The sequence below is a fragment of the Streptomyces sp. NPDC001922 genome, assembly GCF_042891165.1.
Classification (GTDB): domain Bacteria; phylum Actinomycetota; class Actinomycetes; order Streptomycetales; family Streptomycetaceae; genus Streptomyces.
Genome location: NZ_JBIASV010000014.1, coordinates 115,343 through 173,013, shown reverse-complemented (window position 1 = coordinate 173,013; position 57,671 = coordinate 115,343). Strand labels below are relative to the sequence as shown.

Annotated in this window: 42 protein-coding genes and 1 pseudogene (2 of these 43 running past the window's edge); 28 read left to right on the top strand and 15 right to left on the bottom strand. The window is 70.5% G+C overall.

Annotated features, from left to right (window positions below):
• Positions 1 to 265 carry the final stretch of a murein biosynthesis integral membrane protein MurJ gene (gene murJ, locus ACFYYR_RS25640; RefSeq protein ID WP_388858008.1) on the top strand. The gene continues 1,418 nt to the left of window position 1, outside the view, so 265 of the gene's 1,683 nt are visible here — the last part of the coding sequence; the start codon falls outside the window, past its left edge; its stop codon occupies positions 263 to 265.
• A 58-nt stretch (positions 266 to 323) separates the two neighbouring features.
• Here murJ and ACFYYR_RS25635 read toward each other — a convergent pair whose 3' ends face one another.
• A complete protein-coding gene (locus ACFYYR_RS25635) occupies positions 324 to 2,423 on the bottom strand; it encodes an FUSC family protein (protein WP_388858005.1) in 2,100 nt (699 codons plus the stop codon).
• A gap of 383 nt (positions 2,424 to 2,806) precedes the next feature.
• On the opposite strand from ACFYYR_RS25635, the gene ACFYYR_RS25630 reads away from it, so the two are divergent.
• Positions 2,807 to 3,271 (top strand): hypothetical protein, encoded by a 465-nt coding sequence (locus ACFYYR_RS25630; protein ID WP_388858002.1) that lies wholly within the window; start codon positions 2,807 to 2,809, stop codon positions 3,269 to 3,271.
• 170 nt (positions 3,272 to 3,441) lie between these two features.
• Entirely contained in the window at positions 3,442 to 3,720 is a 279-nt protein-coding gene (locus ACFYYR_RS25625; RefSeq protein ID WP_388857999.1) for an antibiotic biosynthesis monooxygenase family protein, read from the top strand.
• A 231-nt stretch (positions 3,721 to 3,951) separates the two neighbouring features.
• On the opposite strand, the gene ACFYYR_RS25620 is transcribed toward ACFYYR_RS25625, so the two are convergent.
• On the bottom strand, positions 3,952 to 4,590 hold the full coding sequence (locus ACFYYR_RS25620; RefSeq protein ID WP_388857996.1) for a LysE family transporter: 639 nt from the start codon (positions 4,588 to 4,590) through the stop codon (positions 3,952 to 3,954).
• 191 nt (positions 4,591 to 4,781) lie between these two features.
• Here ACFYYR_RS25620 and ACFYYR_RS25615 point away from each other — a divergent pair, with 191 nt between their 5' ends.
• The 9 genes and pseudogenes from ACFYYR_RS25615 to ACFYYR_RS25575 all read left to right on the top strand — a co-directional run.
• Positions 4,782 to 5,729 (top strand): LysR family transcriptional regulator, encoded by a 948-nt coding sequence (locus ACFYYR_RS25615; protein WP_388857993.1) that lies wholly within the window; start codon positions 4,782 to 4,784, stop codon positions 5,727 to 5,729.
• A 291-nt stretch (positions 5,730 to 6,020) separates the two neighbouring features.
• A complete protein-coding gene (locus ACFYYR_RS25610; protein ID WP_388857990.1) occupies positions 6,021 to 7,145 on the top strand; it encodes a hypothetical protein in 1,125 nt (374 codons plus the stop codon).
• A 970-nt stretch (positions 7,146 to 8,115) separates the two neighbouring features.
• Positions 8,116 to 9,306, top strand: coding sequence for a hypothetical protein (locus ACFYYR_RS25605; protein ID WP_388857987.1), 1,191 nt, complete (start codon positions 8,116 to 8,118; stop codon positions 9,304 to 9,306).
• Positions 9,307 to 9,316: 10 nt separating this feature from the next.
• Entirely contained in the window at positions 9,317 to 9,655 is a 339-nt protein-coding gene (locus ACFYYR_RS25600; RefSeq protein WP_388857984.1) for a hypothetical protein, read from the top strand.
• A complete protein-coding gene (locus ACFYYR_RS25595; protein WP_388857981.1) occupies positions 9,652 to 10,350 on the top strand; it encodes an HpcH/HpaI aldolase/citrate lyase family protein in 699 nt (232 codons plus the stop codon). Before ACFYYR_RS25600 ends, ACFYYR_RS25595 begins: the two co-directional genes overlap by 4 nt.
• A complete protein-coding gene (locus tag ACFYYR_RS25590; protein ID WP_388857978.1) occupies positions 10,325 to 11,080 on the top strand; it encodes a citrate lyase holo-[acyl-carrier protein] synthase in 756 nt (251 codons plus the stop codon). Before ACFYYR_RS25595 ends, ACFYYR_RS25590 begins: the two co-directional genes overlap by 26 nt.
• On the top strand, positions 11,077 to 12,534 hold the full coding sequence (locus ACFYYR_RS25585) for an SDR family oxidoreductase (protein WP_388857975.1): 1,458 nt from the start codon (positions 11,077 to 11,079) through the stop codon (positions 12,532 to 12,534). The genes ACFYYR_RS25590 and ACFYYR_RS25585 overlap by 4 nt, the downstream gene beginning before the upstream one ends.
• Positions 12,528 to 13,529, top strand: a complete 1,002-nt coding sequence (locus ACFYYR_RS25580; RefSeq protein ID WP_388857972.1) for a triphosphoribosyl-dephospho-CoA synthase — start codon at positions 12,528 to 12,530, stop codon at positions 13,527 to 13,529. The genes ACFYYR_RS25585 and ACFYYR_RS25580 overlap by 7 nt, the downstream gene beginning before the upstream one ends.
• Positions 13,510 to 14,814: pseudogene (locus tag ACFYYR_RS25575) on the top strand (UbiD family decarboxylase); the annotation flags it as partial. The gene ACFYYR_RS25580 and the pseudogene ACFYYR_RS25575, both read left to right, overlap by 20 nt.
• 52 nt (positions 14,815 to 14,866) lie before the next feature.
• Here ACFYYR_RS25575 and ACFYYR_RS25570 read toward each other — a convergent pair.
• The 3 genes from ACFYYR_RS25570 to ACFYYR_RS25560 form a co-directional block, all read right to left on the bottom strand.
• Complete coding sequence (locus tag ACFYYR_RS25570) at positions 14,867 to 15,880, bottom strand: DMT family transporter (RefSeq protein ID WP_388857969.1); 1,014 nt, start codon at positions 15,878 to 15,880, stop codon at positions 14,867 to 14,869.
• A 197-nt stretch (positions 15,881 to 16,077) separates the two neighbouring features.
• Complete coding sequence (locus ACFYYR_RS25565; protein WP_388857966.1) at positions 16,078 to 16,539, bottom strand: HIT family protein; 462 nt, start codon at positions 16,537 to 16,539, stop codon at positions 16,078 to 16,080.
• A gap of 328 nt (positions 16,540 to 16,867) precedes the next feature.
• Positions 16,868 to 17,905 carry a GlxA family transcriptional regulator gene (locus tag ACFYYR_RS25560; protein ID WP_388857963.1) on the bottom strand — a complete coding sequence of 346 codons (1,038 nt, stop codon included), beginning with the start codon at positions 17,903 to 17,905 and terminating at the stop codon, positions 16,868 to 16,870.
• Between the two features lie 53 nt (positions 17,906 to 17,958).
• On the opposite strand from ACFYYR_RS25560, the gene ACFYYR_RS25555 reads away from it, so the two are divergent.
• Entirely contained in the window at positions 17,959 to 18,354 is a 396-nt protein-coding gene (locus ACFYYR_RS25555) for a cupin domain-containing protein (protein ID WP_388857960.1), read from the top strand.
• 35 nt (positions 18,355 to 18,389) lie between these two features.
• Here the strand turns inward: ACFYYR_RS25555 and ACFYYR_RS25550 are convergent, their stop codons facing one another.
• The gene (locus tag ACFYYR_RS25550; protein WP_388857957.1) at positions 18,390 to 19,388 is read right to left on the bottom strand and encodes a DUF998 domain-containing protein; all 999 of its coding nucleotides are present in this window, start codon (positions 19,386 to 19,388) and stop codon (positions 18,390 to 18,392) included.
• A 276-nt stretch (positions 19,389 to 19,664) separates the two neighbouring features.
• On the opposite strand from ACFYYR_RS25550, the gene ACFYYR_RS25545 reads away from it, so the two are divergent.
• Positions 19,665 to 20,576: an ADP-ribosylglycohydrolase family protein gene (locus ACFYYR_RS25545; RefSeq protein ID WP_388857954.1), complete on the top strand. Its 912-nt coding sequence runs from the start codon at positions 19,665 to 19,667 to the stop codon at positions 20,574 to 20,576.
• Positions 20,577 to 20,709: 133 nt separating this feature from the next.
• On the opposite strand, the gene ACFYYR_RS25540 is transcribed toward ACFYYR_RS25545, so the two are convergent.
• Positions 20,710 to 21,681: a helix-turn-helix domain-containing protein gene (locus ACFYYR_RS25540; RefSeq protein ID WP_388857951.1), complete on the bottom strand. Its 972-nt coding sequence runs from the start codon at positions 21,679 to 21,681 to the stop codon at positions 20,710 to 20,712.
• A 674-nt stretch (positions 21,682 to 22,355) separates the two neighbouring features.
• On the opposite strand from ACFYYR_RS25540, the gene ACFYYR_RS25535 reads away from it, so the two are divergent.
• The 3 genes from ACFYYR_RS25535 (at position 22,356) to ACFYYR_RS25525 (ending at position 25,886) form a co-directional block, all read left to right on the top strand.
• Positions 22,356 to 23,885 (top strand): NPCBM/NEW2 domain-containing protein, encoded by a 1,530-nt coding sequence (locus ACFYYR_RS25535; RefSeq protein ID WP_388858193.1) that lies wholly within the window; start codon positions 22,356 to 22,358, stop codon positions 23,883 to 23,885.
• 212 nt (positions 23,886 to 24,097) lie between these two features.
• Complete coding sequence (locus tag ACFYYR_RS25530) at positions 24,098 to 25,207, top strand: M20 family metallopeptidase (protein ID WP_388857948.1); 1,110 nt, start codon at positions 24,098 to 24,100, stop codon at positions 25,205 to 25,207.
• Between the two features lie 211 nt (positions 25,208 to 25,418).
• Positions 25,419 to 25,886, top strand: coding sequence for a hypothetical protein (locus tag ACFYYR_RS25525; RefSeq protein ID WP_388857945.1), 468 nt, complete (start codon positions 25,419 to 25,421; stop codon positions 25,884 to 25,886).
• Positions 25,887 to 26,245: 359 nt separating this feature from the next.
• On the opposite strand, the gene ACFYYR_RS25520 is transcribed toward ACFYYR_RS25525, so the two are convergent.
• The 5 genes from ACFYYR_RS25520 to ACFYYR_RS25500 form a co-directional block, all read right to left on the bottom strand.
• Positions 26,246 to 29,992, bottom strand: a complete 3,747-nt coding sequence (locus ACFYYR_RS25520) for a glycoside hydrolase family 2 TIM barrel-domain containing protein (protein WP_388857942.1) — start codon at positions 29,990 to 29,992, stop codon at positions 26,246 to 26,248.
• Between the two features lie 216 nt (positions 29,993 to 30,208).
• The gene (locus ACFYYR_RS25515) at positions 30,209 to 31,456 is read right to left on the bottom strand and encodes a hypothetical protein (protein ID WP_388857939.1); all 1,248 of its coding nucleotides are present in this window, start codon (positions 31,454 to 31,456) and stop codon (positions 30,209 to 30,211) included.
• 4 nt (positions 31,457 to 31,460) lie between these two features.
• Positions 31,461 to 32,717, bottom strand: coding sequence for an enolase C-terminal domain-like protein (locus ACFYYR_RS25510; protein ID WP_388857936.1), 1,257 nt, complete (start codon positions 32,715 to 32,717; stop codon positions 31,461 to 31,463).
• Positions 32,714 to 33,655: a 5-dehydro-4-deoxyglucarate dehydratase gene (locus ACFYYR_RS25505; RefSeq protein ID WP_388857933.1), complete on the bottom strand. Its 942-nt coding sequence runs from the start codon at positions 33,653 to 33,655 to the stop codon at positions 32,714 to 32,716. The genes ACFYYR_RS25510 and ACFYYR_RS25505 overlap by 4 nt, the downstream gene beginning before the upstream one ends.
• Positions 33,656 to 33,713: 58 nt before the next feature.
• Complete coding sequence (locus ACFYYR_RS25500; protein ID WP_388857930.1) at positions 33,714 to 35,297, bottom strand: sodium:solute symporter family protein; 1,584 nt, start codon at positions 35,295 to 35,297, stop codon at positions 33,714 to 33,716.
• Between the two features lie 186 nt (positions 35,298 to 35,483).
• Here ACFYYR_RS25500 and ACFYYR_RS25495 point away from each other — a divergent pair, with 186 nt between their 5' ends.
• The 6 genes from ACFYYR_RS25495 to ACFYYR_RS25470 all read left to right on the top strand — a co-directional run bounded on the left by ACFYYR_RS25495 (position 35,484) and on the right by ACFYYR_RS25470 (position 46,358).
• Positions 35,484 to 36,344, top strand: a complete 861-nt coding sequence (locus ACFYYR_RS25495) for an IclR family transcriptional regulator (RefSeq protein ID WP_388857927.1) — start codon at positions 35,484 to 35,486, stop codon at positions 36,342 to 36,344.
• Between the two features lie 137 nt (positions 36,345 to 36,481).
• Positions 36,482 to 37,306, top strand: a complete 825-nt coding sequence (locus tag ACFYYR_RS25490) for an NAD-dependent epimerase/dehydratase family protein (protein ID WP_388857924.1) — start codon at positions 36,482 to 36,484, stop codon at positions 37,304 to 37,306.
• A gap of 489 nt (positions 37,307 to 37,795) precedes the next feature.
• Positions 37,796 to 39,919, top strand: a complete 2,124-nt coding sequence (locus ACFYYR_RS25485; RefSeq protein ID WP_388857921.1) for a glycoside hydrolase family 2 TIM barrel-domain containing protein — start codon at positions 37,796 to 37,798, stop codon at positions 39,917 to 39,919.
• Positions 39,920 to 40,516: 597 nt separating this feature from the next.
• A complete protein-coding gene (locus ACFYYR_RS25480; protein ID WP_388857918.1) occupies positions 40,517 to 42,016 on the top strand; it encodes a hypothetical protein in 1,500 nt (499 codons plus the stop codon).
• 1,168 nt (positions 42,017 to 43,184) lie between these two features.
• A complete protein-coding gene (locus tag ACFYYR_RS25475; RefSeq protein WP_388857915.1) occupies positions 43,185 to 44,456 on the top strand; it encodes a S8 family serine peptidase in 1,272 nt (423 codons plus the stop codon).
• 342 nt (positions 44,457 to 44,798) lie between these two features.
• Positions 44,799 to 46,358 (top strand): M4 family metallopeptidase, encoded by a 1,560-nt coding sequence (locus tag ACFYYR_RS25470; protein WP_388858191.1) that lies wholly within the window; start codon positions 44,799 to 44,801, stop codon positions 46,356 to 46,358.
• A gap of 283 nt (positions 46,359 to 46,641) precedes the next feature.
• Here ACFYYR_RS25470 and ACFYYR_RS25465 read toward each other — a convergent pair whose 3' ends face one another.
• The 3 genes from ACFYYR_RS25465 to ACFYYR_RS25455 form a co-directional block, all read right to left on the bottom strand.
• Positions 46,642 to 47,001, bottom strand: a complete 360-nt coding sequence (locus tag ACFYYR_RS25465; RefSeq protein ID WP_388858188.1) for an LCP family protein — start codon at positions 46,999 to 47,001, stop codon at positions 46,642 to 46,644.
• A 64-nt stretch (positions 47,002 to 47,065) separates the two neighbouring features.
• Positions 47,066 to 49,219, bottom strand: coding sequence for a glycosyltransferase (locus tag ACFYYR_RS25460; RefSeq protein ID WP_388857912.1), 2,154 nt, complete (start codon positions 49,217 to 49,219; stop codon positions 47,066 to 47,068).
• Between the two features lie 281 nt (positions 49,220 to 49,500).
• On the bottom strand, positions 49,501 to 50,199 hold the full coding sequence (locus tag ACFYYR_RS25455) for a FadR/GntR family transcriptional regulator (RefSeq protein ID WP_388857909.1): 699 nt from the start codon (positions 50,197 to 50,199) through the stop codon (positions 49,501 to 49,503).
• Between the two features lie 280 nt (positions 50,200 to 50,479).
• On the opposite strand from ACFYYR_RS25455, the gene ACFYYR_RS25450 reads away from it, so the two are divergent.
• From ACFYYR_RS25450 to ACFYYR_RS25430, 5 genes are all read left to right on the top strand, one after another.
• The gene (locus tag ACFYYR_RS25450; RefSeq protein ID WP_388857906.1) at positions 50,480 to 51,823 is read left to right on the top strand and encodes an enolase C-terminal domain-like protein; all 1,344 of its coding nucleotides are present in this window, start codon (positions 50,480 to 50,482) and stop codon (positions 51,821 to 51,823) included.
• A complete protein-coding gene (locus ACFYYR_RS25445) occupies positions 51,820 to 52,872 on the top strand; it encodes a sugar ABC transporter substrate-binding protein (RefSeq protein ID WP_388857903.1) in 1,053 nt (350 codons plus the stop codon). Before ACFYYR_RS25450 ends, ACFYYR_RS25445 begins: the two co-directional genes overlap by 4 nt.
• A gap of 38 nt (positions 52,873 to 52,910) precedes the next feature.
• Positions 52,911 to 54,428, top strand: coding sequence for a sugar ABC transporter ATP-binding protein (locus tag ACFYYR_RS25440; RefSeq protein ID WP_388857900.1), 1,518 nt, complete (start codon positions 52,911 to 52,913; stop codon positions 54,426 to 54,428).
• Positions 54,421 to 55,446: an ABC transporter permease gene (locus ACFYYR_RS25435; RefSeq protein ID WP_388857897.1), complete on the top strand. Its 1,026-nt coding sequence runs from the start codon at positions 54,421 to 54,423 to the stop codon at positions 55,444 to 55,446. The genes ACFYYR_RS25440 and ACFYYR_RS25435 overlap by 8 nt, the downstream gene beginning before the upstream one ends.
• A gap of 127 nt (positions 55,447 to 55,573) precedes the next feature.
• Positions 55,574 to 57,671, top strand: the 5' portion of a protein-coding gene (locus ACFYYR_RS25430) for an alpha-L-fucosidase (RefSeq protein ID WP_388858185.1). It continues 71 nt past the right edge of the window; 2,098 of the gene's 2,169 nt are visible here — the first part of the coding sequence; its start codon is at positions 55,574 to 55,576; the stop codon falls past the right edge of the window.

The following is a 57,671-nucleotide window of genomic DNA, read 5'->3' as shown; positions in this document are numbered from 1 at the left end:
CACGGCCCGCCTGCTGCGCAGGAGACTCGACGGTCGCATCGACGACGGAGCGCTGCGGCGCACCTATGGGAAGCTGCTGTGCGCCGCCGGACCGGCCGCGGCGCTGGGGTGGGCCGCGGCCCGTGGGTGCACCGGGCTGGGAACCGGTACGGGGCCGACCATGGCGGCGCTGGCCGCCGGAGTGCTCACCACGACGGCGGTGTACCTGCTGCTCGCTCGGCTGATGAAGGTCGGCGAACTGCGTCACCTGCCCGGGATGCGTTGACCACCGTGCCCAGGAGCCCCCGCAGGGGCCCCGGCCCGGCGGCTCGGATGTTCCCTGCTCACTGCTCCCGGGACGATTCGACATCCCGTTCCAGCGGTGTTCTGGCGACCGCGGCCGCCAGTTCCTCCAGGGCGCCCAGCAGGAGTTCCGCCCCGCGCCGCACCACCGGATCGCCGCCGTCGCCGTCGCTTTCCCAGGCGTCGAGTGCGTCCTCGACCCGGCGCCAGTCGGGATTCCGCCGTTCCCGAACGGCCCGCGCCGCCTGGGCGGTGTCCGCCTCCAGGGCATCGGCGAAGCGCGCGGCCTCGCGGACCGGGCGCGCCCCGTGTTCCGGCAGATGGGTCTCCAGCAGCATCGCGGCCCGCCCCAGCGATTCGAGGGCCTCCTGCGCCTCCTCCGCCTCCCTGCGGTTCAGGCCCCGGTGCCGGACCGGTTCCTGCTTGGCCCGGCGCAGCGACTCGTCCCAGGTGGCGTTGGCCTCGCGGCTCGCCAGCAGCGTGTGGCGCACGTCCGCGAGGCGCCGGTCGTCGGGCTCGGCGAAGCTGCGGACGACCGCCGCCGCATAGCGGCCGTTCGCGGTGAGATAGTCCGCCAGCCGGTCCAGCAACTGCGGTGTCTCCCAGGCCGGCAGCAGCACATACGCCAGCATCGCCAGCACCCCGCCGAGCAGGGTCAGCAGCAGCCGGTCCCGCACCGTCTGCTGCAACGCCTCGCCCGCCATGCCGAGCAGCAGGACCACATACGCCGCGGCGAAGGACTGCGAGGCCACGTATCCGGTGCGCATCAGCAGGTACATCAACGCGGCCGACACCACGGCCAGTCCGCCGGACACATTGGCCCCCGGGTGGGCCACCTGCACCACCGCGGTGGCCAGCCCGACACCCACCAGGGTCCCGGTGAACCGGGCCACGGCACGGGCGTACGTCTGGTGGAAGTCCGGCCGCATGACCATCACCGAGGTGACCGGTACCCAGTAGCCGTGGCCCAGCGGGAGCGCCGTGCCGAGCAGGTAGCCGAGAGCGGCCACGGCCGCGAGACGGACCGCGTGCCGCAGCACGCGCGAGTCACGGTGCAGTTCCCGGCGCACCGCGCCGAGCACGACCGGCACCAGCCGGAACATGGTCGGGCGGATCAGCTGCGCTTCCCCGGCGAACGCGGATTCGTGGTGCGACATGCCGCTGTCGGCGGTGTCCAGGACTTCGATGAGCAGGTCCGCCAGGGTGATCGCGGCCTGCCGCGCCGGCCCCGTCAGCACTTCGTCGCCCGCGTCGATCAGCAGGGGCTGCATGGCCTCGGCCGGTACCTCGACCGGGGTGCCGTGCCGGATGGAACGGGCGGCGGCGTCCAGGACGTCCGCGGCGGCGTTCAGCAGTTCCCGCGCCCGGTCCCGTTCCGGGCCCTCCGCCGCGGCCCCGACGCGTGGGTCGGCGACGGCGGCGAGCGCCGGACGGATGTGTTCCGCCAGGCCGCGGGGCCCGTGCAGGACGGACGGCCGGGTGCGTGCCTGGGACGGAGTGACGGCGGCCGCGCTGCGCGCCGTCATCATCGGCTCCGGACCGAAGGCGGCCGTGGGGTCGTGGCGCAGCCGCCGGGCGTAGTCCGCCATCGCGGCGAGCGCGTCGGCGAGCGCGTCACGGTGCGCGCCCCACCGCCGGATGGGGAACAGCAGGATCAGCGTCGCCTGCACCAGGCCGCCGAAGGCGATGACCCCGGCGTGCTCCAACGCCCCCTGAACGCTGGTGGGCAGGGTGACGGTCACCATCATGATGGCGACCGTCGTGGTGGCGACGATCCCGGCGGTCGAGCCGACCGCCCAGGCCATCCCGGCGAGAAACGCCCAGGCGGCGAGCAGCAGCAGAAACGTCGCGGTGTGCCCCGACGCGACGTAGCCGACGAAGGTGCTGATCCCCAGACCGGCGCCCGCGGCCAGCGCGATCACCTTGCGCGGACGCCAGCTGCGCTGGAACGTCGAGGAGCCCGCGGAGAACGCGCCGAACGCGGCCGACGCGGCGTACGCCGGGGAGTCGAGCCACAGCGCGAGCCCGATCACGATCGCCACGCCCGCTGCCGCACGCAGGGCGATCAGCGGCTCCAGCCGCGTCCGCTCGACCGTCAGCCCGGAACGCACGACCTCCCGCAGCGCTCGCAACCACGTCACGGAGCAGAGACTAGGCGGAGGACCGCACCGGTCGGCGGCAGCCGCACCGCGGACCCGGAGAGCCCGCGGCGACCGACGGCGGCGGGTGCCGTGGCGGGGCCTGCCGGGCTCGCGGGCGCCCGGGGCGCCGGACCGGGGCACGCCGTCCGGGGCGTCGCGCCGGTCGGCCGCCCCGGACTTTCGTCAAAGCGCCTCGCCCATTTGGCGGAGGGCGGAGGGCCCGGGCTCCGCCCAAGGGCGGATTCTCCGCCCGGGGCCGGGCGCCATCATTGTTCGGGAGGGGATGCACACCTTCCTCCGGGAGATGGTGCGGGCGACCGGCCGGTTCCACTGAGCCGCCGCCACGCGGCCGTCCTCCGGAGGACGAACGGGAGGAATCGGCAGTGCAGATCACCACGAGGGCCGTCCGGCTGGTGGCCGTCGCCGCGGCGGGGACGGCCGTCCTGGCAGGAGTTCCCGCGCAGGCCGCGACACCGCACGACGGAAGGCCCACGGCGCGGGCCGCGGGCGATCCGGAACCCGAGTACCGAGGCTGCGCGACACCGGAGAGTCCGTCCGGCGCATCCGGGGACGCGGTCATCCACAACTGGAGCGACCCCGGCCAGACTCTCGTCGTCCAACTGGGCTTGGCGGACCTCCAGGCCGACGGGCGCCACGCAAGGATTCGATTCGTCATCGAGGACGTCAACGGGCGACGCACCTACGGCCGCTGGCGGAAGGCCGTCGGGGACGGAGCCAACAAGTCGTGGTGGACGAGCGCCAAGTCCGATCGCGGCATTTTCGAGGCGGGAGTCCAGGTCGCCACCTTCAAGGGCAATCGCCTGAAGACCATCTGCACCGACATGTGACCGGACGCCGGAGCCCGACCCACGGGGGGCCGGGCTCCGGCATCCACGGCAGGACCGTGCGACAGCGCAATGAGCTGCAGCAACGGCTGACCGAGCCGACCGCCGGCCCGACGACGGCGGCGCATCGGCCCGGCGAGAAACGCACCATCGGGAAACATCAGGAGAAACACATGAAGGTCGGCATGGTGGCGAGCCACTACCCGCACGCCACTCACCGCGAGGAGTTCATCGCCCGCGTCCACCGGGTCGCCGAGGAATTCCGCCGGACACCGGGATGCCTGTCGGCGGACTGCTGGGTGTCCGACGAGGCGGTGGTCTCGATCGTGCAGTGGGAGTCCGAGGAGGACTACGCCGCGTCGTTCGCCGCTGTGGCGGCGGCAGGGCTCGACATCGACTTCGACGAGCGCGAGGCCCGCCCCCGGGAGATCGTGCGGCTCGCGGCGGCCTGACCGGTCGCCCCCCGTACCGGCCGCGGGTCCATCCGTTCCCGTGCCCGTGGCCGCCTCCGGCCGGAGCCCGCTCGCCCGAAGGGCCATGACCCCATGGCGACTTCGGACGAACGGGCTCCGGCGTCCGCGCTCGCGCCCGGCAGACGGTGCGACTCACCGCGCCGGGAGCGGTCCGGTTCAACGCACCGGGACGCGGGCGCCCGGCTCCGGAGGGCTGGTCCGCCGCGGCCCTCATCCGCTGAACGCGACACTCACGGACAGCCCGGCGATCAGCAGCCCGGACACCATGGCCGTGACGAAGCGGCCACGGTCGTCCGTCAGGAACCCGCCCAGCAGCCTGCCCCCTCCGGCGAGGAGCAACTGCCAGCCGGCGGAGGCGAGAACCACGCCGGTCAGATGGACGACGGTCTGCCCGGGGTCCCCGACGCCCGGGGTCTGCCGGCCGAGCACCAGGGCGACGAAGTAGACCGCCGGCCACGGATTGAGCGCGGTCAGGCCGAAGAAGAGGAGACCGGCACGGCAGGGAGTCAGGGGCGTAGCGCGTTCGGGCGCCCGGTGGTTCACCGCCGCACCCCGCCGTCGCGCTGCCAGGGCGCGCACCACGATGCGCGCCGCGAGGCCGACGAGGACGGCCGAGGCGAGCAGGCGCAACGGAGCGGCGACCGGGGCCACCGCCGACGCGAGTGCACGGCCGCCGAGCACCGCGGCCAGCGCGTAGCCGGCGTCGGCGGCGGCCGCGCCCATCGCCGCGGCGGCGCCGTGACGAAAGGAGGTCCGGGCCGTCATGGAGACCATCAGCACCGCGACAGGGCCCACTGGAACGGCCAGGCCGAAGCCCGCCCAGAGGCCCGCGAGCAGCGAACCCGTCACGTCGATGCCCGGGACGTGCGGATGACCGTCCGGCCATGGGGCGTGCGCCCGTGTGGGGCCACACCTCGGGGGACGGCCTCCGTGCCGACGGCACCGGGCAAGCGAGGGGCGGTAAACGTCTGGTCGACGTGGCGAGAGATCGTCATGCTGCCAGTGTCAGCAGCCACATTGTTTCAGTCCATCGAAGCTTTTTGCACGACATTGTTCGGGGGTCCCACATGATCGACGGCCGGTTGAAGACCTTGCGCGCCCTCAGCGCGACGGGCACCGTCACTGCCGCGGCAGAGACGCTGCACCTCACTCCGTCCACGGTCTCGCAGCAACTCCGCCAGCTGCAGGCCGACCTGGGAGTGACGCTGCTGGAGCCCGACGGGCGCAGGGTGCGACTCACCGCCGCCGCACACACCCTGCTCCACCACAGCGATGTCCTCTTCGCCCACTGGGAACAGGCGGAAGCCGACCTGGAAGCACATCGTGAGGAACGGGCCGGCAGCATCAGGATCTCGGCGGTGGCCAGCGCGCTGTCCAGGCTCGTGGCGCCGGCCGCCGCGCTGCTCGCGCAGCAGTACCCGGCCCTCACCGTGGAGATCGGGGAGGACCCGGAGGAGGACCGGATCCGGCTGCTGCTCACCGGACGCGCGGACATCGTCGTCACCATTCCGGCCGCCGACGCGCCGTCCCCCGACGACGAAGCCGTCGAACAGCACGTCCTGCTCGAGGAACCGCAGGACCTCCTGGTCCCGGCGAAGCACCCCGCCGCCGGAGAGGAAGCCGTCGAGCTGGGCGCGTTCGCCGAGGAACGGTGGCTGCGCGCGGGCGACCCCCGGGACCAGCACCAGCTGCTGCTCTCGGCGTGTTCCGCCGCCGGATTCGTGCCCCGGATCACGCACAACGCGGTCGACTGGTTCGCGGTGTCGGCCCTCGTCTCCCACGGCCTGGGGATCTGTCTGATTCCCCGTCTGGTGCCGGTGCCGGCAGGCCATGACGTCGTCCGCGTGCCGCTGACCGGAGACGTCCGGCCCACCCGCCGGGTCGTCGCCTTCATCCGGCGCGGCAGCCATGAGCGCCGGACGGTGAACCGCTGCCTCACCGCACTGCGCTCGGCGGCCGGAGCCTGGTCGGCCGGGCACGACTGCTGACCCCGGCCTCTGCCCCGGCGGTTCCGTCCCCGGTGCACGGCCTGTCTTTACACGTCCCCCTGTTCTGTCACGGCGGCGTGGCGTAGACGTTCGTCACATAGCCGATCGGGAGGCTGCCGTGAGCCGCAGCGGCCAACTCATGGGGTGATTCCGGCTGATGTGACCGAATGTGGCCCCTCGGTCGACGCGACCGCCGGGGAATGTGTGGTTCCTGTGTCCTTCCGGTGTGTTCGCGAGGAGCATGCCTGCGGACGGAGCACCCCAACGGTGTTCCGCAGGAAGGGGACCACCATGCGAAGACCTGTCCGGGCCTGGGGTGCGGCAGCCGTGACGGCGCTTCTCGCCCCGCTGCTGACGGCCGTTCCGGCGCAGGCGCGGGAGACGGAACGGGCCGCCGGAACGTGCCGGCCCGCCCTCCGGATTCTGGGCACCCTGCCCGGTACCGCCGGCAGTGATGCCGACCGGGTCGAGGGACTCGGTCCCGGCTCCACCGCCGTCGGCACCTCCCGCGGCCTCCCCGTGTACTGGACCGGCACCCGCGTGCACCGGGTGCCGCTTCCCGCCGGGTACACCGGTGGTGAGGTCGAGGCGGTCAACAGCGGGGGCCTGATGGTCGGCAGCCTCCGGAAGCCCGGCGGGTCCGCCGCGTTCAGCTATCGAGCAGGGGCCCGGTCGGTCACCCTGCTGCCCGGCGGCTCCCGGGCCACGGACGTCAACGACCACGGCCTCATCGTCGGCGAGGGCCCGAAGGCCGGCGCGCTCACCGGTGTCGAATGGACCGGCACCCGCGTACTGCGCAGGCTGACCCTGCCGGCCGGCTACACGCTCACCGAGGTCACCGGCATCAACGAGGCGGGCCGGATCGTCGGCTCCGGCGAGGCCGTCGCGGGCGACGAGTCCTGGACGGCCGGGCTCCTCTGGCCCGCCCGCGGCAATGCCCCGGCCGTGCCGCTCAAGCCCTACTGGCCGGCCGGAGTCCCGTACGACTTCTGGTCGCCCGAGGACATCGACAACAGCGGACGGATCGTGGGGACCCACGACTACTCACGGCTGGACATCCAGAGCCCCGTCCACTGGCTGCCGCCCTACGGGAGCGAGATCCGGCCGGGGCTCCTCGCGGGCCGCACCAGCGGCACGTTCGAGGCCGTCAGCCCCACCACGAACGTCAGTGTGGGCACGGCCCAGGACAGCAGTTTCGACGGGCCCTTCCCGCCCGAGTCGGCCCCGCCCGTGCAGGCCCAGATCTGGCCGGGCTCCGGGCCGCTGCTGGCGCTGCCGCGACTCGCGCCCGACGGTGCCTCCGAGGCGTACGCCGTCAGCGACGACGGCCGGGCCGGCGGCCGGGCGGCCGACGCCCACGGGACGTCCCGGCCCGTGATCTGGACGTGTGCCCTGGCGCAGGCGTACCAGCCCTGAGCCGCTCCGCCCCGGCGGCCGAGGGAGCGAGGTGCGCCGGGGGAGGCCGCACCCCATGACACCTGCCGCACCGACCGGACGCGAGCGCCGGTCGGTGCGGCAGGCGCATCATTCTCCGGCGTGTGCGGTCCCCTGTCACGGCCCGGGCGGCCCGGCGGGACTGGGGTGTCGTGGGGCTGAGCGAGTAGGGCGGCCCCGCCTCCCGGCCCTGCCTTCTGCCCCGTGTCCCGGACCCGGCGCAGTCCGGCGCGCGCCGAGCCCATCGACGGCGCGGTCGGGGGCGTGAGAGGAGGTGGAAGGAGCGCCCATGGTGCGGATTGTGGACAGGCTGCCGCGGCCCGCCACGCGAGGGGCAACAGGCCCCTTCGTGCGGCTTTTCGGCTGCCGGGGCACGTGCTGCCGTCCCTGCCGGACGAGCGGGGCCGCTTTCCGGCACCCGCGGCCGGCGCCCCGGTGGGTACGCACGCCGCCCGCCACCTCAGAGGGAATGGAAAAGGGCGGGCTCCTTCGTCCTTGATCGCCCTGTGCTCGGGGAACAGGTAAATGTCGTACGGCCGTTCCTCTTTCGTGGGGGAAGGGGTGGAAAACGTGTGCAGAACGCGAAAGTCCGATGGCCGATAACGGACCCCATTGCTTGCGCAGCCGGACCGCTAAGGCCATGGTTGTCCAGCTCATCAGGAACGCTGCAGTGCTTGCCTGATCCGTCGGTCACCGGGATGCGAAGCCCCGCCGTCCTCGACGCGCGTGCCCTTCTCACCTCCTGGTCTTCCGTACGGTGAAGCGGTGTGACAGGTACGGGGGGTATTCATCATGCCGCAGCGATCTGCTGTGTCGCTGTGGTGCGTTGCGGTCACGGACTGACCGATTCCGATCTTTTCACCGGTATCCCGGGTGCGCTGAATCTGTTGAACACGACGTGTTCTCGGCCGCCCGGGGCCGGTTCACGCAATTCCAACGGGGGAATTCGATCATGCGTCAATTCGACGTGCCTTTGAACCGGGCCATAGCCGCCTCACTGGTCCCGGAACTCGCCTACTGGATCAACTTCGCCAGCTCTCAGGTGGTGAAGTTCCACATCGACCCGGTCGGCCGGGAGAGCATCCGCGTCTGGGTGCCGGACGAGGCCGACTCCGACGAGATCGGCCGCAAGGTGCGGACCACCGTCGACTGGTTCACCGCCGGACAGCAGGGTGACGCGGACGGGCACGAGGAGCCGCGCCCCGTCCGCGTCGGCCCGCCCCGCGGCCCGTCGACCCTCACTCCGGACGAGGCCGTCACCGCCGGGGCGCTCACCCCGCTAGGGATGGCCGATGTGGTCATCGGTGAACCGCTGGTGACCCTCATCCGCGCCCTCGACGACGCCTTCCGCGAGCTCGCCACCGGCTTCGACGCGGGCGAGGCGGCCTATTCGACGCTGCTGTCCGTGGACTACCTGGAGCGGCTGCGGTACTTCGACGCCTTCCCGCAGAACGTCCTGTTCCCGGTGCACCTCAGCACCGACATCGACGCCGCCCAGCAGTACGTCAGCCGGACCCTGGAGGACGGGGGCCGGCCGCCCCGGGACGACTTCGCCGGCTTCGCCCCGCGCGACCGGGTGCTCGCCCCCGCGGCCTGCTTCCACGTCTACCAGGGGCTGGAGGGCAGGCGGCTGGCCACGGACACCGCCATCACCACCCTCGGCCGGTGCTACCGGTACGAGAGCCGCAACGCCGTACTGATCGAGCGGCTGTGGGACTTCTCGATGCGCGAGGTGGTCTTCGTCGGGTCACCGGACTACGTGCGCTCCTGCCGGGACGAGAGCCGCCGGCGCGTGCTGGAACTGGCCGAGAAATGGCAGCTGGGAGGCAGCCTCGTCCCGGGCCACGACCCGTTCTTCCTCCGCGGCGACCGGCCCGACGCGGTGGTCGACCCCGAGCCCAAGTTCGAGCTGCGGCTCGATCTGCCGTACAAGGACGCGGACTTCGCCTGCGCCTCGTTCAACGTGCACGGCACCTTCTTCGGCAGCACCGGCGACATCGTCACCGCGTCCGGGGAGACCGCGTGGACCGGCTGCACGGCCTTCGGGCTGGAGCGGTGGGCCTGGGCGGTCATCGCCCAGCACGGTCTGGACCCGGACGCCTGGCCCGCGGACCTGCGGCGCCGGCACAAGCAGGCGGCGTGAGGTGGCCGGCATGAACACCGCTGACACCGTCGTCGCCGGCACCCGCCAGTCCGGGGACGTGCTCGTGGCGCTGCGCGCCTTCCCCCGGCTGGTGGTGCGGGTGCAGAGCCCGGTCGCCGACCTGGTCGGGGACCGGCTGCGCACCCTCGGACTGGAGACGCTGCACGCCGCAGGGATCACCGCGGCCAGCGTGGAGATCCACGACAACGCCGCATCCGAGTGGGTCGTCCGCGCCCGGCTGCGGACCGCCGTACGCCGCTGGCAGACCGTCACGTCCGCGCCCGCGGACGCCGCCCCGGCCGCCCCGGCCCGGGACCTGTCCACCACCGGAACGGAGGAGCGGCCGTGACCGTCCTCTCCCTCTACGTCTCCGCGGGCCGCCCCGGATACGTCGATCATGCGCTCACCGTCTCCGGGGTCGATGCCGTCGTGCTGGACCTGGAGGACTCGGTGGACGACCGCGACAAGGACGCCGCCCGCGACGTCGCCGCCGAACTGCTGCGCTCCTGCGGCGGCCTGCCCGACCGGACGCTGGTGCGGGTGAACGCCCCGGGCAGCGCCCACCTCGACGCCGACCTCGCCGAACTGGTGCCGCTGGGGCTCGACCGGCTGCGCCTGCCCCGTGTCCGGACCCGGCAGGACCTGGACGACGTTCTCGCCCGCATCGGCGCCCTCGCCGGCCCGGCCGGGCCGCCCCGGGTGGAGCTCATGATCGAAACCGTCGGCGCCCTGCGCGACCTGGAGGAGATCGTCACCGGCCGTCCCGAGGTCACGGCGCTCACCTTCGGCGGCGAGGACTACCTCCGGGACAGCCGGGCCGCCGGCGCGCCGCAGGACCTGTGGGAGGCCAAGCGCGAGCTGGTGCGGAAGGCCGCGGCGGCCGGCCTGCCCGCCTACGACACCGTCTACGGGAACCTGCACGACCGCGACGCGGTCTGGCAGGACGCCCACCGCGCCGCGCGGCTGGGTTTCGCCGGCAAGAGCATCATCCATCCCGCGCAGTCACCGGTGACCAGGAATGCCTTCGCCGACGCCGGCCGGTGACCCGCGGCCGGGCACGGTGCCGGCGGACCTCGCCGGCACCGTGCTCGCCTGGCGCGACCGGCTCGACGCGGAGGCCCGGGCCGCGCACCGGCCCGGGCACACCACCGTCGCGGTGTCGCAGCGTGCCCCGGCCGGGAGCTTCACCCCGGCCGAGGCCGAACGGCTGCACCGGGCGGCACTGGACCGGCTGCGGCCCCTCCTGCCACCGGTGCCGGTGCAGCGGACGTACCCGGCACCGGCCGGCCCGGTCACCCTTCTGGTGGTGGCGGGCGGCTCCCACCGGGCGAAGATCGGCTGCCTCCGGATGGAGCAGCACGACACGGTCGGCGAACTCACCGACGCCGATGTGGTGCTGCCCCGCACACTCGGCCGCGCCGACCTCGGCCTGCCGCCCCGCGCCTGCCTGGTGTGCGACGAACCGGCCAAGCGCTGCATCGTGCTGGGCCGCCACCCCCGGGCACTCCTCCTGCGCACCGCGCGCAGCCGCTACCGCCGGGCGTTCGCCGTCACGGACGGCTGGGGCCGCCGCCCGGAAGGCGCACATGACGCACCGTCCGTCCCGAACCCTGTGCCCGGCACACCGCCGGGCCCTGCCCAGGCATTCGACGCACCACGCGCCCCGACCTCCGTGCCCGAGGCCCTCCGTGGCCCGGACTCCGTGACCGACGCACCCTGCGGCCCGCACCCGGCGCCGTCCCGCACCTGCGACCCGTACAGGAGCTGCACATGACCGGAACCTCGAACACCGATGCCGCCACCGGCGGCGTCCCCGCCGCCGCCCTCGGCCACGCACGGAAGCTGCTGCGCGACGGCCATGTCGTCGTCGCCCCGAGCGACACCCACTACACGATGGCCGCCGACCCCGCGAACCCCTCGGCCACCGCCCGTATCTACCGGGCCAAGGAGCGAGAGGCCGATTTCCCGCTCACCCTCTTCCTGGCCGGCCCCGAACTGCTCGACACCGTCGCCGTCGTCACCGACGAGGTACGCGCGCTCGCCCGCAGCCTCTGGCCCGGCTACCTCACGCTGATCCTGCCCAAGCGCCCCGAAGCCGTCGGCGACCACGTCACCGCCGGGCTGCCCACCGTCGCCGTCGCGTGCCACCGCAACCCCGTCCTGCGGGAACTCCTGGAGGCAGTCGGCGGGTACGCCGCCTGCACCTCCGCCAACCGCAGCGGACAGGGCGGCGACCTGGTGACCCTGGACGACGCCCGCGCCCAGGTCGGCGACCGGGTCGCCCTCGTGCTCGACGGCGGCGAGCCCAGCGAGGCGGGCACCGGCAACACCATCGTCGACCTCACCGGAGAACGGCCCGTCCTGGTCCGGCACGGCGAAGTGCCGCTGTCCGACATCGCCGCCCTGCTGCCCGGCATCGAGGACCGGGCCGCCACCTACAAGGAGGACCTCAGGCGACGGCAGCGGTCGGTCAGCACCTGGCGCCCCACCCTGGCGGGACGGACGGTGCTGGTCACCGGCGCCGCGCGCGGCCGCGGCTCGGAACTCGCCCGGGTCCTCGCGCTGGCCGGAGCCAGGGTCCACGTCACCGACCGGGACGCCGACGGTGCCGCCCTCGCCGCGGAACTCACCGAGCAGGGCCTGGACGCCCGCTTCCACACCCTGGACGTCACCGACCCGCAGGCCTGGCAGGACACGGTCCGCGCGGTGGTCGCCGACACCGGCACCCTCGACGTACTCATCAACAACGCGGGCTACTTCGAAGCCCACGGCCTGGGCGACCTCACCGAGGACAGCTGGAACCTCGCGCTGAAGGTCAACACCGGTGGCGCCCTGCACGGCATCCGGGCCGCCGCCGCGGTCATGCGCCCCGGCGGCTCCGTCGTCAGCATCTCGTCCGCCTTCGGCCTGGCCGCCAGCGACCTGGTGGGCGTGGCGTACCAGACCAGCAAGGGCGCGCTGCTCCCGCTCACCCGCGCCGCGGCGGTGCGGCTGGGCAAGGACGGCATCCGTGTCAACGCCGTCTGCCCGGGCCTGATCCGCACCCCGATGACCGAGCCGCTCTTCACCGACCCGGCCACCCGGGACCGCATCCGCGGCGATGTACCGCTGGGCCGCGAGGTCAGCATCTGGGACATCGTCGACACCGCTCTCTTCCTCGCCTCCCCGGTCAGCGACTACCTCACCGGCGTCGCCGTCCCCGTGGACGGCGGGCTCAGCGCATGCTGACCGGGCCGCCGCACGCCCCCGGCCCGGTCGCCCGGCCACCGGCCACGGGCTCCCCGCCCGAGGGAGCCCAGCACCCGGACGCGGACACCGCCGCGACCGCCGACCGGCTGGCCGCCGCCATGGTGTACGGCCTGGCCGCCGAGGCGGTCACCTGGCCCAAACCCGGTCTCGTCACGGCCGTGGACACCGGCAGCCACCACGACATGGACGTCTACACCCTGCTGCGCAGCGCCGCCGCCCTCCAGCCGGGCTTCCGCGCCGCCGCCCTGTTCGGACTGGAACGGGGCTCCGCCGCCCGGGTCGCCCGGGACTTCACCCGGCTCCGCGCCGAAGGGCAGCGGGCCGAGCGCGCCATGCTCGCGGCGACCGGCGGGATCAACACCCACCGGGGATCGGTCTTCCTGGGCATGCTGCTGTGCTGCGCGGCCGGCGTCGAGCACGCGGCGGGCCGCCCGCCCGAGCCGGACGGCATATGCCGAACGGCCCGGGACCTGAGCCGGGACGCGCTCCGCGCCGATCTGGCCGCCCCGGTCACCGGCGGCGCCAGCACCGGGCTGCGGGCCCACGCCCGCCACGGGCTCTCCGGGGTCCGCGGTGAGGTGCTCCGGGGCCTGCCCAGCCTGACCGGACACGGCCTGCCCGCACTCCGGGCGGCACTCGGCGCCGGACGGCCGCTGCGGGAAGCGGTCGCCGATGCCGTCCTGGCGCTGATGGCCGTGGTGGAGGACACCACCGTGCTCAACCGGAAGTTCACCCCCGACCGGCTCCACCGGACCCGGGAGCGGGCGGCAGCCGCCCGGGCCGCCGGAGGCACCGCCACCCGCCGGGGCCGGCAGCGGATCGCCCGGCTCTCCCGGTACCTCGAACACGAACGCATCAGCCCCGGAGGCTCCGCCGACCTGGCGGCGATGGCCGTCGCCCTGCACACCTGGCAGACCCGGTGGCAGGACAGCCCGGCACAGAAAGGACCCCTGCGTGCCCACGCATCTGCGTAGTCTGCGCGACTACCTGACCGCCCTGCGCAACATCGGCGACCTCCAGCCGATCGACGTCGAGGTGGACTGGAACCTCGAACTCGGTGCCATCACCCGGCGCGCCTACGAACTGCCCGCCGCCGCACCGCTGTTCAACCGGATCAAGGGAACGGAACCGGGCTTCCGGGTGCTCGGCGCGCCCGCCGGTCTCAGCTCCCATCCCGCGTATCCGCTCGCCCGGGTCGCCCTCGCGCTCGGCCTGCCGCTCGACACCACCGCAGCCGACCTCGTCACCGCCTGGTCGCGGCTCCAGGAGTGCGAGCCCCTGGAACCCCGCGAGGTCCCCACCGGGCCGTGCAAACAGCACCGGACGACCGGGGAGGACGTCGACCTGTACCGGCTGCCCGCCCCCCTGCTGCACGCCGGTGACGGTGGCCGCTACCTCAACACCTACGGCACGGTCGTCACCCGGTCCCCGGACGGCTCCTGGACCAACTGGGCCATCACCCGGATCATGCTGCGCGACCGCACCTCCATGACCGGCATCGTCGTGCCCGCCCAGCACATCGGCAGCATGCACGGCATGTGGCGCGAGCGCGGCGAGGACATGCCCTTCGCCCTCGCCCTGGGCACGTCCCCCGGCATCGCCATGGTCGCCGGCTGCCCGGTCCGCGAGGGACTGGACGAAGCCGCGGTGCTCGGCGGCTGGTTCGGCGAGCCGCTCGACGTGGTGCGCTGCGAGAGCCACGACCTGCTGGTCCCCGCCGAGTCCGAGATCGTGATCGAGGGCTTCCTGTCCTTCGAGGAGGTGGCGCCCGAAGGCCCGATGGGGGAGTACAGCGGCCTGCTCTGGCCCGAGGACACCCGGCTGTGCCCGGTCTACCGCGTGACCGCCGTCACCCACCGGGACGACCCGGTGCTGCCGGTCGTCGTCGCCGGCATGCCGGTCGAGGAGAACCACACCAACTGGGGCATCAACATCGCCGCCGCCGTGCTGTACGAGCTGCGTGCGGAGGGTCTCCCGGTGCGCCGCGCCTTCATGCCCTTCGCGGCGGCCTGCCACTGGCTGGTCGTCACGGTCGACACCGCGTCGGGCCCCGGCCGGTGGGGGAGCTGGGGAAAGCTCGCCGCCGAGGTGGGCGAGGCCGTGTACCGCACCCGGCCCCGCCACATCATGCCGAAGGTGATCGTGGTCGAGGACGACATCGACCCGGCCGACCTGGAACAGGTCACCTGGGCGGTGGCGACCCGCGCCCACCCCGGCGAGACCGGGTTCGTCCGGGACGTGCCGACCCTGCCGCTCGTCGGCTATCTCAGCGACGAGGAGCGGCGCACCGCCCGCACGGACAAGGCGGTGTTCAACTGTCTTCCCCGGGACGACTGGCCTCCGTCGGGCCGTCCGGTCCGCGCGGACTTCGCGCAGTTCCCGGCCGAACTGCGCGAACGGGTGCTGAGCCGCTGGGAGTCCTACGGCTACCCGCCGCAGGGGTGAGCCGGGAGCCATCCCGGGCCGCGGGCCGCCGTCCGCCCAGGGCCACCCCCAGGAGGACGGCGCTCCCGCCCACCGCCAGCGACCAGCTCACGGGCTCGTCGAGCAGCACCGTCCCCAGGCCCACGGCGACCAACGGCAGCAGATAGCTCACCAGTGAGGCGGCCAGCGGCCCCTCCCCGGCGATCAGACGGAGGTTCAGCACATAGGCCGTACCGGTGCCGAGCACGCCGAGCGCCAGAACGGCGACGGTCGCGTCCGGATCACCCCCGACCGGCTTCAGCAGCAGGGGCCCGGCCAGCAGGGAGACGGCCGTGGCGGCGGTGAGCTGTCCGGCCGCGAGAGCCAGCGGGCCGTGCTCGGAACCGGCCAGCACCCGGCCGAGATAGACGAATCCCACGCCGAAGCCGGCGGCGGCCACGACACAGGCACCCGTCGCCGGCACGGTGCCCGGTGCACCCCAGGGCGCGAGCAGCACCAGGACGCCGGTGAAACCGACCAGGACCCCCGCGAGCTGGCCGCCGCGCATCCGGCGCCGCTGCCCGGAGAGGACCATGGCGACCACCGTGAACAGCGGAGCCGCCGCGTTGCAGGTACCCGCCAGACTCGAGTCCACGGTCTGCTCGGCCCAGGCGAAGAGGAAGTACGGCACATCGTTGGCGAGAACCGCCCCCACCAGCAGGTGGGCCCAGGTCCGACGGTCCTTCGGGAGGGACTCACCGCGCAGCGCGGCCACCATCAGCAGCACCGCGGCCCCGGTCGCCAGCCGGAGGGTGAGGATCTGGGCGGGGGAGAACGCCGGGGCCGCCAGCTTGATCAGCAGGTAGTTGGACCCCCACAACAGGGCGAGCAGGCACAGCCGTAACGAGCCGGTCGGGGACATAAGGGGCACGCTACCGGGTGGTCAGCCGATGGTGGGGTTGCCTCTGCTCCATCCCGTGCCGGCCGGACAGCACCGTTGGGGGAGTGTGCGGAGGGGCGGGCCCCCGACCGTCATGGACGGACGCAGAGCATGCACCCGTCCCAGTGGGGAAGGCCGCTCAGGAGCCGGTGCCGCAGCCGAACCCCTTGCCCACCCCGTCACCCCGCCGCGCGCCGACGGGCTCGGCGATCGCTCCGTGCGGCGAGGCCGGCGCGGACGGCGGCGGCGCTCTCGTCCAGCTCGCCCCGCTCCCGTACGCTCCAGTCCGCGTCGATCCGGAAGCTGTCACCGGCGAAGCGGGGGAAGACGTGCAGGTGCACGTGGAAGATCTCCTGAAAGGCGGCCTCCCCGTCGGCCAGGAAGAGGTTGACGCCCTCACAGCGCAGGTCCGAGCTGCGGAGCGCACGGGCGAGCCGGTGGGCCACAGCCCACACCTGGGCACCGAGCGGCTCGTCCAGGTCCTCCAAGCCCACCGCGTGTGCCTTGGGAACGACCAGCAGATGACCCGGCGTGACGGGCCGGAGGTCCATGAAGGCCACCACAGCGTCGTCTTCGTGGACGACGCTTGCCTCGGCCCGGCCCTGCACGATGGCACAGAACTCGCATCCGTCAGCGGTCATGATCTCTCCTCGCGTCGGGGAGCAGCCCAGTGTCGGGGACGGCCCCGTGTGGGGGAGCAGCCCCGTGTTGGGGGAACAGCCCCGTGTCGGCGGACAGCACCAGAACATCAGAGCCCGGCGTCGGCAGGCGAGCCGTTTTGTCGTCAGGTGACCCGCCGAGGACGTGACCCGCGGCCTCGGCCTGTTCGCCCGGCCCGTCGACCGGGCCGAGGCGTGCGTCTCGCGCGGAGGTGGTGAGGTCCCAGCTGCACGGCGCCCGTCAGGTTCGGTCCGTGCTCATCAGGTCGTCGGCTCCACACGAACCGCCGCACCACCCCGGCACCCCGAATCACGCCGATGCCGACGGCCGAGCCCCAGCGCCGGGCACTCGCATTCCACGGCCCGCCTCCGGGCCGAACCGCTGCCGGTACACCGAAGGGGCGAGCCCTGTCTCACGGCGCATCAGCGCGCGCAGATTCGCCGCGGTGCCCAGCCCACTGCGCCGGGCCACCACCTCGAACCGTGCCTCACCCCGCTCGATCAACCGGCACGCCAGCGCCAGACGTTCTCCCGTGAGCCACGCCAGCGGCGTCGTCCCCACCTGTGCCCGGAAGCGCCGGTGCAGCGTCGCCGGGCTGACCGCGGCACGGGCCGCGAGGTCGGACACCGTCAGCGGCGCATCCAGCCGCTCCTGCGCCCAGGCCAGGACCGGCGCCAGGGATTCGTCCGGCAGACCGGGTACCGGGCGCTCGATGAACTGCCGCTGCCCGCCGTCCCGGTGCGCCGCGAACACCAGGCGACGGCTCACGGAGTTGGCGATCTCCGCCCCGTGGTCGCGGCGGACGATGTGCAGCCCGAGGTCGAGAGCGGCGGCACTGCCCGCGGCGGTGAGGACGTCACCGTCGTCCACGAACAGCACGTCCTCCTCGAGCCGGACCGCGGGGAAGCGGGCCCGGAAGTCACCCGCCCACTGCCAGTGCGCGGTGGCCCGCCGCCCGTCGAGGACCCCGGCCTCGGCGAGAGTGAAGGCCCCGCTGCAGAAGCCGACCAGACGCGCGCCGCGCTCGTGCGCACGCCGCACGGCATCGAGGACGGCCGGGCGGCGGGGCACCTCGGTGTCGGGCCGGTTGGGGACGATCAGAGTGTCCGCCGTATCGGCCGCCTCCAGGCCGGCGACGCCCGTGAGCGCGAAGAACCCGTCGCGCATCCGGGTGAGCGGCTCGGGCGAACAGAGGCGGAAGTCGTAGAGCTCGCGGCCGATCTCGGGTCTGCGCAGGCCGAACACCTCGGTGGCAGAGCCGAGTTCGAACGGGTTCGAGTTCTCGTCCACGACCACGACGACCCGGTGCGGGGCACGGGAAACGTCCTGCGAGGAATCTTGTGGCATATGCGATTCCTAGCACTCACGGTTGCCGTGCTCAACCCGCGAGGATTCCCTCCATGCGCAACGAACCCATCATCCTCAGCGACGCCTTCGCCTCCTTCGACGCCCTCTGGAGCCCCCGCATCGTCACCCGCGTCAACGACTACGACGTGCGCCTTGCCAAGGTCGAAGGCGAACACCTCTGGCACGTCCACGACGACACCGACGAGTTCTTCCTGGTCCTCGACGGGGAGCTCCACATCTCCCTCCGCGAGGCCGCCGGCGAGCGCACGGTCCGGCTCCCCCGCGGAGCGGTCTTCACCGTCCCCCGAGGCACCGAGCACAAGCCGTACACACCCACGCGCGCCGACCTCCTCCTCTTCGAGCCCACCGGCACACCCACGGTCGGTGACCGCCACGACGAGATCCCGGACCATGTCGACGCGACGACCGGGCACGCCCTCGATCTCTGAGACGGCCCGGCACCGGTGGGCCGACGACACTCCCGTCACGGCTCACCGGGCACAGGCCGGCCATCGCCGACCGCCGCACGCCGGGCCGCCCACACCAGCAGCAGGCAGGCGAGCACCCCGAAGACGACGTTGCCCACCAGATCCGCCCGTGCGGAACCGCCGGACTCGGGCCGGACCGGGAAGGACACCCACACATAGGTGAGCACGGCCCCGGCTGCGGCCGCGAACCGATGACGAGCACCCCAGCCCGCCCGGCGGGACCACCGGCTCAGCCACCACCCGCCCGCGGCAACCGCCAGGCACCAGACACCGACTCCGATCCACTCGTACCAGTCGGCCGTCACGACGTTGAGCGGACCCCAGTAGGCACTCGTCACCGCCAGCCCCGCCAGGCCCACCCGCCACGGCGCCGGTGCGCGCCCCGGCACCTTCCGCAGCCGGACCCCGCGGATGCCGAAAGCCACGGCGATCAGCACCCCGATGACCAGTGCCATGCCACCGAGCTGGGCCGGCGAGGCCACGAAGTGCTCCACCGCGTAGTTGCCCCGGAAGACCAGCACCGCACCCGCCGCGTACAGACCCGCCACCACACCGAGACCGGCACGCCCCAGCCAAGGGTCGCTGCGCCGCGTCCGGGTCAGCGTCTCCACCAGCGCGATCGGCACGCAGATGCTCCACACCGTGTGCAGCGCGAGTGACGCCTGGGTCAGCTCGACACTCATGCCCAGGAACGGCAGATAGGAGACGCCGTGCAGCAGGTCGGCACCCGCGTAGGAGTCGTTCCACAGCAATTGGTCGACAGGCCCCTCCTCGATCAGCGCGTACGCCGCTGCGAGAAGCACCATCGTCGGCCAGCCGCCGCCACTGCGCCGCCCGATTTCCCGCACGAGCAGGGCACCGCAGCCGTACATCGGCGCCAGCATCACACCCAGCGGAAGTTCCGCGAGGGTGAGATTGCCCAGCAGGAACTCACCGACGAACGGAGCCAGGAGGAACAAGGCGAACGGGGGCGCGAGGCGGTGTCTTAACGGCATGCGCCAACCGTAGGGACCGGCGGCAGCACCGCACGTCCGCCGATGGTCTCCGGGTTCGGAACGAAAGTCGCGGTGTCAGTGCCGTCCGGGGCTTGGGGCGTCCTTCAACCACCGTTCACCGCACCCCTCCCGGGCACGTCGGTGGCGCCAGCGGGACGTGTCATCACCCGCGCCGCGCTTCATGCGGCCGTGGGCGGGGCCCCCGCCGGCCGGAGGGAACGGGCGCTGCTACCGGTTCGACGCCGATAGCCTGGGGCGGTGAGGCGTACTGAGCGGATGGCCGGCACCGTCGTCGGGTCAGCGGTGGGTGACGCGCTGGGAGCCCCTTTCGAGTTCGGCGCCCCTGGCGCTTTCTCCGCCCGGTTCCCCGTGCCAGGGGGCGGCGGCGAGATGCGCGGAGGTGGTGGCTGGGAGCCGGGTGAGGCCACGGACGACACGCAGATGGCAGTTCTGGTCGCTGACTCGTTGCTGCAACGGGACGGACTGGACCTGCCGGACATGTTCGCCCGCTTCCAGCGGTGGGCGGTGTCCGAGCCGAAGGACATCGGTCTGCAGACCGAAGATGTGCTGACCAACGGCATGCCCTGGGATCTGGCCGCCGCGACCCACTTCCGGGTCAACCAGCGAGCAGCCGGCAACGGCGCGTTGATGAGGGCATCGACGTCCGCAGTTCACTTCGCACCCGCAGGCCGGTCGGCCACCATGGACGCCGCCCGGCGCATTGCCGCCCTGACCCACGGCGACCGCGCCGCCTGGGAAGGCACCGCCATCTTTCATGAACTGATCCGTGCCGTTCTGGCGGGCGCCGACCCCCTCGGTGTGCTGCCGGACCTTCTGGCTGCTGTCCATCCCGACCACCGCCGACGGTACGCCACGGTCCTCGCAGCCGACTGGCATCCCGACGAGGCGACCGAGTTCAACGGTGCCGTCTGGCCCTGCCTCGGGTCGGCGGTCTGGGCCCTGCGCAGCACGACGAGCTTCGAGGACGCGGTTCGTGCGGCGATCGATCTCGGGGGCGACACGGACACCGTTGCCGCGGTCACCGGTGGCCTCGCGGGTGCCTCCTACGGACTGGACGCGATCCCTGCCCGCTGGACCGAGCCGCTGCACGTCCCCGTGCCGGGCTGTGCCGAACGGGTGCTGCGCCTGCCCGATCTCGTCGATCTCGCGCACCGCCTCGGAGGCTGACCGGCGGGCAGAGCCAGGGGACGAGCTGGGCCGGCGGAGCCCCGCCGCAGCGTGCGATGACGCGAAGCTCTGTATCCAGTCCCGGGGCACCCGGGACGACGCCGTCCGACCCCGTAGCGGCCATGCTTCCTGCTCATGAGGTGCGACCGGCCTGCTTCCGGTGGTCCCGGGGTGTGGAACCGTAGGCAGTGCGGAAGGCGCGGCTGAAGTCCGTCGCCCGGGGAAACCCCCACCGAGCGGCTATGGCGTGAATCGGTGTGGTGCGCAGTGCCGGGTCGATGAGATCGAGCCGGGCGGCTTCCAGGCGTTGGTGACGTATACGGGCACCGACTGTGGAGTCCTCGTTCCGGAACAAATGGTGAAGATACCTGACGGATATGTGGTGCGCCGCGGCTATCCCGGCAGGGGTCAGTTCGGGGTCGTGCAGGTTCTGCCGGATGAAGTCCTGAATGCGCAGCAGGAGGGTCCGCTGACGGGTCTCCGGTGTCAGGCAGTTCTCGTCCTCGAGAACGTGGGCGAAGAGCGCCGCCACCAGATCCGTCACCACCATGCCCAGCCGGGGTGCGTCGCTGGGCCGATAGGCCGTGGTGTCAGCGGTCAGTTGGGTGAGGAATTGCCCCAGCAGCGCACCTACCCCCGTCCGCCCGTTCAGACGGTGCCCGACCACCTGACCGGCCCGTCCGCGCGGCAAGGGCACCAGCGCCTTGGGAATCTCGAGGCCCACGCTCCTGATGATCTCGCCTCCCGTATGGATTTCGTAGGGCACGGAGGAGTCGTTGCAGTGCAGGTCGTGGGGGAGGTAATGAGCCTCTCGCTTTCCCCAGGTCGCCTGGCCCTCTCCTTGCAGCAGGAGGGAGAGGTGGAAAACCTCGGGATCGGACTGGCGGATCTGACGGGGCGTGCGAAGGAACGTGAGGGGATGGTAGGACGCGGGCCACATCGACACCGATCCCAGATCGATCAGGCGTTGGGTGGCCCGGTAATCATCGGCATGGTCGCTACTGAGATGCATGGGCGCATGGGTCTTTCCCATGCGCTCCTGCCAGTAGTCGAACCGGTCGGCCGGCGCCACGGTCTCGCTCCGGAAGACTACTTCGTTCAACATCTGCTTCCCCTAGTTCCGGTGAGTGCAGGTCAGTCCGCCGCCGGGCCTCCGGAGCGGAATCCTGGGTCATTCGCGGCATTAACCGTGGCCGGCGTTCCCGCCGGATCGCGTCGTACGGACCGGCCCTGTTGCCGGCCGCGGGTGCGCCCTTGCTGTTCATGTGGCTTCCTTCGCTGCTTCTGGAGTATCCAGTGTGGTCATGACGCTCGACGACGGCGTCGGGGCCTGCGTCGGCTGCCGCTGCCCAGCGCCGTGAACTGCGCTCGCCGGGAGCCTGGTTGCCTCTCGTGACGCCGGCCGTCACCGTCGGATTCCGGCCCTGTTGTCGAGTTCTCCGGATTCTTGGTCGCCACCGTTGACGATACGTCAGAACATCCGGTCTCATGTGTGACGATCTGTTGGATCCCGTCTGGTTCTGATTGTTTGTGTCAGTTGAACGGCCAAGGCGGTGATCTCCAGGCCATCCGTTGCTCACACGCTGCGGGAACGAGCGTGACCGACCATGGGAGCCGCTTGTGCAGAAGACCACTGTCAGAACCCGGACGGCGGGTGCGGGGACCGTCCTGTCGCTCATCGCCGCCGTCGGGGCCGTCGGCCTCGCCGGGGTGGGCACCCAGATCGCCACGGCACCGCCGGCCGCGGCCGTCGAGGACGGCCTCGCCCTCACCCCGCCCATGGGCTTCAACAACTGGAACTCCACCCACTGTCGCCGGGAGTTCAGCGAGGAGATGGTGAAGGGCATCGCGGACCTCTTCGTCTCCAAGGGACTGAAGAAGGCCGGGTACCAGTACGTCAACATCGACGACTGCTGGGCCAAGAGCACCCGCGACGGCTACGGGAACCTGGTGCCCGATCCCGCGCGTTTCCCGCACGGCATCAAGGCACTGGCCGACTATGTGCACGCCAGGGGCCTGAAGTTCGGCCTCTACACCAGCGCCGGCACCAAGACCTGCGACCGGGAGGGATTCCCCGGAGGCCTCGACCACGAGCGACAGGACGCGAAGCTCTTCGCCTCCTGGGGCGTGGACTACCTGAAGTACGACAACTGCAACAACGAAGGCCGCGACGCCAGGACCCGCTACCGCGCGATGCGGGACGCGATCGAGCGCACGGGGCGCCCGATCGTGCTGAGCGTGTGCGAGTGGGGCGAGAACAAGCCCTGGGGGTGGGCGGCGGACGTCGGTCACCTGTGGCGCACCACCGGTGACATCACCGACTCCTGGTCGAGCATGCTGTCCATTGTCAAGCAGAACCAGGCCCTCGCCGAATACGCCGGCCCGGGCCGCTGGAACGACCCGGACATGCTCGAAGTCGGCAACGGAGGCATGACGGCCACGGAGTACCGCAGTCACTTCACCCTCTGGTCGGTGATGGCGGCACCCCTGCTGATCGGAACGGACCTGCGCAAGGCCTCCGCGGAGACCTTCGACATCCTCACCAACAGGGACGTCATAGCCGTCGACCAGGACCCCCTGGGCCGGCAGGGGGCCGTGGTCTCCTCCGAGGGCGGCCGGACCGTCTTCTCCAAGCCGTTGGCCAACGGCGACCGGGCGGTGGTGCTGTTCAACGAGACGGACGGCCCCACCGACATCACCACCCGGGCGAGCGCCGTCGGCCTGCCCGCCGCCTCCTCGTACACGCTGCACGACCTGTGGTCCAAGGAGCGCAGCGTGTCGCACGACGGCCTGATCGGTGCGTCCGTCCCGTCGCACGGCGCGGTGATGTACCGGGTCGGCGCGGAGGGCGGCGTCGCCACACCGCCGTCGGGCACCTCGGACCTCAGTGCGCTCACACCCACGAGTGCCGGCAACGGCTGGGGACCGGTCGAGACGGACACCAGCAACGGCGAGCAGGCGCCGGACGACGGCAGCCCCATGACGATCGAGGGCGTCCCTTATCGCAGGGGCCTGGGGGTGCACGCCCCCAGCGAGGTCACCTACCACCTCGGGGGAGCCTGCTCCAGGATGACCGTCGACGTCGGCCTCGACGACGAGAGCGTCCGTGACGGCTCCGTGGTCTTCCGGGTCTACCGGGACCACACGAAGGTGGCGGACAGCGGGCTGCTCACGGTCGACGCCCCGGCCGAGCGGCTGACCGCGGACCTGACCGGAGGCTCCGTGCTCCGGCTCGTCGTCACGGACGGCGGGAACGGCAGAACGTCCGACCACGCCGACTGGGCCGATCCCCGGATCACCTGCGCCTGACCCGGACACCGGCCGACCGCACTGCGGCCCCGCAGGTGTGTGCCATTCCGGCGCGAACTGCGGGGCCTTCGGCGAACTGCGGGGCCTTCGGCGAACCGTGGGGCCGACAGGTTGCTCAGCAGCCATCCGTTCGGATCGTCGGCCCGAGCGGACGGTGAGAAGTGGGGCGGCAGCCGAACCGGGACCACGGCATCCTGAGTACCCTGTGCGACGTGACGACGCACAGGACCGTCGACGTGAGTGTCGACGCGATGATCGAGGACCTCAGGACACTCGTCGAAGTGGAGTCCCCCTCGCGCGATCTCGACGCCTTGAGGGCTTCGGCCGAAGCCGTCGCCGCTGTCATCGAGAGCCGTCTCGGCGGCCGGGCGGTTCTGGTGGAGAGCGAGGCCGGCCCGCACGTTCACTGGTCGGCCGGAGGCGATCCCACCGTGCTGATCCTCGGTCACCACGACACGGTGTTCCCGCTCGGCACCCTCGAACGCCGCCCGTTCACGGTCCGGGACGGGCGGGCGACCGGCCCCGGAGTCTTCGACATGCTCGGCGGCCTGGTGCAGGGCGTTCACGGCCTGGCGACGCTGGAGGACCGGTCGGGTGTCGAGATCCTGGTGACCGCCGACGAAGAGGTCGGCTCCCGCTCCTCCCGGGCCCTCATCGAGGAACGGGCCCTGGCCTGCGGCGCGGTACTCGTGCTCGAGGGCGCCGCGGACGGCGGACCCCTGAAGACCGGCCGCAAGGGCTGCGGAACCTTCCAGGTCTCCATCACGGGCCGGGCCTCGCATGCGGGCCTCGAACCCGCGGCCGGGGTCAATGCCCTGGTCGAGGCAGCACACCAGGTCCTGGACATCGCGGCGCTCGGCCGGCCCGACATCGGCACGACGGTCACCCCGACCGTCGCGTCCGCGGGAACCCTGGACAACGTCGTTCCGGCCGAGGCGACCGTCATCGTCGATGTCCGGGTCGAGACGGCCGACGAGAGGGAACGGATCGAGGCGGCGTTCGCGGCGCTGGCCCCACACCTCGACGACGCCCGGATCGTGGTTCAGGGAGCCATCGGCCGGCCTCCGATGCCCGAATCGGCGTCGGCCGGGCTCTTCGCGGTTGCCGAGCGGTTGCTTCCCGGCATCGAAGGCACGGCAGTGGGCGGCGGAAGCGACGGCAACTTCACCGCCGCGCTGGGAGTGCCGACACTCGACGGTCTGGGGGCAGTCGGGGGCGGTGCCCATGCCGACCACGAGTACCTGCTGATCGACGCCATGGCCGAACGGGCGGGACTCGTCGCCGCACTGGTGAACGCGGTGCGGAACGGCACACAGAGGTGAACGATCCTGCCCGACCTGTGAGCGATTACGCGAGCCCGGGCATCGGCGATTGACCGCCCGCCGCCCCGGGCGGCCGTGACACCGGAGGGCTGCGCGCGTCGCCCACGCCCCGAGGCGGCTGCCTGTCGCCTCAGGAACATCAACCGCATCAGCAGACGCTGCCTCCGCGAAGCATCCCCGTCCGGGGCGGGACCGTTCCTATGCTGAGGGGATGGAGTGGACGGCCTTGGCCGCAGTGGTGCTGGGCGGTGCGATCGGAGTGGGCAGCACTCTGGCCACGGACCGGGCCCGCTGGCGCAGGGACAGCATGACGCAGGACCGCGAAACGCTGCGGTCGGTGTACGTGCACTACCTGGAGGCGCTGGCGCAGGCGCGCGACGTCGTCTCCCATGCGAGCCGCGAGGTGTCCCGGCCGGAAGAGGAACGCCGGCACATGGTCTGGACGGTCCTCCAGGACCACGAGGTGTACGCCAAGCAGTACGCGCTCGAACTGATAGCGCCTCTCGACGTCGTGGAGCAGGCCAAGGAGGTCGCCGCCGGGCTCCTGGCCTACCGGGAAACGGTCGTGCGCGGCGAGACGTGGAGCGATGCCGACTGCACAGCGGCACGGCGCGCGTTACGGGAGTCCAGACGCGCCTTGATGACGGCCATGCGTACGTCCCTGGCCCGCCCGCAGTAGGCGCACCGCTCGCGGGGAGCGCCGGCTCTCGGTGGCGGGGGAAAGTGCTCACGGTCGACTGGCCGGCCCGGCGACTGACCACTGACCTGCCCCGCGGCTCCGTGCTCAGGCCCGAGGCTCCGCGCTCGGGCTCGTCGTCGCGGGCGGCCGGGGACGGCAGAACGTCCGGCCACGCCGACTGGGCCGAACCCCGGATCATCTGCGCCTGACCCGGGGCTCAGCACGACTCCGGCCGCACTGCTGCCGGAGCGGGTCTCACATCACCGGGGATGTGAGGCCCGCTCCGGTGCGTCGTCACCCCGTCTGCCGCACACGAAACGTCTTCGCCGTCGATCAGGCCCTGACGGCGCCGACACGGCTCATGGGCGACTCGCCAGGCCGGTGTTCCCTCCTGTCCGGGCCGTGGCGCCCGGCCCCAGCGGGCGCAGGGTGAGGGTGTAGTCGTAGGCCCGGTCGGCCTTCACCCGGTACTGGTCGCGGACCGGGTTGGGAGTGTCGCCCACGCCGCTGACGGCATGGTCGGCGTGCAGCGTGTTCCAGCCGTTGTTGCGCTTGAGGAAGTGCGGATGGGCGGCGCGGTCGAGCCGGTCGTACGCGGTCGCGGACGCCTCGAGGTCACCGGAGACCAGCAGCCCCTGGCCGCGGCGGTCGGTGAGCGACGCCCAGCGCACGTCGTCGTGGTTGCCGTGGTCCTGTGGCTTGAGATATTCCACGTACTGGTCCTCGACGGAGGAGGACCACACGCCCATGGGGGTGCCGTCCTTCCGGTCGTTGAAACTCTCGACCGGACCGCGGCCGTACCACCCGAAGGTGCCGTACCGCTGGGGCACCCGGAGCTTGAGCCCGATCCGCGGCAGATAGGGCAGCTTGCGGAACGCGCCCTGCGCCTCGGCCCGGTGGCGGATCCGTACCTGGCCCGCGCCGTCGATCCGGTAGGTCACGGTCTGGCCGAACGTCGCGCCGGTGACATCGGGCGCGGCGGCGGTGGAGCGCACGGTCACGCTGACCGTGCCGTCGTCACCGGGTGTCACCTGCACGCCGTCCACGGTGGTGCGCAGCCGGTCCAGGCCCAGGGCGCTCCACTTCTTGCCTTCGGCGGTGCCCCAGTCCCATCGCTCATTGCTGATCGGGGCGCGCCACGCGTCCAGTTCGGGACCGGAGCGCAGCAGTTCCCGGCCGTCCGCGCGCATCGAGGTGAGGGTGCCGACCTTCCTGTCGAAGGTGTACCGGAAGCCCTCGCCGGTGACGCGTACGGTGTCGCCGCTCTCGGTGGCCTTCGCGGAACCGCCGTCGGGCCGGCCTGCGGGCTCGGGCACCTTGTCGCCACCGACCGTGAACTGGCCGAAGGAGACCACATGCCCGGCCTCGGCCCAGTCGGTCGTGCGGGCGGTGACGGCCTGCACCGTGAGGTGGCGTTCGAAACCGCCGGGGCCGGCGGGCGGTTCCGGTAGCTGGATCGTCTCGTCGGCTCCGGGGCCGACGTCCAAGGCGCGGGTGCCGCTCGCGACGGTGGTGGCGCCTTCGGTCACCTTCCAGCGCAGCTTCAGGTCCTCGGTGCCGGTGAAGGCGCGCTCGTTGGTGACGGTGACCTTGCCCGAGCGGGCCCCGTCACCGGCGGGCTCGGTGATCCGAATGGGCGACTGCACCCAGGAGAGCTGGGCGGTCTCGGGTTCCGGCGTTCGGTCGGCGGTGACCAGACCGTCCACGCCGGACTCGTAGAGGCCGTAGGAGAGGTAGCTGCCCCGGTGAGCGAATGCGTCGAAGTCCAGGGCGATCAGGGCTTCACGCGCGGGGTCCTCGCCGGCGGCGAGTCGGTCCGCCCCGAGTGCCGTGCCGTAGACGCGGACCTGGTCGACGGTGCCCTGGGCGGTGCGTCCGTTCCAGCCGTCCTCCATGGTGTCGGTGTTGCGGCCGATGCCGAGGTCGTAGGGGGTGTAGTCGATACGGCCGCTCCACGCGGTCCCGGCGAGCTGTTGGCCGTCGGAGTACAGGCGGAGGGCGGTGCCGTCATAGGTGCCGGTCACGCGGTGCCAGGTGTCGGTCCAGCCACCGGGGACGCGAGCGGTGACGGTGCGGGGCCCGCCCCGGCTGGTGAGGGTGAATTCCAGGGTCTCCTTGTCCTTCATCCGCAGCACGTACTGGTCGCCCTTGCTGACGATGGTGAAGTCGCCGGTCCACGTCTTGGCGGGCTTGACCCGGGCGTCGAGGGTCACGGCAGTGCCGGTCAGATCCAGACGGGGATCGCGGTAGACCTCGACGAAGTCGTCCAGACCGGACAGGTACAGTGCCTTGCCGCTCGCGCCGTCGACGACCTCGGGCTTGCCGGACAGACTCGCGGCGATGCCGTGGCCGGAGGAGTCGGGGGTCGTGATCAGCGGGCGCCGGATGTTCTGCTCGGCCCAGTCCCAGATGAAGCCGCCCTGGGCGCGCGGCCGGGACCGCATGACCTCCCAGAACTCCCGGAAGTTGCCCAGGCTGTTGCCCATGGCGTGGGCGTACTCGCCCATGACGATGGGCTTGTCGAAGCTCTTGGCCTTGGAATCCAGGGAGGCGGGTGTCGGGTAGCGGGGTCCGGCGACGTCGGCGAACGGCGCGTCGCCGTCGGGCCGGTTGGACTGGTGGTAGAGCGGCCGGGTGGGCTCCCGCTTCTTCGTCCATTCGGCCATGGCGACATGAGCCCGGCCCAGCCCGGCTTCGTTGCCGGTGTCCCACATGATGACGCTGGGGTGGTTCTTGTCGCGCTCCACCATGCCCTGGTGGCGGTCGAGGAACGCCTTCCGCCATTCGGGCCGATCGGCCAGGCAGTCGTTGGGGCAGCTCTCGTGGCTGTGGGTCTCGACCTCCATCTCGTCGTCGATCAATATGCCCGCGCGGTCGGCGAGTTCGTAGAGATACGGGTCCGATGGGTAGTGCGAGGTGCGGATGGCGTTGACGTTCAGCCGCTTCATCAGCCGGATGTCCTGCTCCATCCGGGCGCGGGTGGCATGCCGTCCGGTGACCGGGTCCGTCTCGGCGCGGTTGACGCCACGGATCAGGACGCGTTTGCCGTTGAGCTTCAGCAGCTTGTCCTTGATCTCGATCTCCCGGAAGCCGACGCTCTGGCGGACGGTCTGGACCGCCTCGCCGCCAGGGGCGCGCAGGGTGAGCACCAGCGCGTAGAGGTTCGGCGTCTCGTCGGACCACTTGGCGGGACCGGTGATCCTCGCGCTCAGATCAGCCTTGCCATGGTGCTCATCGGCGCTCAGCCGCCGTATCTCGCGCCCCTCGGGGTCGTAGAGGACGCCGGTGACCCGGTGCTCTCCGCCGCCGGTGTCGCCCGGGGTGCGCGCGATGTCCACCTGGGCCCGCAGGGTGGCGTCCTGGTAGTCGTCGTCGAGGTCGGTGGTGACATACGCGTCCTGCATCCGCGTGGTGGGCGTGGAGTACAGGGTCACGGAACGGAAGATGCCCGCGAAGCGCCACTGGTCGTAGTCCTCCAGATAGGACCCGGCGCTCCAGCGGTGCACCTGGAGGGCGACCCGGTTGCTGCCCGGGTGCAGATACTCGGTCACATCGAACTCGGCGGGCACATAGCCGCCCTGGTCGTAGCCGACGTACCGGCCGTTGATCCACAGGAACCAGCCCGAGGTGACGCCGTCGAAGCGGATCACCTGACGGCGGCCGTCCCAGCTCTTCGGCACGTCGACGGTCCGGACGTACGCCCCGGTGGGGTTGGTGTCGCGCGGCACCTTCGGCGGGTCGTCGGGGGACACCTCGCTCTGGACGTTGCGGAACACGGGGTGGTCGAGGTCGTCGGTCTGCCAGGTGTGGGGGACCTGGACGCTCTTCCAGCCGGAGGTGTCGTGGTCCTTCTCCCAGAAGCCCCGTGGTACATCCTCCGGACGGTCGCCCAGCGCGAACCGCCACCGGCCGTCGAGGCTGCGCTGCCACGTCCCGCGGTCGGGGCCGTCCGGCTGGAGCCGGGCGTGCGGCGGTTCCTGTCCCTCCTCGGTGCGCTCGGGGTCCTCGAGGTAGCTGTTCACATCGGCGGGGAACCCGCCCGTGTCCGCCGCCCGGCCGGCTGCGGTGTCCGCCGCCGTGAGGCCGAGTCCGACGGCGGTGGTCATCGCGAGTATCACCGCGAGCAACCGTCGGACCGGGGTGCCGGCTCCTGTGCGTCTGTCGTTCCGCGTGCTCAACCGAACCTCACCTCACACATTCGAATGAAATGCAACAGAAGTGAACGGTTCCGAACCGTATTGAGGGTCCGGGGAGGCGTCAACGGTTCTCACAGACCTCGGTGTTGACGCGGTGACGGGCAGGAGCGTTCACCGGAGTGACGATCAGGCGCCGGGCGGCAGCCGGTTGGCCGCGAGCCCGCCGGCGTGCCTGGAGGCCCCTGTTGCCGCTGCAGCATCGTTGCGTCGTCGCCGTTCCTCCTGGCTGAGCGCGTGCGCGACCGAGACGGCGGTGCGCAGCTCCGGCCGGCGGCCGGGACCGGCCAGCCCGAGGTGGTACAGGTGCAGCTCCTTGGCCCCAGCCGCGCTGAGGGCACTGACATAGGACCCGATATCGGGAATCGGCTGGGCCCCGGCCACGCTGACGTAGCTGCCGACCGCGACGTGCTCGGGCAGCGCGGCGCGGGCCGCGGCGACGGTCTCGGCGCCGTGCTCGGGCGCCCAGCCTGAGAAGACGATGGCGTCGGCATCCGCCACAGCGCATGGGGTGAGGCCGGGCAGGGCGCCCGTGGCCCATGGATCGAGAGCCCCGTGCAGGACGATCCGGGTTCCCCGGGGGACGGCGGAAAGGACCTCGGCGCGCAGGGCGTCGGTGGCACACTGCCGGGTGGCCAGCAGGGCCTCGCACAGAGCCGGCGGCAGTCCGTCGTCGGAGAGGATGAGATCACCGGTGGCGATCAACCGGCCCACCTCGGTGCGGAGCAGGTTACGGACCCTCTCCGGCGCGAGGCCGCTGTCGGCCCAGCCCGAAGCGCACGCGGTACAACAGCAGACGGAGAGAAGGCGCGCCACCGAAGGTGCCCAGACGGCCTCGGTCTTCTCGTGCTGGTGCTGGTGCACGGCTCCGAGCGGACCACAGGCCTCCAGGATCACCGAGGAGAGATCCAGTTCGTGCACCGCCTCGGCGGTCAGCGTGGCGGCGTACTCCCGGACTGCGGGCTGTGCGGGGCACAGCGCCCACGGATACGTCTCACCGAAGCAGTTCCGCACGGCGACATCCGGCTGTGCCAGTCCCAGGGCGGAGTTGTGGGTGAGGACGATCCAGGCGGCGGCCGGGATCCCCGCAGTATTGAGCGCCCGGACGGCATCGCCCGCACTGTCCTCCCGTGCCACCCAGTCCGGTGGTGAGGGCCGTAGTGGCCTTCCCCGCCAGGCGCCCTCGCGCACGGGCCGGTACAGCGCCGCTCGGCGGGCGAGGACCGCCGCGTGCCGCGTCGACCACGGAGTCGCCGCGCGGGTGCTGTGGTAGGCCACCGCCACCGCTACCTCGTCGAGTCCCAACGTCCTTACTCGGCGCAGGAATTCCGGGTCGTCGAGCAGGTCCCAGGGGTAGGCGTACCCGGTCGTCTTCACCGAGTCACCACCGCGCCGTATGGGGCGTGAAGTCCTCGACGTACTGCCGCATGTATGCCGAGTCGTTCCGCGTCGTCAGTCCGCAGCGTACGTAGTTCTCGTGCAGCCGGGCCAGAGCGTCCTCGTCGATCTCGACGCCCAGGCCGGGGCCGTCCGGTACGGCGACGGCACCCTCGCGGAACTCCAGTGCGCCCGGCACGATGACGTCCTCGTTCTTCCACGGCCAGTGCGTGTCGCAGGCGTAGGTCAGCTGCGGGGTCGCCGAGGCGACGTGCACCATCGCCGCCAGGCTGATGCCGAGATGGCTGTTGGAGTGCATGGACAGCCCGACGCCGAAACTCTCGCAGGTGACCGACAGCGCCCTGGTGTCGCGCAATCCGCCCCAGAAGTGATGGTCCGAGAGCAGCACGCCGATCGCGCGGGCCCGGAAGGCCGCTTCGATGCCCCCGAGATCGACCACGCACATGTTCGTCGCCAGCGGGACCGGTGTCCGTGCGGCGACCTGCGCCATGCCCTCGACGCCGGGTGTCGGATCCTCCAGGTACTCCAGTACGTCCTGGAGCTCATCCGCGACACGGACGGCGGTACCCGGTGTCCACGCGGCGTTCGGATCGATCCGTAGGGGAAGCCCGCCGAAGGCATCGGCCAGAGCATGGATCCCCTCGATCTCCTGGGCGGGATCGAACACACCACCCTTCAGCTTGAGGGAGCGGAAACCGTATGCGCCGACCATGCGCCGTGCCGAGCGGACCAGCGCCTCCGGGGTGAGAACCGGTCCCCAGGAGTCCTCCCGGGCGCCTTTGTGGGCCCCGAACTTGTAGAACAGGTACGCGGAGAACTCCACGGCGTCACGCGCCCTGCCGCCGAGCAGGTCGACCACGGGACGGCCGACGGCGCGACCCTGCGCGTCCAGGCAGGCCACCTCGAACAGCGAGTAGACGCTGGCCACGGTCTTGCGCATCGAGTACCCGCCGATCAGCCCGTGCTCGTCGGACAGCACGGTGCCGGCCAGCTCCTCCACGACCAGCCGCCGGAGTCCGGGAAGGTCGAACACGTCGTGGCCGGACAGCCGGGGCAGGACCGTGCGCACCTGGTCGAGGAAGGCCCGGTCACCGTAGGACTCGCCGAGGCCGACCACACCGTCCTCGCACTTCATCTGAACGATGCCGCGCAGCGCGAACGGTTCGTGCACCCCCATGACGTTGAGCAGTGGAGGATCAGCGAACGCGACGGGTGTGAGAACAACTTCCCTGATCCTCATCGGCCCAGCGCCTTCAGCACGGTGTGGCCATCCGCCACGATCTTCTCCAGACGTCCGATCTGCTCGGCGGTGGGTTCGGCCAGCGGCGGCCGGACCGGTCCGACCCTGTCACCGCGCAGCCGGGCGGCGGCCTTCACCAGGGAGACGGCGAAGCCGGGCGTCTCGTCGCGCAGCGCCACCAGCGGCAGATAGAACCCGCTCAGCAGCGCGTCCATGGCCACGGTGTCGCCGTTCGCGAGGGCGCGGTGAAAGCGGTGCGCGATCTCGGGGGCGAAGCAGTGCACCGCCGAGGAGTAGCGCGGGACACCGAGGGAGGCATAGGCCCTGGCCGATACCTCCGCGGTCGGCAGCCCGTTGAAGAAGAGGAATTCCTCGGCTCGCCGGGTGCCCACCGACCGCGTACGGGTGACGATCCGGGAGATCAGCTCAATGTCTCCGCAGCCGTCCTTGAGACCCACGACGGAAGGGATGCCGAGGAGCGAGATCGCGGCCGACGGGGTGAACACACCGGTGGCGCGGTGATAGACGATGACCGGGAGCTGCGTGTCGCCGACGGCGTAGCGGACGAAGTCGACCAGCCCGGACGGCGGTCCCGACACCAGGTAGGGCGGCAGCAGGAGCACGCCGTCGGCACCTTGCTCCTGGGCCAGGGCGACACCTGCCCGGGCCGCGGCGACACCGCCGCCGGCGCCCACCCAGACGGGGACGCGGCCGCCGACCGCCTGCTGCGCCCTCGCGAGCACTGCGGCGTGCTCGTCCAGGGAGAGCGAGCTGAACTCTCCTGTGCCGCAGGCGACGAACAGCGCACCGGCGCCCGCTTCGACGTGCCGTTCCACGGTGGCCGCCAGCGCGTCGAGGTCCACTTCGAGGCTCTCGGTGAACGGGGTCAGGGGGAAGGCGAGAAGACCGTCGAGGGTGCTCTTCGTCGGGTGTTCCATGGAGCCGTCCTTCGGTCCGGGGTGGGCTCTGCCGATGGCGGGAGGCAAGGGGGCGGGGTCATACACGCGCTGTCGCGTCATCACTCGCATCCGGTGGCACAGGCTTGTCCGCGCCGGTCCTCGGGGCCGCCGGGCCCTTCGTTCCCTTGGCTGCTTTCGGGGTCCTCGGCTCTTTCCCGTCCGGCTTGCCGATGGTCTCGAGGAGGTCGTCAACGGCGTCCGTGCGTTCGGGGGCGAGGAGTCCGAGGCCGGTGTAGAGGGCGAGGGAGACGAGGACTGGCGTGGCGATCAGCCAGGTCTGGCCGGCGCCCCACAGGTAGGAGACGAGCGCATATGCGATCAGTCCACTCGCCCACGAGGTCAGCGCCGCGCGGGCACCGCAGCGGCGGAACCAGGGCAGCATGCCGAGCAGCAGCGGAATGGAGATCGGACCCATCAGCGCCGCGACCCAGTTGACAACGATCTTCAGGACACCACCGAGGTTCTCGGCCTGCGTCGCCACCGCCATGGTCAGCAGCACGAAGATCACGGTGGTGACACGGGCCGCCTTCAGCCCCTGGGAGTCGGTCCACGCGCGGGCCTTGCGGCTCATCACCGGCATCATGTCGCGCGTGAAGACGGCCGCGATGGCGTTGGCGTCGGAGGACACCATCGCCATGGTGTGCGAGAAGATCCCGGCGAGGACGAGGCCGACCAGACCGGGCGGCAGGAACGTCTCCGTCATGACGGCGTAGACGTTCTCGGGCTTACCGGGGTCCGGTATCAACAGCGGCGCGGCGAACATCGGGAACATCAGGACCATCGGCCAGAACAGGTAGAGCAGCGAGGAGAGCACCGCGCCCCGCCTCGCCTCATGGGTGCTGGGGGCGGCCATGTATCGCTGCGCCAGATTCCACATTCCGCCGTTGTATTCGAGTGTCTTGACCAGGACGTAGACGAGAAGGAAGACCGTCGTGTACGTGGGCGTCGTCGGATGGCGGTGGCCGGCGGGAAGGTCGGCCCACATGGTCCACAGTCCTTCGACGCCGCCGAGCTTGCCGAGGGTGACAACGATCATCACGATCGCCGCGACGGCCTGGATGACGAACTGCCCCAGCTCGGTGAGGGCATCGGCCCACAGGCCGCCGACGGTGCAGTAGGAGAGGGTCACCAGGCCGGTGATGAGGATGCCGAGGTTGTAGTCGACCCCGGTGAACACGTGCAGGAGGGTGGCCACGGCGAACCACTTCGCCGCGATGTCGAAGATCTTCAGCGCACTGCCGCTCCAGGCCATCGCCTGCTGAGTGGGCACGTTGTAGCGCCTGGCCAGGTATTCGAGTGGTGAGGCGACGCCGATCCGGGACCGCAGCCGGTTCCAGCGGGGCGCGAACACCGGACTGCCGATCCCGACTCCGATGCCGATGGTGGCGAACGCCCAGAAGTAGACCGTGATTCCCGACGTATACGCGACCGAGGCGTACGCGACGAAGAGCACCGCGCTGTAACCGGACATGTGGTGGGAGATCCCCGCCAGCCACCAGGGCATCCGGCCCCCGGCCGTGAAGAAGTCCTTGACGTCACCGACGCGCCGGTGCGACCACCAGCCGATCAGGACCATCACCCCGAAGTACCCGCCCAGCACTGCCCAGTCCAGTCCGTGCACCACTGACTCCTTCGTCTTGCTGAAGCTGTCCTCAGCCGTGTGGTTCCGTCACGTCCCGTTGTTCACATATGAGGAAGTGGTCTATAGGGTGAACGCATTCTTCTATGAGAACTGCGTTCACGGACGCTAGCCTTACCCGTTGGCGACGTCAACGGCCGGGAAAACACCGAGTGTTGAGGAGTCGAGATGCCGAGCAAGGCCGAGCGGACAGGAGATTCGGCTGTGCCGAGGGCGGTTGACCAGGGGATGCCTGCCGCAGGCACCCCGGTGCCAGGGGCAGGCGGTGGTTCAGGCGGGGTCAAGTCGGCTCGACGGACGATGGAGCTCATCGAGGCGTTCGCCCGCACCAATGTCTGGCTGTCGCCGTCCGACCTGCACCAGCACATGGGATTCCCGCGTTCCAGCCTGCACGCGTTGCTGCACACGCTGCTCGAGGCCGGCTGGCTCGAACTGGACGCGGCCTCGAACCGGTACCGGCTCGGGGTTCGGGCGCTGATCTGCGGTACGGCGTATCTGGACCGCGACCCGGTGGTCCCGTACGCAACCGAGGAGCTGGAGAAGATCCGTGGCGAGACCGGCTGGACCACCCACTTCGCCCGGCGCAACGGAGCGGAGGTGGTCTACCTGGAGACCCGCGAGGCCAAGCGTTCCACCCATCTGATCTCGCGCGTCGGCCGTACCCTTCCGGCGCACGCCACCGCACTGGGCAAGGCTCTGCTCGCCGAGCTGACCCAGGAGGAGATGGCGCAGTTGCTGCCCCCGAAGCTGCCCGCGCTCACCGCACACACGATCACCGACCACGAGGAGTTGTACGAGGCATGCGCGCTGTCCCGGGAACGTGGATACGCGGCAGAGGTGGAGGAGGGCACCGAGGGAGTCCGGTGTGTCGCCGCGGTGATCCCGTACCGCATCCCCGGCACGGACGCGATCAGCTGCTCCATGCCCACCGCGCAGGCCACCGACGCCGAAGCCGCTCGTGTCGGTGAGCTCCTCGCCGAAACCGCCGACGCCCTCGGCCGGAAGCTGCGCAGGGCCGGCATCCGGTGACGCCTTCCGTACGCCCGCCACGTGACGGTCGGCGGGCCCGGGCTCAGCCGTCGGAGCGGAGGGCCTGCCGGATGTCGCGGTCGTTGTGACCAGGCCACCCGCGGTCCTCGGACCGCCTCACATTCTTGGGGATCACCATGATGCGTGAACGTGTGCTCATCACCGGATCGGCAGGGGGCATCGGCACCCAGATACGCCCTCGGCTGCGGCGCCCCGGACGGGTGTTGCGGCTGCTGGACATCGGTCCGCAGCAGGCGCCCGGGGCGGACGAGGCCGTGGAGTTGGTGACGGCCTCCGTCACCGACCGCGTGGCGATGGAGCAGGCCTGTGCGGGGGCCGACGCTCTGATCCACCTGGGCGGGCACAGCCGGGAGAACTCCTGGGAGGCAACCGTCGACGTGAACATCAAGGGAACCCACACGGTGCTCGAAGCGGCCCGGGTGGCCCGCGTCCGCCGGGTGATCCTCGCCTCCAGCAACCACGCCGTCGGCTTCCGCCGCAACGACGAGGGAGGGGAAGCCGGGCTGCCCGCCGACTCCACCCCCCGCCCCGACACGTACTACGGGGTGAGCAAGGCGGCGATCGAGGCGCTGGGCAGCCTCTACCACTCGCGGTTCGGGATGGACGTCATCGTCATCCGGATCGGGTCCTGCTTCCCGACGCCGCTGCCGCTGGGTCCACGCGGCCTGGCCACATGGCTGTCGCCCGACGACTGCGCCCGGCTGCTCGAGGCCTGTCTGAGCGCACCGTCCCCCGGCTACCGGCTGATCTGGGGAGTCTCCGACAACATGCGGCGGATCTACTCTCTCACCGAAGCCGAAGCGCTCGGCTACCGAGCCGCCGACAACGCCGAGGTCTACGCTGCGCGAATGGAGTCCGCACCGGCTCCCACCGGTCCGGCGGCCGAGTACGTCGGCGGGCCATTCTGCACCGCTCCTCTCGGGGTCTCCAACCCGCTGTGACCCGGTCCGGCAAAGGCTGCTGTCTGCTCCTGGATCTCAGCGGGTGCGGGGATGACCACGGCGGTCCTTGTTTCTTGTGCCCGAGGGGTTACAGGACGGGACATGGCCCGCTAACTTCCTTGCACTGAACACATCGTGCCGCTGTGGTCGGCTCACGACGGCACGACGGCACGACGGCACGACGGCACGACGGCACGACGGCACGACGGCACGACGGCACGACGCCGGCGGTCACACCCTCCGCACCGGTGGACCTGCTATGCCAAGGCGACCAGCGACGGACTCCACCCTCGGAGCAGTGGTTTCGACCGGTGACCCACAGGCCCGGAGCTCCGCGGGCCCGCTGCGTCAGGCAACCTTCCGACGCCCGGTCCGCCCGGTCCGCCCGTCGGAACTCCGTCGCTCTGGTCGCTCCCCCCACTCATCACCTCCGCGGAAGTGAGTCCTGAGATGACACAACCCCCTTCTCGCCGACGGGTACTGGGCACCATGGCAGGAAGCGCGCTGGTCCCGTTGACCGGCGGTGCCACGGCCGACGCCCGTCCGGCACACTCATCAGCCGCCGTCGTGACCTACGCGGCACCGCAGCCTCGTACCCGGTTCGATCTCAACACCGGCTGGAGGTTCACCAAGGGCGATGTCAGCGGCGCCCACGCACCCGGGTTCGACGACTCCGCCTGGGCCCCCGTCAGTACTCCGCACACCTGGAACGCCGAAGACGGAGCGGACGGCGGCAGCAACTACTACCGCGGCGTCTGCTGGTACCGCCGCCACGACACACTCCCGGCCGCACTGGCCGAGAAGATGTTGTTCCTACAGTTCGCCGGTGCCAACCAGGTCGCCGAGGTCTGGGTCAACGGCACCTGTCTGGGCCGGCACGAGGGCGGCTACTCCCGGTTCCGGTTCGACGCCACCCGGGCGTTACTCCCCGGCAAGGACAACGTCATCGCCGTCAGGGTGACCAACGCCCATGAACGCGACATCGCCCCCTTGAGCGGGGACTTCTGCTTTTCCGGCGGCATCTATCGCAACGTCAGCCTCTGGGCCGTGGACAAGCTCCAGATACGCATGCTCGACCACGCGGGGCCCGGAGTCTATCTGCGGCAGTCGGACGTGACCTCCACGTCGGCGCAGGTCACGGTGACGACCAAGCTGTGGAACAACAACAGCACCGGCAGATCGGTGGTCGTGCGCACCGTGATCACCGACGCGGCCGGGACCGTTGTCGTAGACGAGCGCAGCGATGCGCACCTCGTCGCGGCGCAAGCCGGATCCGAGATCACGCAGAACGTCCCCATCGCCGAGCCGCATCTGTGGAACGGTACGTCGGACCCCCATCTCTACCGCGCGAGCGTCGAGATCCACGACACCACCGGGGCCGACGACAAGGTCACGGACGTGGTGACCGAGAAGCTCGGCCTGCGCAGCATCGCCGTCGACGCCGATGCCGGCTTCTTCCTCAACGGCGAACACCTGAGTCTGCACGGCGTCAACCTGCACCAGGACCGGGCCCGGAAGGGATGGGCGGTCGACGACGCCGACCACGCCCAGGACTTCGACCTCATCGAGGAGATCGGCGCCACCGCCGTGCGCATGGCGCACTACCAGCACGACCAGAAGGCCTACCACCTCGCCGATGAGCGCGGCCTGGTCGTCTGGGCGGAGATCCCTCTCGTGGACACCATCACCGAATCGTCCGCCTTCACCGCCGGCACCGAGCGCCAGCTCATCGAGCTGATCCGGCAGAACTACAACCACCCGTCGATCGCCTTCTGGGGCATTGGCAACGAGCAGCGCAGCGACAACGGCGCCACCAACGCGCTGCTCGACGCGCTCGCCGGGATCGTCGAGACCGAGGACCCGGAGCGGATCTCGACCTACGCCGTGGCAGGCGGCGGCGACCCGGCACTGGCGCGGCACACGCAGACGACCGGACACAACGTGTACTACGGCTGGTACACCGGCTCCAAGGACGGGGACCTGGGCCGCTGGGCCGATGACCGGCACGCGGATGCCCCCGACCGCAAGATCGCCGTCTCCGAGTACGGCGCTGGCGCCAACACCACCCAGCACGCCCTGAACCCGGCCAAGCCCGACCCCGGCGGCGCCTTCCACCCGGAGGAGTACCAGGCCCTGTACCACGAGGCGGCGTGGAAGCAGCTCGCCTCCCGGCCGTACATCTGGGGGACGTTCGTGTGGAACATGTTCGACTTTGCCTCGGACCGGCGAAACGAGGGAGGCCGGCCGGGGATCAACGACAAGGGCCTGGTCACGCGCGACCGCAAAGTCCGCAAGGACGCCTTCTACTGGTACAAGGCCAACTGGGCGGCCTCTCCCACCCTCTACATCACCAGCCGTCGCTGGTCCCGACGCAACGATGTCACAACGGAGGTGAAGGTCTACTCCAACGCCGACCGCGTCACCGCCACACTCAACGGCCGGTCGCTCGGCACCAGGAGCAGCGGCGATCACATCTTCATCTGGCCCGACGTGACCCTCGAGCAGGGTGAGAACGAGGTGGCCGTCACCGCCACGATCGATAGCGAGGTGCATACCGACACCGTCATCTGGACTCTCGCCCATGGCGCAGCTGGTGGGGCAGCGTCTCGGTAGGTCAGGTCGCTCCTATAGGACGCCATGGCCGGCGCTGCCACACGCCAGCGGTCTTCTCGTAGCGGGTACGACGCCTCGTCACTGTTCATCTCGGTTGATGCACCGTTCGGCGGCTTTACATTGCTTTGCAGGCCTCGCGACCGTCCCGGTGCGCTGCTGGCGTCCTGTGCAGAGCGGCGGCGCCGGCCGTGCTCCTGATGCCCAGTCGCCCCAGCGCTCACTGAACGTCACCCGGTAGCCGCTGAGCGGAACATGAATCCGGTGCACCTCGTCGGTACTCGGAACGTTCCGGAAATCCAGCATTCACACCCCTGGCGGTTGCTTCGTATATCGCATACGTTCTTCTTCAACTCGAACGGGCGTCGTGTTTCGGCCAAGGGCTGCCTGCCTCGTCGCCGTGCGGAGGACACACGCCGTCCTGCGGCCGGGCTCGACGACGGCCCGCGACCGCTGTCCGCGGGGCGTGACGCGGCGTGCGGCGACGGTCCGCGCTGCTCGTTCGAGCACGTACCCGCCATGCGGACGCCCGGCGGAGCGGGACCTGGCCAGAGCCGACCGCTCCGCCCGCGTTCCGCCACCCCCACTGCACGAGGAGCGATGACCATGTCACCCCACAACCCCCTGCCACGCAGAACCCTGCTGCGTGGCGCCGTCGCGGCAGGAGCCGGAGCGGCAGCGTGGTCGCTGCTCGACCAGCCCAGCGCAACCGGCGCGCCTGGCGTCGACTCGGGCAGCTACACCATCCGCTTCGACAAGGGCCGCAGGCAGACCATCTGGGGGCTGGGCTTCGAGATCCAGTCGGACTCCATCGGCTCCGGCAACAAGGGCATGCCCGATGTGGCCAGCGGCGTTCCTTATGACCTGACGGAAAGTGAGCGCGACCGCTTCTACCAGCAGTTGCTCAAGGGCGGCAACGACCGTGGATTCCGCTACTGCCGACTGGCCATGGGGCTCTACCACCGGGGCCTGGACTCCACGAAGAAGCACATGGTCGACCGTTACAAGGGTCAGACCGCGCTGCTGGCGGACATGATCAAGCAATCCGGCGTCGAGGGCGTGGCCGCAGAGTACTGGTCGCCCGCCCCCGGCTGGAAGACCAACAAGTCCTACATCGGCGGCAGGCTCGCCTCGTTCTCCCCTGAGGCCCTGGACGCTCTCGGCGACGCCATGGTGGGCGACCTGAAGTACCTCACCGACCGGGGCGTGCCGATCTCCATGTGGGGCTTGCAGAACGAACCTCGCTACAAAACCAAGTACTCCTCCTGCCAGTACACGCCCGACCAGTATCTGAAGACCTTCAAGGCGGTCGCTCCCAAGATCCGGAAGCAGTATCCGGAGGTGATCGTCCATGCGGACAGCCAGGACGGCTGGGGCGGCAGGATCGGCAAGGCGCTCAAAGCCGATCCGGATGCACTCCGCCACGTGGACGCCTGGACCTATCACCGGCTGGACAAGGGGTACCACAACAGTAACCGGCAGATCACAGAGGACTTCAGCTCCGGCAGGGCCGGCAAGCCGGTTTTCTGCAACGAGTTCGAGTACCTGCACGGGGGGACCACGGACTGGCGGACGATCAACACGGCGCAGTCGATCATGAATTGGATGACCTTCCACAACTCTCCCACCTGGTTCTGGCTGCACGCACTCAAGCCCACTCAGAACTCCGAGTCCGACGGCTACTCACTCGGTTTCTGGCGGCCGCCGAACGCCAGGAACCCGGACCGCTTCAAGCACCTCAAGGAGCGCCACTGGGAGTTCAACCCACGGAACTGGAACGCGGTGGCCGGCTTCCTTCGGTACATGCCATGGGACTCTGTCCGCTATCACGTCGACGAGCCCAAGCGTGCCAACGGCAAGCCGTATACCGAGCACCGGATCATGGCCTGGCGCACCCCCCATGACAAGCCGGTCTTCGTCGTCACCAACCGGTCGGAGAAGGACGCGTTCACCTGCACCATCGACACCCAGACCAAGGGGGAGTTCCATGGCCACCGGTACGGTCCGTCGACGCACGACAAGAGCGTCGGCTCCAAGGCCGGACCGAAGCTCACCCTGACTCTGCCCCCGCTGTCCATCGAGTTCTGGACAGCGGGCTGAGGCGGATGCCGCCGACAACCACCTGACCGGTACCCGCTTCCCCGGTCATGCTGCCGTTTGACCTCGACCACGTCCAGGAGCGGGTCGGGTCGTCTCCCACCGACCGCGAGCGGCTCGTCTGCGCTCGCGGTCGGTGCGGCGCTCCGGCCGTCGTGCAGGGCTTTGGGCCGGCGGTGCCGCCATCGTGTGGTGGGCCCGCAATCCACACATACCGCTGCGGCGGGCATCGGGGCAATCAAGGGGATGCGTCGACGGGCCGGTCAGGGTTGAGTGCTGTCGTGAACTGCTTCCCATGCGGGGGAAATGCGGAAAGTGTTCCGCCCTTTCAGGTGGTGCGTAGGGATGGAGTGTTGAGTCAGGGGAAGACTGTTTCCTCCGCTTATCGGGACCCTCCCTCCGCGGTGGCGGGACTGGCGGCGTGGACGGGGCGCCACGCAGAGGCAAAGTAATCGCAAAGAGGCGGGACGCCCGGTGTGCGACGCGGTCGTGAAGGCGACCGGGAAGGCGGCCGGACCCAGTCCTGCGGGTCGGCGCGGCAGTTCCGGAGGTCTGATGGCACACCTGCGTCGGCCGCCTCAGGCGGCCGCCGAACCCGTGGAGGAGTCCCGTTGAACAAGACGTACCTGTTCCCCCCGGCCAAGAGACGGCGGGGGACGCATCCGCCGCGGCCGTGACGCCGATGCCGACTCAATTGCTTCCCATGGTCAAGGCGTATCCGCCGCATGGTTCTCTCGCCCCATCCCCATGGATGAGGTCTGAGTAACGTCCTGCCGGGTCCCCGGCGGGAGATTTCGTGCCGGAATCTGCTCCGAGGGGTGGACGGGTCATGCGGCCGGAAAGGGCTGCTCATCCCTGCCATGGCGTCACCATGAATTGCGCCCTCAATTCAGCTGTGCCTCTGTGCGGGATGTCACGCGAATTCGCCCGTGAAGCCGCTTGGTTGACCACCCATAGTTTTCTGGAAAACCTTGCGGCGCCACTCCGGTCCGGGGTAGACAGTGACCCACCCCAACGGCATCGGATTCGTCGGACGGGGTTCCATTTCTTTTCTCGGCATCGGTAATACGTGTATGCCGAAAACCACAATCCCCACGGAGGAAGTGTGAGACGAGCAGGCATACTTATCGGCCTGTCGGCGGTTGCCGCGGGCATCGGGGTCGCCCCGGGTATGGGCGCCACCCAGCAGCCCGTGCAGCGCTCGGCCGACTACATCGTCGTCCTCAAGGACTCGGGGGCAGCCAAGGGCGCCACCACCGACCCCACCGCAGTCACCGACGGCATGAACGGCGTGAACCTGGGCTCGGTCTACCGCTCCACCGTCCAAGGATTCTCGGCGGAACTCACCCCACAGGCCGTGCACTCGCTGCGCGCCGACTCCTCGGTCGCCTATGTCGAGCGCGACGGCACCGGACGCAAGGCCGGTGAGGAACACACCCGGACGGAAGCCTTCAAGGCGAGAGGCCAGCAGCTCCCCAACGGTGTCAGGCGCGTCATGGCCACCGAGAACAAGGCGCTCAAGGTCGGTGACGGTGTCGACCAGCGGGTCGACGTGGACGTGGCCGTCCTGGACACCGGGATCGACAAGGACCACCCGGACCTCAATGTCGTCCGCTCGGTCAACTGCAGCGGTGTGGACAAGTGCGAGGACAACTCCGGTGCCGACGGTGACGGCCACGGCAGCAATGTCGCCGGCATCATCGGCGAACTCGACAACAAGATCGGCTACACCGGCGTCGCCCCGGGCGCGCGACTGTGGTCGATCAAGATGCTCAACGATGAGGGCTCAGGCAAGTCATCAGAGCTCGTCGCGGCTCTCGACTGGGTGACGGCACACTCCGGCGAGATCGAGGTCGCCAACATCAGCGCGGGTTATGACGACAGCTCCAAGGCGGTCAAGGACGCGGTCGACCGTGCCATCGCCAAGGGCATCGTGGTCGTGGTGTCCGCGGGCAACGAACGCAAGGACGTCAAGGACGCCAAATATCACACCCCGGCCGACGTCCCCGACGCCATCACCGTCTCCGCGATCAGCGACGGCGACGGAAAGGCCGGCGGTAAGGGCGAGTTCAGCTGGTGCAACAAGAAGAACAAGAACCAGGACGATTCGCTCTGGATCGACCACGTCAACGGAGGCGGCAGTGACTTCGGGCGTGGTGTGGACATCGCCGCCCCGGGCGACTGCATCCAGTCCAGCTTCAAGGGCGGCGAGTACTCCAACTACAGCGGTACCTCCCAGGCCGCCCCGCATGTGGCCGGCGCTGCCGCCTGGCTTGCCAGCGGCGACAACAAGCCGAAGAACCGGGCCGATGTGATGGCCATCCGCGACACGATCCTCAAGGCCGGAAACCTCGGCTGGTCCGACAACTCCAAGGACGGCGTCAAGGAACGCCTGCTCGACCTGCACAGCAGCTCGGTCTTCAAGGGGACCTTGACCAAGTAGCGCGCCCGCGCTCACCGGTCCCCGCTCGTCCCGGCACAGAGGGCCCCTTTTCCAGCGGCTCCCTGTGTCCCCCGCGCCGCAGGGCGATCCCACCCATTTGTCTGATCGCCCTCACGAAGGACGGCGCTCCCTCGCGGTGCCCATCGCTGCACCATGCCCCGGCGCGATCGGCTCCGTGTTCCTCCTGACGCGGGGCGGCGGCCCCATCCCGCCGCCCCGTTCACGCCCTGGCCGTGTCCGCACGGCCCCCCAGAAGGAGTTCATGTGACAGGCACTCACTCCGGCACCACCAACCCCCGCAAGCGCGTCCGGCGCATCGCGATCCTGGCGGCCTCCGCGGCCATGGTCGTGGCCGGCGTCGAAGGCTTCGCCAGCGCCAGCCCCGACCGGACGCCCCGAGACGCGTCGCCCAAGCCATCGGCATCCCCGGCACAGCAGCGCGTCATGGAGTTGAAGGCCGCGCAGTCCGATGCCGTCGCCGAGGCGAAGGGGCTCGGCCTCGGCACCAAGGAGAAGCTGATCGTCCGCGATGTCGTCAAAGCCACGGACGGCACCGTCCACACCCGGTACGAGCGCACCTACGGCGGACTGCCGGTGCTCGGCGGCGACCTGGTGGTGCATGAGAAGAAGGGGGCGGAGCGCGGCGTCACCAAGGCCACCGAGGCCCGCATATCCGTCGCCTCGCTCGATGCCGCCGAGCCCGCTTCGGGCGCGAGGAAGCAGGCGCTGGCGGCCCTCAAGGGGGAGGACGGGTCCCGGGCCAGTGCCGAATCGCCGCGCAAGGTCATCTGGGCCGGCGACGGAAAGCCTGTCCTCGCCTGGGAGACCGTCGTCACCGGCACCCGGAAGGACGGCACGCCCAGCGCGCTGCACGTCATCACCGACGCCGCCACCGGTAAGCAACTGGCGAGCAACGAGACCATCCATACCGGCACCGGAACCGGCGACTACAACGGCAAGGTGGACCTCAACACCAGCAAGAGCGGCGGCTCCTACACCCTCACCGACAGCGCCCACGGCGGACACAAGACCAACGACGCCAAGAACAGTGAATCCGAGACCGCGCCCGGCGAGCTGTTCACCGACCCCGACGACACCTGGGGCGGCGGCCGTCAGAGCGCGGCCGTGGACGCGGCCTACGGCCACGCCAAGACCTGGGACTTCTACAAGAACACCCTGAAGCGCAACGGCATCAAGAACGACGGCAAGGCCGCGTTCAGCCGGGTCCACGTCGGCAACAACTACGACAACGCCTACTGGAACGACGGGTGCTTCTGCATGTCCTACGGGGACGGCAAAGACGGGAAGTCCCCGCTGACCTCGCTCGACGTCGCGGGCCACGAACTCAGCCATGGAGTCACCTCCGCCACCGCCGGGCTCGAGTACCGCGGTGAGTCCGGCGGTCTCAACGAAGCCACCAGCGACATCTTCGGCACGGCAGTGGAGTTCACCGCCAACAACGCCAAGGACCGGCCCGACTACCTGATGGGCGAGCTGATCGATCTCCGCGGCGACGGAAAGCCACTGCGCTATATGGACCAGCCGAGCAAGGACGGCCGGTCCCAGGACTACTGGGACCAGCAGACCGGCGGACTCGACCCGCACCTCTCCTCCGGCGTCGGCAACCACTTCTTCTACCTGCTCAGCGAGGGCAGCGGCGCCAAGACCATCAACGGCGTCAAGTACAACAGCCCCACCAAGGACGGCTCCAAGGTCACCGGCATCGGCCGCAACAAGGCCGTCCAGATCTGGTACAAGGCGCTGACCGAGCAGTTCACCTCGACCACCACCTACGCCGAAGCCCGCGAGGGCACCGTCAAGGCGGCCGGCGAGCTGTACGGCGCCGGCGGCACGGAGGCCAAGGCCGTCGAGGCCGCGTGGACCGCCGTCGACGTCAAGTGACCCCGCCGGCGTAAGGACCTTCGGGACCTCGCGCCGCCCTCACCCCCGAGACCGACGGGGCCGTACCGGCGGCAACCGGTACGGCCCCGTCTTCCTGTGCGTGGCACTCCGCCGCCCCGGAACGCACCGGCCGGTCTTCGCGCAGCGCCGTGAACAGCCTTCGGGCCTTCTCCGCGTCCCACCTCACCGCACTCCCTTGGACGTGGGCACCCCCACGGCCGACACCGGCCATGTGAGAGCGATGCTTCCGCCGCTGCCGACGGCCCGGAGCAGGGCGGTGAGGTCAACCGTCAGCCGGCCCCATCTCCGTGTCCACCACCTGGGCGTCCAGCACCGCGCCGAGCACCGGACGGAGAGTCGCCGGGCTGAGCAGCACCTCCGGGAGTGGCGACCCGCCCGGCCGGCGCCGGGAGAAGCTTCCGCTGCTTTCCGGTGCGCCTCGGATCGCCCCCGCCTCCTGGTGGCGCCGGCGGACGGGGACGAGCGCCTGGGCACCGTCGAGGTGGTGACAGCCCTTGCGCAGGTCCACCCCCGAGTCGCGGTCCCGGATGTGCCGGTCCACACACATCCGTACGCCGCCGACCCCGTCCACCACGTCCACGAGGCCACGGAAGCCGATCTCCCCGTAGTGGTCGATCCGCAGCCCGGTGGCGCGCTCGACAGTACGGGCCGGCAGTTCGGGTCCGCCGTAGGCGCAGGCTGCCCCTCTACTCGTGAGAAGCCCTCGACACGCTCAGCGGTCCCGTGTCCGGCGACGCTCCGGGAAGGTGACGCCGGCCCACCGGGGAGCCGGACTCGTGAGCGGGAGGTGAGCCGAGCCGCTGTCCGGCCAGGCCGGAGCGGTGCATCCGGCGCCACTGGAGCCCGAAGCCCATCAGTCCGGTGACCACCGACTGGAACACCACCAGATACAACAACTGCCGGTAGACGACCATCTGCAACGGCACCACCCACAGTTCCGTCAGCCGCTCGCCCTCCAGCCGGAGCGCGTATCCGGTGAGCGCCATCTGGAGGGCGACAAAGGCCAGCAGCACACCGATGGTCCACGCCAGGTCGTAGCAGAACAACCCGTAGACGGCGAAGACATCGACGAGCGGGGCGAGCAGCGGCAACAGCACCTGGAAGACGCCGACATAAGTCAGCGCGCGACGGGCGAAGCGCCCGGACGAACCGACATCGGTGACAGCCCAGCGGTGCTTCCACATGGCCTGAAGAGTGCCGTAGCACCAGCGGTAGCGCTGCCGCCACAGCTGACCGAGGGACTGCGGCACCTCGGTCCAGGCGACGGCGTGCTCCTCGTGGACCACCCGCCACCCGGCCCGCCACAGGGCCATGGTGAGGTCGGTGTCCTCGGCGAGGGTGTCCTCACTGATCCCGCCCACGCCCATCAGAGCCTCCAGGCGGGAGGCACCGATGGCGCCGGGCACGGTCGGCATGCACTCCAGCACCTCGAACATCCGCACATCGAGATTGCAGCCGACGACGTACTCGAGGTGCTGCCATCTGCCCAGCAGGCCGCTGCGGTTGGCTACTTTGATGTTGCCGCTGACCGCGCCGATCGCGGGGTGGGCGAGTGGCTGGATGAGCCGCTCTATCGCATCCGGCTCGAAGACGGTGTCCCCGTCGACCATCACCACGATGCCATAACGGGCGTGACACAAACCGGTGTTGAGAGCGGCGGCCTTGCCCGCGTTGGCCTGGCGGATCAGGGTGACCCGGGGGTCGCGGATCGACGCCACGACCTCCGCCGTGCGGTCCGTCGACCCGTCATCGATCACGATGATCTGCAACGCGGTGTGGGTGGAGGCGAGCAGCGAGCCCACCGTGGCCGCTATGCCCGCCTCTTCGTTGCAGGCGGGAACGAGGACGGTGACCGGGCCTGTGACACGGCGCAACGAGGAGACACCGGGCCGGGGCCGTCCACGTCTGCGGAGGTGCGCCCGGGAGAAGAGGAGGAGCAGCGCCACCCGGATCAGTCCGAGGACGCCCGCGGCACCGAGCACCCAGGTCATCGTGGTGGCGAGGGCGTGTCCCGCGGTGGCGAACCAGACCAGCCAGGTGCCGCGCCAGCGTGCGGTGACCGATGCCGGCTCGTTGGCCGGGAGCTCGCCCACTCCCGCCGTGACGGTGGTGAACTCGTCCACGTCCGGGGCCCGGAGCAGTGCCGCGGTGCGCTGATAGGCCGCCTCGCTCTGGTCCAGCTGTCTGATCGCGCCGCGGGCCGGCCGGCGGTCCGGCCGGTCTGCGGCGACCACCCAGTAGCCGTCGGTGGCGGCGCGGCGGGCGGCACGCCACTCGGCTCCGCACAGGGTGTCCACCGCGGTGGTGCGCGGCATGCGCAGCAGATGGGTCGAGACGCCCGCGGCGCCCTGCAGCGCGGCCCGGGTGAACGACAGCTCCACCCCGGCCCGCAGCGGCGACACGGAGCCCAGGACGGCCCCGGTGTATGTGAACGAGCCGACCTCATGGCCCTCGGTGAGGATGCGCCGCACGAGTGCCGGATGGCGGGCGACCTGGGAGCCGTCGAGGAAGAAGGTGGCGTGCGCGTGGTGTTCGCGCAGCAGGTCCAGCAGGCGTGGGGTCCACACGGGGTCCGGGCCACCGTCGTAGGTGAGCGCCACTGTACGAGGAGATATGGACGTGGACGTGACCGCGTCGCCCTTGATCCTCAGTACCGGTCCGCCGCCGGTGACGGAGGGCGGGGCGGGATGGGCGCAGGGGCGGCGCGCATCGGGGGCGGCGAACACCTGACGGGTGCTCCAACCGTCGAAGAACAGGGCGGTGGCGAACAGCGTGAGGATCACCGTCAGCAGGAACCAGTGGGCCTGTGGCTGCCGCGACTGCGCGTGGCGCCCGGCCATCAGGCCGCTCTTCCGTGAAGGCGCCGGACCGAAGGGCCGTTCACGCACTTTCGACGTGTCGGAACAGTGATCGGGTCACCTCATCCTCGAAGGGAACACACCAGGTGTTCATCACGCGGCTCGCGGCAGGCGGATGTGGGTACTCTCACGCCGGCCGGCTCTCCCATCGGTTGCGGGTGCCATGAGGGAGGACCTTCGAGGCACGCGGACATCCTGCCGCTTTGCCTGCTATTTACCTCGTGGGTGCGGTGTGGCCCGGGACGGCCCCTCCGTAGTGCCTGTCACTCCTCGTGCGTCACGCTCCCGAGCAGGTGCTCGCGCAGCCACCGCTCGGTGGTGGTGACGTGCAGCAGGGCCGCGGCCTGCGCCAGTGGCGCGTCCCGGGCCAGCAGTGCCTCGAAGATCGTTTCGTGCTCGCGCAGTGTCCGCTCGGCGACGTCGTCGTCCACCAGGCCTCGCCAGATCCGGCTGCGCAGGGTGCGGCCGGAGATCCCTTCCAGCAGGGTGGTGAGGGTCTGGTTGCCGGTGGCCGCCAGCACGGCGCGGTGGAAGGCGGCGTCATGCACGTTCAGCTGTTCCGGGTCGTCCTTCCATGCCCGCATCGCATCCAGATGCCGCTCCACTTCCAGCAGTTCGGTGGTGCTGATCCGCTGGGCCGCCACAGCGGTGGCGACCGGTTCGAAGAGCCGTCGCACCTCGGTCAGCTCCAGCAGGGTGTCGCCCTGCAGCAGTTCGACCGCGGCGCCCAGGCCCTCCAGCAGCAGTCCTGGCTCGAGACTGGTCACATAGGTGCCGTCCCCCCGCCGGATCTCCAGTACCCGGGACACCACCAGGGCCTTGACGGCTTCGCGCATCAGGTTTCTGGACAGGCCGAGATCCGCGGCGAGCTGCTGCTCGGAGGGCAGCTTGGCGCCCGGAGCCAGTTCCCCGGAGAGGATGAGCTCCCTGATCCGGGCAATGGCCTTGTCGGTCAATGACATCGCGGCCCCTTGAGGTGTCTGGTGCGGAGAGTGCCGACAAGCCTACTCACGAGTCATCCCATGTCCATGGTCTGTGCAAGGGGATCGGTCGCCAAGGTCGAGTGGTTGCACTGTGCGCCGTGGCCCATTTTGAGCCTTCGAATGACCGAAGGCGACACGAGGTCTGGACAGTCGAGGGGATGTCGCCCAAGAATCCATCCCATGTCGAGGGCCCTTGCGTGCCCCCTGAGGCGACATTCCCGTAGACACGATGTGTCCTGCCCCCCGAAGGGTCGAAGGAATGAACCGGATCACTGTGGTCGAAGCGGCCGACCTCCGTTTCCCCACCTCCCGTGAGCTCGACGGTTCCGACGCCATGAACCCTGAACCGGACTACTCGGCCACCTATGTGACGGTCCGGACCAGCGCCGGCGACGAGGGCTACGGACTGGCGTTCACCGTGGGCCGGGGCAATGAGGTGCAGGTGTCCGCTGTACGGGCGCTGGCCCGGCTGGTGGTCGGGCTGCCGCTCGATGAGGTCCTCGCCGACCTGGGCGCTTTCACCCGGCGGCTGACCGGCGACAGCCAGCTCCGCTGGCTCGGCCCCGAGAAGGGCGTCATCCACATGGCAGCCGCCGCCGTCGTCAATGCGGTGTGGGACCTGTACGGGCGGCGCGAGGGAAAGCCGGTCTGGCGGCTGCTCGCCGAGATGAGTCCCGAACAGCTGGTCGCTCTCGTGGACTTCCGCTACCTGCGGGACGCGCTGACCGAGGACGAGGCACTGAGGATCCTGCGCGATGCCGAGCCCGGTCGCGCCGAGCGGCGGAAACACCTGCGCGAGCACGGCTATCCGGCGTACACCACCACGCCCGGCTGGCTCGGCTACACCGACGAGAAACTCGTGCGGCTGGCCAAGAAGGCCGTGGCGGAGGGCTTCACCCAGCTCAAGTTGAAGGTCGGCGGCGACCCGGCGGACGACCTGCGGCGCCTCCGACTGGTCCGCGAAACGGTCGGCACCGGTGTGCGCATCGCCATCGACGCCAATCAGGTGTGGGGCGTCCCCCGGGCGATCGCCCGGCTGGAGCCGTTCAAGCCCTTCGACCCGTACTGGATCGAGGAGCCCACCTCACCGGACGACATCCTCGGCCATGCCGAGATCCGGCGAGCGATGGCCCCGGTCAAGGTGGCCACCGGCGAGCACTGTCACAACCAGGTGATGGTCAAACAGTTCCTGCAGGCCGGGGCGATCGACATTCTGCAGCTCGACGCCAGCCGGGTTGCCGGCGTCACCGAGAACGTCGCCATCCTCCTGCTTGCCGCCAAGTTCGGCATTCCCGTCTGCCCTCACGCGGGCGGTGTGGGACTGTGCGAGATGGTCCAGCACCTGGCGATGTTCGACTACGTCGCGGTCAGCGGCACCACAGAGGACCGGACGATCGAGTACGTCGACCACCTGCACCGGCATTTCACCGCGCCGGTCCGTATCCGCCGGGGACACTACCTCGCCCCCGAGGAGCCCGGGCTCGGAGCCCGGCTGCACCCCGCGTCGGAGGCCGACCACCGCTACCCCGAAGGGCCTGTCTGGGCCTCGAACGCGGACGGCCGCTCGGCATCGTCCCGCCACTCCTCGATGGAGGGAGCGTGAGACTCAGAGCCCTTCCCGTCGCCGTCGCGGCGGCCGGCCTGCTGCTGAGCTCCTGCGGCGGCACCGGATCCACCGGAGGGGCAACAGCCGCCCCACTCGTCGGAATCGACTACCCGCGCTCCGACACCGACTTCTGGAACTCCTTCAACCGGCACACTTCGAGATCGGCCGAGAAACTCGGCCTCGAACTGAGAACCACCACCTCACAGGACGGCGTCGCCTCGCTCACCGCCAACGTGCAGACGATGATCAGCCAAGGCGTCAAGGGGGTGGTGATGGCCCCCCAGGACACCGCGGCCATTGCACCCGGCCTCAACCGGCTGACGGCCGGAAAGGTCCCCGTGGTCACGGTCGACACTCGTCCGGACAGCGGGAAGGTGTTCATGGTGGTGCGCGCCGACAACCGTGCCTACGGCACCAAGGCCTGCCGGTACCTGGGCACCAAGCTCCGTGGCAGAGGCAAAGTCGTCATGCTGGAGGGAGACCTGTCGTCCATCAACGGTCGTGACCGCACCGAGGCGTTCAACGACTGCATGGCCGAGCACTACCCCCGCATCCGGGTGATCGGCGAGGCCACTCACTGGGATCCCTCCGTCGCTGCGCAGAAGCTTCAGACCGATCTCACCGCCCATCCGGACATCGGCGGTGTCTACATGCAGTCCAGCTTCGCACTCTCCGGAACCCTCCAAGTCCTGCGGCGCAAGGGCCTGCTCCACCCGCCTGCCGACCCGCGTCATGTCTTCGTCGTCTCCAATGACGGCATCGGCGAGGAGCTCAAGGACATCGCCGCCGGCAGGATCGACGCCACCGTCTCGCAACCGGCCGACCAGTACGCCCGGTACGCGCTCTTCTACATCAAGGCGGCGATCGCGGGCCGAACGTTCCGGCCCGGCGCGACCCGCCACCGCAGCAGGATCGTCCAGGTACGCCCCGGGGTACTGGAGGACCAGCTCGAGGCCCCGCTGGTCACCAGAGACGGCGGCACCCACGACGGAGTCACCAGCGTGAAGAGCACCGACCCAGGGCTGTGGGGCAACCACTCCCGCTGACCGCATCCGGCGCCACCCTTCACCCAAGGCGGTGACACATGACCGGCGCTGCACCGGCCCCTGTCGTACAGGCGGCGCGCATACACAAGCGGTACGGGCCGACCGTGGCCCTGCACGACGTCCGCATCACCGTCGCACCGGGCGAGACCCATGCACTGGTCGGCCGCAACGGAGCGGGAAAATCCACGCTGGTCTCCATCCTGACCGGGCTGCAGGCTCCGGACGAAGGCACCGTCACCTTCGCCGGGGAGCGTGCGCCGGGCCTGGGCGACCGGGACGCCTGGCGGCGACGGGTGGCCTGTGTCTACCAGAAGCCGACGATCATCCCCGAGCTGAGCGTTGCGGAGAACCTCCACCTCAACCGGTACCCACGGGGACGGAGCGGACTGATCAGCCGGCGCCGGCTGATCAGGGATGCGCAGGCGCTGCTGGCCGAATGGTCGGTGGAGGTCGACGCGTCCTCACCGGCCTCCGAACTGGACGTGGAACGACGGCAGTTCGTGGAGATCGCGCGGGCACTGTCGTTCGGCGCCCGGTTCATCGTGCTGGACGAGCCGACGGCGCGGCTCGACGGCGCGGCGATCCGCCGTCTGTTCCAGCGGATCCGGGACCTCCGGAGCCGGGGTGTCACCTTCCTGTTCATCAGTCATCACCTGCAGGAGGTGTACGACCTCTGCGACCGCGTAACGGTCTTCCGGGACGCGCGGCACATCGTGACCGCCCCAGTGGCACAGCTGCCCCGCCCCGAGCTGGTCGCCGCGATGACCGGTGAGGCCACGCGAGCCACCGGCAGGCCCCGCAGATCCCGGGCGCCGCACGGGGACCGCGAACCGGTGCTGACCGTGACCGGCCTCAGCCTGGCGGACCGCTTCCGGGAGGTGAGCTGTGCGGTGGGCGCGGGGGAGATCGTCGGGCTGGCGGGAGCGGCGAGCAGCGGACGAACCGAACTCGCCGAGACCATTGCCGGACTGCGGTTCGCCGACGCAGGCGTGGTCGAGATCGCCGGCCGGCGGCCGGCCCCCGGCAGTGTGACCGCCGCCCTCGCGGCCGGTGTCGGATTCGTCCCGCAGGACCGTCACCACCAGGGTTTTGTCCCCGGCATGTCGATTGCCGACAACGTCACGCTCACCGTTCCCCAGCGGATCGGGCGCGCGGGATTCCTCAGCCACCGACGCCGTGACGCCTTCGCCCGGACCATGATCGACAATCTGGCGATCAAGGCCCCCGGACCGGAGCTGCCGGTGGAGGGTCTGTCCGGGGGCAACCAGCAGAAGGTGGTCACCGCCCGCGCGCTGGCCGACGGCCCGCGACTGCTGGTGCTGATCAATCCCACGGCAGGAGTCGATGTCCGCTCGAAGGAATTCCTCCTCGACAAGGTCGAGGAGACGGCGGGCTCCGGGGCCGGTGCGGTGATCGCCTCCGACGAGCTCGACGACCTGCGCCGCTGCGACCGGGTGCTGGTGATGTTCCAGGGGCGCATGGTCAATGAGCTGGCCCGTGACTGGCAGGACCACGAGCTCGTGGCGGCCATGGAAGGAGTGAACCTCGATGCCTGAAGCGGCGGCCGACGAGCGGCTCGCGGTACGCCGCGTCCCCTCACCGCACCGGGACAGGGTCGCCCTGGCCCGGCTGCGCGACCTCGCCCTGATTCCGGCGATCCTCGTGATCTGCGTCGTCGGACAGCTCGTCAACCCGGTGTTCCTCAACCGCGACAACCTCCTCAACGTGGTGCAGACCATGTCCGAGACCGCGGTCCTGGTGCTGGCCGAGACGCTGGTGCTGATCGTCCGGAAGATGGACCTCTCGCTGGAGTCCACCATGGGTCTCGCCCCCGGCGTGGCCGCCTGGCTGACCGTCGCGGCGGGCCCCGGGCACGGCCTGGGCGTGCTGCCCGGGGCCTGGGCGATCCCGGTGACCCTTGCGGTCGGCCTGCTGATCGGTGCCGTCAACGCCCTGCTCATCGTCCGCTGCGGCCTCAACGGCTTCATCGTCACCCTGGGCATGCTGATCGTTCTGCGCGGCACCTTGACCGGGCTGTCCGGCGGGGAGACCTTCTTCCAGCTGCCCGGCTCCATGCTGTACCCGGGCACTGCCCAGTGGTTCGGCGTACCCGCCTCGGTGTGGATCTGCGTGGCGCTGTTCGCCGCGGGCATCGTGGTGCTCGGCTGGACCGGTGCGGGCCGCTCGCTCTATGCCATCGGTGGCAATGCGGACGCGGCGAAGGCGGCCGGAATCCGGACCGACCGCGTGCTGTGGATCGTGCTGACCGTCGCCGGCGGGCTGGCCGCGCTGAGCGGGCTGCTCCTCTCGGGGCGCCTCGCCTCGGTCGCCGCAGCCCAGGGCAGCGGCGCGATCTTCACCGTATTCGCCGCCGCCGTCATCGGAGGGGTCGGTCTGAACGGCGGCAAGGGCAGCGTGTTCGGCGCGTTCACCGGCATCCTGCTGCTCTTCCTGATCCAGAACGTCCTCACCCTCGGCGGCGTCCCGGCCCAGTGGACCGGCGCGCTCAACGGCCTGATCATCCTGGTCGCCCTCGTGCTCTCCCGGATCACCGGGGGGCGTGTACAGGACTGAGGCAGAGCACGACCACCCCGGTACGGACCGGCTCGACACCTTCTCTCACCCGAAGGATCTGGTCACCTTGCCCCTCTCCCGCCGAACCTTCCTCACCGCCTCGACCGGAGCGGCCGCCACCGCGGCGATGCTCGGCACGCCCGGAGCCCGGTCGGCCGCCGCGGCCGCTTCCGGGAGCTACACCCCCACCTGGCCGTCGGTCGACCGCCACACCCCGGCCCCCGAGTGGTTCCAGGACGCCAAATTCGGCATCTACTTCCACTGGGGCGTCTTCAGCGTCCCCGCGTACGGCAGCGAGTGGTACCCGCGCAATATGCACCTCGCCAACAGCGGTGCCAACAAGCACCACATCGCCACCTACGGCACGCCCGGCGCCTGGCCGTACCACACCTTCATCGACGGCGGACGGGACAAGTCCGGCACCTTCGTCCAGTTCGCCCCCAAGCTGGTCTCCGACGGCGGACGGTTTGACCCCGACGCGTGGGCGCGGCTGTTCAAGGCTGCCGGGGCCCGCTTCGCCGGACCCGTCGCCGAGCACCACGACGGGTTCTCCATGTGGGACAGCAAGGTCAACGAATGGAATTCGGCCGCCAGGGGGCCCAGGCTCGACCTGCTGCAAATCTTCCACGACGCCATCCGCGGCCAGGGCCTCAAGCTTCTGGTGGCCCTGCACCACGCCTACAACTTCACGGGCTACTACCACCCGGTGCCCGCCCAGTCCGACCCCAGCCTGCGAAAGCTCTACGGCCAGCTCGACACCACCGCCGCGAACCAGCTCTGGTACGACAAGCTCAAGGAGGTCGTCGACCAGGCCAGACCCGACATCCTCTATCAGGACTTCAATCTCGACGAAGTCGACGAACAGCAGAACCTCAACTTCCTCTCCTACTACTACAACCAGGCCGAGGCGTGGGGGAAGGACGTGGTCGCCACCTACAAGGACGGCTACAACGACAAGGGCGAGGTCTTCGACTTCGAGCGCGGCGGCCCCGCCGACATCCGCACCCCGTACTGGCTCACCGACGACAGCGTCAGCAGTTCCAGCTGGTGCCACACCGAAGGCATCCGCTACTACACACTTCAGCAGATGCTGCACGCGCTGATCGACCGGGTCAGCAAGAACGGCAACATGCTGCTGAACATCGCACCGACGGCGGACGGGACCATCCCCGAGGCTCAGCGCGACGTGCTGCTCGGCATCGGTGACCACCTCGGACGCTTCGGTGAGTCGATCTACGACACCCGCGCCTGGGAGGCTTATGGCGAGGGTCCGACCAAGATGGGCGGGGGCGCGTTCACCCACCCCAAGGCCGGCACTGCCAAGGACGTCCGCTTCACCCGCAACAAGGCCGGCACCGTGCTCTATGCAACCGTGCTCGGCTGGCCGGCCACCACACTGACCAGCACCACCCTCGCCGGCAGCCGGCTCGATCTGTCGACGCTCTCCTCCGTCCGGCTCCTCGGCCCCGGCGCGGGCGACTCCACCGACGTGGACGGCTGGACCCAGGACGCCGTCGGGCTGCATGTGCCCCTGCCCCGGACCGCACCGTTCGGCGCCCAGGCCTACGTCCTCAAGCTCGCCTTCGACGGCCCGATACCCCCGCTCCGCTCACACCACCAGGTCACCGCCTACTCCGATGTCGGTTATGCGGGCAACCGAGCCCGGCTGCTGCTCGGCAGCTACACCTCGGCACAGCTGAAGGCGGCAGGCCTGGCCGCGCACAGCATCTCTTCCCTCCGGCTGCCCGTGGGCTTCCGGGTGACCGGCTACTCCGGTGACCGTCTCACCGGCACCTCCTGGACCTTCACGACCGACACCCCGGACCTGCGCACCGCCGGTGCCAATGACAGGATCACCTCCCTCAAGGTCACCCTCGACCCGGCCACCTGGTTCCGGTTCACCAACGTGACCAACGGCCTCGTCCTCGACGGTGGCGGCCGTGTGCCGTCGGGTTCCCCGCTCAAGCAGTGGACTCCGAACAGCAGCCCCAACCTCCAGTGGCAGGCCGTCGAACTCGGCACCGGCCACTATCTGCTGGTCAATCGCACCCATGGCCTGGTGATCGACGGCGCGGGCGTCACCGACAACGGCGGTACGGCACAACTGACCGCCCGCGGCGACACCGCCGGCCAGCAGTGGCGGATCACCGACCGCGGCCAGGGCGCCTTCAACATCGCCAACAAGGCAACCGGTCTGGTTCTCGACAGCGGCGGCTCGGTCAGGC

Coding starts and splice junctions, on each gene's coding strand:
- ACFYYR_RS25555 (WP_388857960.1), top strand. CDS start 17,959: ATGCGCAACGAACCCATCATCCTCAGCGACGCCTTCGCCTCCTTCGAC.
- ACFYYR_RS25565 (WP_388857966.1), bottom strand. CDS start 16,539: ATGACCGCTGACGGATGCGAGTTCTGTGCCATCGTGCAGGGCCGGGCC.
- ACFYYR_RS25545 (WP_388857954.1), top strand. CDS start 19,665: ATGGCCGGCACCGTCGTCGGGTCAGCGGTGGGTGACGCGCTGGGAGCC.
- ACFYYR_RS25610 (WP_388857990.1), top strand. CDS start 6,021: ATGCGAAGACCTGTCCGGGCCTGGGGTGCGGCAGCCGTGACGGCGCTT.
- ACFYYR_RS25505 (WP_388857933.1), bottom strand. CDS start 33,655: ATGGAACACCCGACGAAGAGCACCCTCGACGGTCTTCTCGCCTTCCCC.
- ACFYYR_RS25490 (WP_388857924.1), top strand. CDS start 36,482: ATGATGCGTGAACGTGTGCTCATCACCGGATCGGCAGGGGGCATCGGC.
- ACFYYR_RS25435 (WP_388857897.1), top strand. CDS start 54,421: ATGCCTGAAGCGGCGGCCGACGAGCGGCTCGCGGTACGCCGCGTCCCC.
- ACFYYR_RS25570 (WP_388857969.1), bottom strand. CDS start 15,880: ATGTCCCCGACCGGCTCGTTACGGCTGTGCCTGCTCGCCCTGTTGTGG.
- ACFYYR_RS25625 (WP_388857999.1), top strand. CDS start 3,442: ATGAAGGTCGGCATGGTGGCGAGCCACTACCCGCACGCCACTCACCGC.
- ACFYYR_RS25600 (WP_388857984.1), top strand. CDS start 9,317: ATGAACACCGCTGACACCGTCGTCGCCGGCACCCGCCAGTCCGGGGAC.
- ACFYYR_RS25460 (WP_388857912.1), bottom strand. CDS start 49,219: ATGGCCGGGCGCCACGCGCAGTCGCGGCAGCCACAGGCCCACTGGTTC.
- ACFYYR_RS25580 (WP_388857972.1), top strand. CDS start 12,528: ATGCTGACCGGGCCGCCGCACGCCCCCGGCCCGGTCGCCCGGCCACCG.
- ACFYYR_RS25455 (WP_388857909.1), bottom strand. CDS start 50,199: ATGTCATTGACCGACAAGGCCATTGCCCGGATCAGGGAGCTCATCCTC.
- ACFYYR_RS25550 (WP_388857957.1), bottom strand. CDS start 19,388: ATGCCGTTAAGACACCGCCTCGCGCCCCCGTTCGCCTTGTTCCTCCTG.
- ACFYYR_RS25485 (WP_388857921.1), top strand. CDS start 37,796: ATGGCAGGAAGCGCGCTGGTCCCGTTGACCGGCGGTGCCACGGCCGAC.
- ACFYYR_RS25440 (WP_388857900.1), top strand. CDS start 52,911: ATGACCGGCGCTGCACCGGCCCCTGTCGTACAGGCGGCGCGCATACAC.
- ACFYYR_RS25520 (WP_388857942.1), bottom strand. CDS start 29,992: ATGACCACCGCCGTCGGACTCGGCCTCACGGCGGCGGACACCGCAGCC.
- ACFYYR_RS25560 (WP_388857963.1), bottom strand. CDS start 17,905: ATGCCACAAGATTCCTCGCAGGACGTTTCCCGTGCCCCGCACCGGGTC.
- ACFYYR_RS25535 (WP_388858193.1), top strand. CDS start 22,356: ATGGGCTTCAACAACTGGAACTCCACCCACTGTCGCCGGGAGTTCAGC.
- ACFYYR_RS25540 (WP_388857951.1), bottom strand. CDS start 21,681: ATGTTGAACGAAGTAGTCTTCCGGAGCGAGACCGTGGCGCCGGCCGAC.
- ACFYYR_RS25480 (WP_388857918.1), top strand. CDS start 40,517: ATGACCATGTCACCCCACAACCCCCTGCCACGCAGAACCCTGCTGCGT.
- ACFYYR_RS25495 (WP_388857927.1), top strand. CDS start 35,484: ATGCCGAGCAAGGCCGAGCGGACAGGAGATTCGGCTGTGCCGAGGGCG.
- ACFYYR_RS25590 (WP_388857978.1), top strand. CDS start 10,325: ATGCCTTCGCCGACGCCGGCCGGTGACCCGCGGCCGGGCACGGTGCCG.
- ACFYYR_RS25605 (WP_388857987.1), top strand. CDS start 8,116: ATGCGTCAATTCGACGTGCCTTTGAACCGGGCCATAGCCGCCTCACTG.
- ACFYYR_RS25585 (WP_388857975.1), top strand. CDS start 11,077: ATGACCGGAACCTCGAACACCGATGCCGCCACCGGCGGCGTCCCCGCC.
- ACFYYR_RS25510 (WP_388857936.1), bottom strand. CDS start 32,717: ATGAGGATCAGGGAAGTTGTTCTCACACCCGTCGCGTTCGCTGATCCT.
- ACFYYR_RS25470 (WP_388858191.1), top strand. CDS start 44,799: ATGGTCGTGGCCGGCGTCGAAGGCTTCGCCAGCGCCAGCCCCGACCGG.
- ACFYYR_RS25450 (WP_388857906.1), top strand. CDS start 50,480: ATGAACCGGATCACTGTGGTCGAAGCGGCCGACCTCCGTTTCCCCACC.
- ACFYYR_RS25525 (WP_388857945.1), top strand. CDS start 25,419: ATGGAGTGGACGGCCTTGGCCGCAGTGGTGCTGGGCGGTGCGATCGGA.
- ACFYYR_RS25475 (WP_388857915.1), top strand. CDS start 43,185: ATGGGCGCCACCCAGCAGCCCGTGCAGCGCTCGGCCGACTACATCGTC.